This is a genomic window from Kitasatospora sp. NPDC091207, from assembly GCF_044768625.1.
GTDB lineage: Bacteria > Actinomycetota > Actinomycetes > Streptomycetales > Streptomycetaceae > Kitasatospora.
Genome location: NZ_JBIVVS010000022.1, coordinates 1 through 57,671, shown reverse-complemented (window position 1 = coordinate 57,671; position 57,671 = coordinate 1). Strand labels below are relative to the sequence as shown.

Below are 57,671 nucleotides of genomic sequence, written 5' to 3'. Positions count from 1 at the left end.
CAGGGCAGCGGCAGCGGGGTGCGCGCCTCCGGGGCCCAGCGGGCGGCGTCGGTGGCGGAGAACCCGATCCGGCCCTTGTTGGGGACGATCCAGGGGTGGCCGCTCTGCCGGCCCTCCAGCTCGGCGTGGCCGAGGTCGGCGAGTTCGGCGGCGGTGAGCGCGGTGGCGAGCTGGTGGGCGTCGGCGATCAGGGTGGCGGTGAGTTCGCGGATCAGATGGCCGGTGGTGTCGCCGCGCAGGCCCAGCGTGTGCCGGGCGTACGGGAGGAAGCGCAGCGGGTCCAGACCGTCCGCCCGGGAGCAGCGCACCGAGTCCGGGACGACCTGCCAGCCGCCGTACGCGCCGCGGCCCGCCGTGAAGCGGTACTCGGCCTCGGGAAGGCGGAGCAGGTAGCTGCCGGGCCCGTCGGGGACGGGGGTGATCAGCTCCTCGTAGGCGAACTCGCCGAGCATCTTGGCCAGCAGCGCGCGGCCCGCCCGCTGCCAGTGCCCGGCGGTGAGCTGCGGGGGCAGGTACAGCGGGGGTTCAGCGGCCGGCGGTTGCGGCACGGGTCCACTCCTGGGGTCGCGGAACGGCGGGGGCGTCCGTGGTGGCGGGGACGTCGCCCGTGGCGGGGGTAGCGGGGCCGGTGGGGACGGGGGGCGCGAAGCCGGTCCACGCGGTGCGTTCGGGCAGCCGGTGGACGGTCCGGCCGGTGACGGCGTTGAGGATCACGGCGGCCCGGTGGGCGCCGAGACCCAGATCGGGAGTGCCGACGCCATGAGTGTGCAACTCGGCGTTCTGTACGTACAGCCCGCCGGCGAGGTCGGGGAGCGTCGCGACCCGGTGGTCGAGGTCGACCCGGTAGCGCCCGGCCTCGTCCCAGTCGATCAGGTGGGCGAGCGGCTCCAGCGCGGCCGGGCGGGCCGCGCGGTAGCCGGTGGCGAGCACCACGGCATCGGTGCGCAGCACGTGCTCGGCACCGGAGTCGGTGTGCCGGCAGCGGAGTTCGAGACCGCCGCACGGACCGGGCCGGGCGTCGGTGACGGCGGTGCCGGGGGTGATGTCGACGGGGGTGTCGTCGATCGGCCGGCCGATGGTCCGCTCGTACAGGTGGTCGTGGATGTCGGCCAGCGTCTCGGCGCTGGCCGCCTTGTGCAACTGCCACTGGGCTTCGACCAGGGTCTGCCGGACGGCCCCGGGCAGGGCGTGGAAGTAGCGGGTGTAGTCGGGCGTGAAGTGCTCCAGCCCGAGCTTGGAGTACTCCATCGGCGCCAGCGCCCGGGTCCGGGTGAGCCAGCGCAGCCGGACGCCCTCCCCCGCGCGCCGCAGCAGGTCGAGGAAGACCTCGGCGCCGGACTGCCCGCTGCCGACCACGGTGATGTCGCGGGCGCCGTCCAGGGCGTCCCGGCGCTCCAGGTAGTCGGCGGAGTGGAAGGCCCGGGGGTGGGCGTCGAGGGCGCTGAAGGCCTCGGGCAGGACCGGCCGGGTGCCGACGCCGAGCGCGAGGTTGCGGGCGTACACCTCGGTGCGCCGGCCGGTGGCGGTGTCGCGGAGCTCGGCCCGGTAGAGCGTGCCGTCCCGGTGCAGGGCGGTGACCTCGGTGCCGAAGCGGCAGTTGGCGAGCCGCTCGGCGGCCCAGCGGCAGTAGTGGTCGTACTCGCGGCGGGCCAGCTGGAAGCGCTCGGCGAAGTAGAACGGGAAGAGCCGGTCCTGCTCGCGCAGGTAGTTGAGGAAGGACCAGCGGTTGGTCGGGTCGACCAGGGAGACCAGGTCGGCGAGGAAGGGCACCTGCATCCGGGCCCCGTCGACCAGCATCCCGGGGTGCCAGCGGAACTCCGGGCGCTGGTCGCAGAAGAGCGTGCGCAGGCCCGGGACGGGCTCGGCGAGTGCGGCGAGCGAGAGGTTGAACGGGCCGATGCCGACGCCGAGCAGGTCGTACGGCGCGGGTCGGGCTGCTGGGGTGTCCATGGGGTCGGAGGTGTCCTCGGCGGGGTCGGTCGCGGGCGGGCGGGGAACGGACGGGCGGGGAACGGACGGCTCGGGCGGGTCGGGCGGGTCGGGCGGCTCGGTGGTCCGCTGGAGGGGCTCGGTCAGCCGGCAGGCGCCGGCCACGGTTCGCGGTCGCGGACCATCAGCGCCGCGCGCTTGTCCGGCAGGTCGAGTTCGGCGGCCCGGGTGAAGCCGGCCCGCTCGAAGGCCCGGACCGAGCGCAGGTTCCGGACATCGGGTTCGGCGACCACCCGCTCGCAGCGCGGCCGCGCCCGCAGGACGCGGCCGGCCAGCGCGGCGAGCAGGGTGGCGCCCAGACCCCGCCCCCGGCTGTCGGCGGGGCCGAGCAGCAGGTGGAGTCCGGTGTCGTGCGGCCGGGCGGGGTAGTGCGCGGCGAGCGGGTCGAGGTCGGCGCGGTAGATCTCCCAGTAGCTCATCGGGGTGCCGTCGAGCAGCCCCAGGCAGGGCAGGCTGCGGCCGTCACCGTCGAGTTGGGCGCGCACATGCCGTTCGGTGACGGCCGGCGGCCCGGCGAGCTCCCAGAAGGCGGCGGTCTCGGGGTCGTTCATCCACCCGGCGAGCAGCTCCAGGTCGGCGGGCAGCCGGACCGGGCGGAGCCGGAACTCACCGGCGCCGGTGGGCATCGCCCCCCAGCCGGGGCCGCCGTCGGGGCCGCCGTCGGAGCCGCTCCCGGGGGAGGTCACGCGCCGGCCACCGGGTTGGGGATGTCGACGTAGACGGACTGCGTGGCCACCGGCCCGACCAGTTCGTCCAGGCCGTTGATCCGGGTGAGCAGGTTGGCCTTGCAGGGCAGCGTGGCGGCGTCCAGCAGGAGCGCGGGCAGCGCGGAGCCGGTGGCCGCGGCGCGCGGTCCGGACAGGAACCCGCGCAGGGCGGCCAGCAACACCGACTCGTCGGCCAGCCGCTGCGAGCCGAAGGCGCCGATCAGGCCGAGGACGTGGTTGATGCCGAGGTAGTAGGCGAAGTGGTGGTCGATCACCTCGTCGGCGAGGAAGGTGTCACTGCGGGCGCCGAGTCCGGGCAGCCGGGCGGTGAGGCGGTCGGCGGCGCTCTGCCGGTAGTAGAAGCCCTGGTTGTCGCGGTAGCGGCCGCCCTGCGGCCAGCCGTCGGCGTCGAGCAGGACGAGGCTGTTCTGCTGGTGCGCCTCCAGGGCGATGCCGGCCTGTCCGTCCAGCCAGAGGACGGGCAGGACGACGGCGTCCAGATAGCGCAGGAACCATTCGGCGGCCACCGTGGGCAGCGGGCGCCCGCAGCGCGCGGCGAGCGCGCGCAGGGTGTCGCCGAGTCGCGACGGCACGGTGTCGCCGGTGCCCAGCGGCTGTTCGGCGACCAGCCCGGCCACGCAGAGGGCGCGGTCGCCCGGGGCGAAGGGCTGGGCCCGCAACACGGTGTCCAGCCCGCCCGGGTCGCCGAGCGCGGGGTGGTCGAGGCCGATCCAGGCCGGATCGCGGACGATGTCGAAGCCGGGGTGGGCGGCCCGCCACTCGGCCGCCAGGCCGCTCTCCAGCAGACGGTGCATCTCCAGGCCCCGGTGGAGCTCCTTGCGGAGGTTCTCCCGGCGGGAGTTGGTGATCCGCAGGCCGAGCGAGAGCTTCAGCATCCAGGGGGTGCCGGGCCGGTAGACGGTGCGCACCGAGGACGTCGGGTACCAGGGCTCGCCGGCCGGGCCGAGGTCGCGCAGCCGCCCGTCGGCGAGCAGTTCGGCGACGGCCGGACGCAGCGCGAGCTCGCGGGCCTGCCAGGGGTGCAGCGGCAGGGCGGCCGTACCGGGCGGCAGCAGGTCGCGGTCGCCGAGGAGTTGGGCGGTGATCCGGTCGGCGCTCTCGGTCAGGGCCGAGCCGGCCGCGAGCAGGTCGCGGTCGACGGCGTACCAGTGGAGCCGGAAGGAGCCGTGGAGTTCCGGCGAGTACGCGGCGCTCTGCGCGGGCCCGAGGCCGTCACGGCTCTTGGGGGTGGGGTGCAGCGGGTGGCCGAGCAGCAGGGACTGTTCGGCGGCGAGGAACTGCGAGCCCTCCGGCCCGCCGGGGGCGGCGGCGGTGCGACGGTGGGCCAGGATGTCGGCGGTGCGGACCACCGAGTCGGCGACCCGGGCGGCGAGGTCGGCGACCTGGCCGGGGTCGGGCCGGCTGGCGGCCGCGGCGGCGAGCAGGGCGGCGGCGGTGACGGCGTCCACCGGGGTGGCGGCGGTGCCCTCGCCGACCGCCAGGGCCGCCGGGCCGAAGCGGTGCCAGCCGGCCGGTGACCAGTAACGGACCGGGGCCAGCAGTCGGGCGGCGCCGCCGAGGACGGCGATCCGCAGCCGCCCGTCCGCCCCGGGCACGGCACCGGTCTCCCGCGCCCAGCAGCGCAACAGGGCCTCCAGGCCGGCCTGTTCGGCCGCGACGGCCGGGTCCGGGTGGAGCAGCGGGTCGGGCTGCGCCGGGCGGGCCGCGACCGGCCGGGCCGGGGTGGGCTGAGCGGGGGCGGGTACGGCGGGGGCGGGGGCGGGTACGGCCGGCGCCGGGGCGGGATGGCGCGTCGGGGCTTCGGGCGGGGCTCCGGTGAGGGCGGTGCTCAAGGCTGCTCCTTGGGGCGCGTGAGGTGCGGACGCGCGCTGGTGGTGGAGAGGGTGTGGCGGGCGCTCGCACCGTCGCGTCAGGTAAGGGTTACCTATCCCTGACGGGTGATCACAAGGGACGCTCACTCGTCCGGGTGAAGAGCGGTGATAGTTCAACACTCAGGAGGGAGAACCTGCCGTGCCAACGAGACAGCCGCGCGTACGTCACAGATCGATGACCTCCGGCCGGCGTCGCAACCCGGGGGTCGGCCGGTGCCGTCCTGATGGCCAGTGGGAGACTCCAAGGCGGCCGGCCGCCGCCGCACAGGACCATCAGGGGGAAGCGAACACCATGCCATCGATCCACCGGTCAGCCATGGCCGCGGCCCTTGCCGCCGGAACACTGCTCGCCGTGACCGCCTGCGGGCCGGACGGCCCCGCCGGCGGGGGCACCGCCGCACCGCCGCCGGCCTCGGCGAGCACCACGGCCACCGCCGGGGGCGGTGGCGTGATCGGCGGCCTCACCCTGCCCACGGGCATCCCGACCAGTCTGCTGGAGGGCCTGCCGAAGAGCTGGGACGACCTGAAGAAGTGGAAGTACGAGGACTGGGACAACTGGGCCTCCAAGCACGTCTTCAACAACCCGGTGGTCAAGGACTTCTGGAACCCGGACAAGATGGGCGACTCCAAGCCGGCCGACCCGGCCCCGCCCACCGCGAAGCCGACCGGTGACGCCGGGGTCACCGATCCCGAGCCGGCAGCGGTCAAGGCCACTCCGGTCGCCCGCCCGTACACCAAGCAGCCGTCCGGCAAGGTGTTCTTCAGCGCCGACGGCGGCCGCGGCAACTGCTCGGCCACGGTGGTCGCCGACCCGGCGCACCCCGGCAGGAGCAACCTGGTCTGGACGGCCGGACACTGCGTGCACCCGGGCAAGGGCGGGGCCTTCTACAAGGACCTCGTCTTCGTCCCCGCGTACAACAACTCCGGTGCCTCCAGCGGCGGCAAGAAGGCCCCGCTCGCGGACCTGGCGCCGCTGGGCACCTGGTGGGCCAAGGACGTGGTGACCTCGCCGCAGTGGACGGTCGAGGGCGGCGGCACCGGTGACGCCGCCAGCCAGTACGACTTCGCCGTCATGCGGGTGCAGAACCAGAACGACACCGGCAAGTCACTGGAGGAGACGGTCGGCGGAGCCGTCCCGGTCTGGTTCGACGCCCCGCGCGACCAGATCTCCGCCGCGGCCTGGGGCTACCCGCTCTACAAGCCCTTCGACGGGCAGGAGTTGTACAAGTGCGAGGGCGGGAGGCCCACCCGGCTCTCGTTCGACCCGAAGCGCCCGGCGATGCTCACCATCGGCTGCACCATGACCCAGGGCTCCAGCGGCGGCGGCTGGTTCGCGCCGATGCCGGACGGCCGGCCCGCCCTGGTCAGCAACACGTCCATCGGCACGCAGGACCACACCTCGCTGAGCGGCCCGTACCTGGAAACGGTCGCCAAGCAGGCCCTGGACTACATCTCCAGGAAGCAGAAGTAGCCGACACCGCGCCGACGACCACACGGGGACCGATCACCATGCAGCAGACCAGGCGCCGGGCCGCGACGGCCACCGCCGCCGTACTCGCCGCGCTCGCCCTCACCGCGACCGCCTGCGGACCGGACACCTCGGGCAGCACCGACGCCGCGTCCACCCCGGCCGCCACCGCCACGACCGCCGCCCCCGCGTCCGGCCGGCCCGGTGCCGGGCTGCCCGGCGGCCTGCAGGACCTCGCCGACTGGAAGCTCGACGACTGGGCGCGGTTCCTCGGCGACAACGCGTTCGTCAACGAGGTCGTCCAGGGTTTCTGGTCGATCGCCAAGATGGAGAACGCCAAGGGCCGGGCCACCCCGGAGTACTCGCACAAGACGGCGGGCAGCACGGTCCAGCGGGACGACCCGCCGGCGGCCATCGCGGCCAAGCCGCAGCAGCACCCGTACACCCCGGCCACCGCCGTGGTCGGCAAGATCTTCATGTCCACGCCCGAGGGCGATTCGATGTGCTCGGGCACCGTGGTCTCCGACCCCGCCAACCCGGGCCGGAGCAACCTCGTCTACACCGCCGCGCACTGCCTGCACGACGGCAAGGGCGGCAGCTGGCTGAAGAACATCGTCTTCGTCCCCGGCTACAACCGCGACGGCCAGGCCGGCCGGGGCAAGCAGTACACCGAGCAGCAGGTCTCCCCGTACGGGCGGTGGACGGCGGTGCGCGCCCTGGTCTCGCCGACCTGGGTGAAGGAGACCGGTGTCGGCCCCAACTCCCAGTTCGACTACGGGATCATCCGGGTCCGCAACGAGAACGGCTCCGGCAAGTCGCTGGAGGAGACGGTCGGCAGCTCCGTCCCGATCTGGTTCAACGCCCCGCGGGACCAGATCACCTCGGCCTTCGCCTACGGCTACCCCGCCGAGCGGCCGTTCGACGGCATGGAGCTCAACCACTGCGACTCCGCCCTGCGCCCGGTCAGGCTCTCCTTCGACCCGGCCCGCCCGCCGATGTACGTGATCGGCTGCACCATGACCGGCGGGTCCAGCGGCGGCGGCTGGTTCATCACCAAGGACGGCAAGCCGAACCTGATCAGCGTCAACTCGATCGGCAACCGCAACCCGTCCGAGTACATGGCCGGCCCCTCGCTCCAGGACCAGGCCAAGCAGGCCTTCGACTACTTCTCCAAGAACGCCAAGTAGCCGGCCGCCGGGGAACGTCGCCCGGCCGGCCACCCGCGACGACGACGGGCCCCGGGCCTCCCCCCGCGGGGGGAGGCCCGGGGCCCGTCGGCCACCGGTCTCAGCTCCGCGCGCTCAGCGCCACCGCGTAGCGCTCCAGCTCGGCGGCCAGCTCGGCCGGCACCTTGGCGTGCAGCAGAGTGCCCTCGGCGGTGTGCTCGGTGGACATCAGCTCGCCCTCGGCGTGCACCCGGGAGACCAGACCGCCCTGGGTGTACGGGACCAGCACGTGCACCTCGATCGCCGGGCGCGGCAGCTCGTCGTCGATGAGCTTGAGCAGCTCCTCGATGCCCTGGCCGCTGCGGGCCGACACCACGATGGCGTGCGGCTCGCGGCGCAGCAGGCGCTGCAGCACCAGCGGGTCGGCGGCGTCGGCCTTGTTGATCACCACGATCTCCGGCACGTTCTGTGCCTCGACCGAGACGATCACCTCGCGGACGGCGGCCAGCTGCGTCTCCGGCTCGGGGTGCGAGCCGTCCACCACGTGCAGGATGAGGTCCGCGTCGGCGACCTCCTCCATGGTCGAGCGGAACGCCTCGACCAGGTGGTGCGGCAGGTGCCGGACGAAGCCGACCGTGTCGGCCAGGGTGTAGAGCCGGCCGCTCGGGGTCTGCGCCCGGCGCACCGTCGGGTCGAGGGTGGCGAACAGCGAGTTCTCCACCAGCACGCCCGCGCCGGTGAGCCGGTTGAGCAGCGAGGACTTGCCCGCGTTGGTGTAGCCGGCGATGGCCACGGACGGCACCTGGTGGCGCTTTCGCTCCTGGCGCTTGGTGTCGCGGCCCTTCTTCATGTCGGCGATCTCCCGGCGGAGCTTCGCCATCTTCTCGCGGATCCGGCGCCGGTCGGTCTCGATCTTCGTCTCACCGGGGCCACGGGTGGCCATACCGCCGCCGGACGAGCCGGAGCCGCCACCACCCATCTGGCGGGAGAGCGACTGACCCCAGCCCCGCAGCCGCGGCAGCATGTACTGCATCTGCGCGAGCGAGACCTGCGCCTTGCCCTCCCGGGACTTGGCGTGCTGGGCGAAGATGTCCAGGATCAGGGCCGTCCGGTCGACGACCTTGACCTTGACCACGTCTTCCAGGTGGATCAGCTGGCCCGGGGTGAGCTCACCGTCACAGACCACGGTGTCGGCGCCGGTCGCCGCGACGATGTCGCGCAGCTGCTTGGCCTTGCCGGAGCCGATGTAGGTGGCCGCGTCGGGCTTGTCCCGGCGCTGGATGACGCCGTCCAGGACTTCGGAGCCGGCGGTCTCGGCGAGCGCGGCGAGCTCGGCCAGCGAGTTCTCCGCCTCCTCGACGGTGCCGTCGGTCCAGACCCCGACGAGCACCACGCGCTCCAGACGGAGCTGGCGGTACTCGACCTCGGTGACGTCCTGAAGTTCGGTGGAGAGGCCGGCGACACGGCGCAGGGCGGCTCGCTCGCTGCGGTCGTACTGGTCTCCGTCGTAGTGGTGGTCGAGGTCCTCGTCGATGGCCGCGAGGTCCTCGTCCATGAGGGCTTCCGCCCGCAGACCGTCGAAGCGGCGCTGGGCGTCGGCGTGGTCGCGGGTGTCGGACGTGGAGGTCATTCTGTCCTTTGGCTGCAGGAGTGGGACGGCCTGTGGGCGCGACCGCCGGAACGGTCACACCCGGAGTCTGCCCAGCTGCCGCCCCGTCTACCGCTCGGGCGAGTGGTGAGCTACCCCGCAGGGCAACGGAGCCCACTGGGACTCTGGTGTTCAGTGTCCAGTGAACGCCGCGGACCGGCCGTGAATTCCCCATGATGGTCGCACGCCGGATGCGGACCGGTCATCCCCATTTCCCGGCGCGGGCGCCGCGCCGGGCCGCGCGGCCGGGGTGCGGGCGCCGCCGCCGGCCGGGGCGTGCGGCCGGCTCACGTCGTACACCCCGGAGACCCGCAGCATCGCCCGCAGCACGGCGGGCAGCGCGCCCGGCTCGGGCAGCTCGACGGTGTAGGTGTGCCGGACCCGCAGCTCCTGCGGCGGCTCCACCTCGGCCGAGACGATCCCGACGCCCTCCCCCGAGATCGCCGCGGTGAGGTCCGCCAGCAGCCGGGGCCGGTTGAGCGCCTCGGCCCGCAGGGTGGCCCGGTAGCCGGACGGCGGCGCGCCGCCGGGCTGCCAGTGGATCTCCGGCGTGCCCCGCCCGTCCGCCCGCATCCGCTCCCCCGCCGGGCAGCCGGTGCGGTGCACCGCGACCGCGCCGCCGCGGATCGCGAAGCCGCTGACCTCGTCCGGCGGCACCGGGGTGCAGCAGCGGGCCAGCCGGACCGGCGCGCCGGGCCGGCCGACCACCGCGACCGGGGCCGCGCCGCGCTCGGCGGTCCGGTGCGCGGGCGGCACCGGCTGGCCGGCCGAGGGCCCGGTGCGGACCACCGGGACGCGCGGCGGGTGGTCCGCCAGCCACCGCTCGATGGCCAGCCGGGCGGCCGGGGTACGGGCGTGCGCCAGCCACTCGGGCGCCGGGCCGGACGGGCGGGCGGCCGGGTCCCCCTGCTCGGTGAGGATGGCCAGCCGGTCGCCGTCCTGGAGGACGGTGGACAGCGCGATCAGCCGGCCGTTGACCCGGGCGCCGATACATCGGTGGCCGGTCTCCTCTCCGAGCAGGTAGGCCGCGTCGACGCAGCTGGCACCGGCCCGCAGCTGAAGCGTTTCGCCACCCTCGGTGACGACGGTGATCTCCCGGTCCCCGGCGAGGTCGGCGGTCAGCGCGGACCAGAAGGCGTCCGGATCGGGCGTCTCCTGCTGCCACTCCAGCAGCCGGCTGAGCCAGCCGGGCCGGGCCGGGTCGGTGCCGTCCAGCTCGTCCCTCCCCTGGTCGGTGCCGGGCTGGCGGGGATCGCCCAGTGCCACCACCCCGGTCTCCGCCACCTCGTGCATCCGCCGGGTGCGCACCAGCACCTCGACCACCTCGCCGCCCTCCAGCGCGACCGCGGTGTGCAGCGACTGGTAGAGGTTGAACTTGGGGGCGGCCACGAAGTCCTTGAACTCGCCCGGCAGCGGCGTCCAGCAGGTGTGCAGTTCGCCGAGCACGGCGTAGCAGTCCGCGTTCTCCTCCACCACCACGAGCAGCCGGCCGAAGTCGGCGGGCTGGGGCCCCTGCGGCCGCCCGTCCGGGCCGGCGGCGGCGTCCCGCTTGAGCAGGACCCGGTGCAGCGAGACGCAGTGCCGCGGCCGGACGGTGACCTCGGCGGCCACCCCGGCCTCGGCGAGCTGGCGGGCCAGCGCCCGGGCGAACGGGGCGAGCAGGGCGTCCGGACGGTCCTCGCGGCCGGCCAGCAGCGCCCTGGTCCGGACGTACTCCTCCGGGTGCAGGGTGGCGAAGACGATGTCCTCCAGCTCCGCCTTGAGCACCTGGATGCCCAGCCGCTCGGCCAGCGGGATCAGCACGTCCCGGGTGACCTTGGCGATCCGGATCCGGCTGGCCGGCTTCATGTGCCGGATGGTGCGCATGTTGTGCAGCCGGTCCGCGAGCTTGATGACCATCACCCGGACGTCGTCCCCGGTGGCGACCAGCATCTTGCGGAAGGTCTCCGCCTCGGCCGCCGCGCCGAAGTCGACCTTCTCCAGCTTCGTCACCCCGTCGACCAGGTAGGCGACTTCGGGCCCGAACCCGGCACCCACCTGCTCCAGCGTCAATTCGGTGTCCTCCACGGTGTCGTGAAGGATCGAGGCGACCAACGTGGTCGTCCCCGCGCCGAGTTGGGCCAGGATCATGGTGACGGCCAGCGGGTGGGTGATGTACGGCTCGCCGCTCTTGCGCTTCTGCCCGCGGTGGCTCGCCTCGGCGAGCCGGTAGGCCCGGCCGAGCAGGCCGAGGTCGGCCTGCGGATGGTGCCGGCGGTGGGCCTGCACCAGCGGTTCGAGCGCGTCCGGCACCGGCGTGCGGCCGGTGGCCAGCAGGGCGGCCCGCCCGGCCCGGCCGAGTGCGGCCCGGCCGAGGCCTCCCAGGGGCCGCTTGGGCCCGGCCTGCCGTGCGGACGTCGGCTGCCCCACCAGGGGCTGCCCGGCTTCGATGGTCATCGGCACCTCCGGCAGCGGTCACCGGGAGCATTGGCCGACCCGGTGGTCCATGCTACCGAGCAGAGCACGTTCCGCGACGCCCTGCTCCCCGTCCGTCATCGGGATCACCCGAACGGGGGGATTCACCGCCGCACGAAATGGGCAAACCGGCCGCGCCTGTTACCGATGGGCGGTGACGAGCCACTGCGGGTCGAGCTCGCCGCGGGCCACGATGACCGCCGGACCGGTCTTCTCCACCCGGCCGTCCGGATACTCGGTGATCATCAGCCGGCCCCCCAGCACGTCCACGGTGTAGGTGACGGGCTCGCCGGTGACGGCCGGGTCGACGCCGTCCCGGCGGGCGGCGGCCACCGCGACCGCGCAGGCACCGGTGCCGCAGGAGCGGGTCTCGCCCGAGCCGCGCTCGTGCACCCGCATCGCGACGTGCCGCGGCCCCCGGTCCACCACGAACTCGACGTTGACGCCCTGCGGGTAGACGCCCGCGGGGCTGGTGAGCGGCGCGCTCAGCAGGTCGCCGGCCTGGTCGAGGCTGTCCACGAAGGCCACCGCGTGCGGGTTGCCCATGTTCACGTTCCGGGCCGGCCACCGCCGTTCGCCGACCGCCACCTCGATCCCGTCCGGACCGGGCAGCACCGCGCGCCCCATGTCCACGGTCACCGCACCGGGCGTGCCGTCCTCGGCGTCCTCGCCCACCCGCACCCGCCGCACCCCGGCCCGGGTGGCCACCGCCAGCTCACCCGACCCGGCCAGCCCGGCCTCGACCAGGTAGCGGGCGAAGACCCGGACGCCGTTGCCGCACATCTCGCCGATCGAGCCGTCGGAGTTGCGGTAGTCCATGAACCACTCGGCCCGGTCCGCCTGGTCGGCCGCGACCGGGTCGGCGGCCGAACGCACCACCCGCAGCAGCCCGTCGCCGCCGATGCCGGCCCGGCGGTCGCAGAGCGCGGCGACGGCCTCGGGGCCGATCGTCAGCAGGCCGTCCGGGTCGGGCACGATGACGAAGTCGTTCTGGGTGCCGTGCCCCTTCAGGAAGGGCAGGCCGGCGGGGGTCACGGAGGAGTCGCTCACCCTTCCGATGATACTGAGCGGGCCCGCCCGGCAGCACCGCGGACCAGCAGGCGGACCGCGCCCGCCGACCGGGCGGCGACGCCGCCGGGCAGCCGACGCCGCACCGTCAGCGCAGGTGGACGACCCGCCACAGCGCCAGCGCGCAGGCGACCAGCGCGACCACGGTGTAGATCACGATCGCCTTCCACCCGGCCCGCCGGCCGGAGCCCCGGCGCGGCAGGCCCGGCCACTTGTAGCCGGCGTGCCGGGCGGCCATCGCGCCCCAGCCGACCGAGGCCGCGGTGAGCAGCAGGCCGAGCATGCCGACCATCGCGGAGCCGGGCCCGGCCGAGGCGAAGGCGAGCGGGAAGGCGAACATCAGCGAGCCGGCGGTGGCCAGCAGCGCGATCGGCAGGGTCTGCCACCAGCGCAGCCGGCGGCGCGGCCGGATCTCCCGCTCGTGCACCGCGCCGGCCGGGGCGCTGGTGTCCAGCGCGGGCAGCGCGAGCGCGTAGGAGGTGGGACCGTCGAGGCCGGGCAGCACGGGCAGGTCCGGCAGGGCCGGGACGTCGGGGTCGTCGGCCTGGGCGGTGGTGCTCCCGCTCTGGCCGGTTTCGGGGCCGGTACCCGTCGACACGCGGCCTCCCCTGACAGTTCGACACGAGTTCGGACTCGCGGCCGGGCAACGGTCGACCCGCCCGGGCCGACCCTCATGGCATCGATGATGGCATGTCCAGGGGAGCGTTCCGGGCCTGACCGGGGCCGTCGGGTGATCCGTGGCCATCACGTGATCCGGCTGTAACCGCCGGTTCGTCCTGCACGCCCACCTGCGCGCGCAGGTGCACCGCCGGATTGGCCGGATACCGTCTACGACCCGTCCGATTCCTGACGGTCGATCAGTTCAAGCGAGCGGGAGAGCAGCTCGGCGGGGTCGGCACCGGCCGGCCGGGAGAGCCAGTGGATCCGGTCGTCGCGCCGGAACCAGGACTCCTGGCGGCGGGCGAACCGCTTGGTCGCCCGGACCGTCTCGGCCCGGGCCTCGTCCTCGGTGCACAGACCGGCGAAGTGGTCCAGCACCTGCTGGTAGCCGAGCGCCCGGGAGGCCGTCCGGCCCTCGCGCAGGCCGAGCTTCTCCAGCTCCCGCACCTCGTCCGGGAGTCCGGCCCGCCACATCCGGTCGACCCGCAGGGTGATCCGCTCGTCCAGCTCGGGCCGGGGCACCGCGACGCCGATCTGGACCGCCTCGTAGACGGCGGTGTTGCTCGGCAGGTTGGCGGTGAACGGCTGCCCGGTGATCTCGATGACCTCCAGCGCCCGGACGATCCGCCGGCCGTTACTGGTCAGGATGGCCTCGGCGGCGGCCGGGTCCAGCTCCGCCAGCCGCCGGTGCAGCGCGTACGGGCCGCTCAGTGCCAGCTCGGCCTCCAAGCGGGCCCGGACCTCCGGGTCGGTGCCCGGGAACTCCATCTCGTCGATCGCCGCCCGGACGTACAGCCCGGAGCCCCCGACCAGGACCGGGGTGCGGCCGGCCGCGAGCAGCCGGTCGATCTCGGCCCGGGCCAGCCGCTGGTACTCGGCGACGCTGGCCGCCTCGGTGACGTCCCAGATGTCCAGCAGGTGGTGCGGGACGCCCCCGCGCTCCTCCGGGGTGAGCTTGGCGGTGCCGATGTCCATGCCCCGGTAGAGCTGCATCGAGTCGGTGTTGATCACTTCGCCGCCCAGCGTACGGGCGAGGGCGACGGCCAGGTCGGACTTGCCGGCGGCGGTCGCGCCCACCACGGAGACGACACGGGGCTGGGCGGCGTGGGGCTGGACGGTACGGGAGGTGCTCACCGGACCAGTCTCGCAAAACCCTCGCCGCGCCGGTGACCTCCCCGTCCGCCCGGCCCCCGGGGGCGACGATATGAGCGATTGCGGATGGTTTCGCCGGACCGCGAACGGTTCGGCCGTGACGGACGTTGAGCAGGAAACGGAGAGGAACGGTGACACCACCATGGGTCTGATGGACAACCTCAAGGGCAAGGCCGAGGAGCTCAAGGGGAAGGCGAGCGAACTGGCCGGCAAGCACAGCGGGCAGATCGAGAATGTGGTGGACAAGGCCGGCGGCGCGATCGACAAGGCGACCAAGGGCAAGTACAGCGAGAAGATCGAGCACGGTGCCAGCAAGGCCAAGGGCGCGGTGGACGACTTCGCCCACAAGCCCGGCGAGCCCGGCACCGGCGGCGCCGGCAGGGGCCCGACCCCCTGAACCCGGCTCCGGGCGTCAGCTCCAGGAGGCGACGACGTACCCGACCCCGTACGGCGCGTCCCGGTAGCCCAGCCGCGCGGTGAGGCCGGCGCCCTCGGCGGCGCCGGCCAGCACCTGCCAGGGGGCGCGGCCCTCGGCCAGCAGCTCCCCGGCCAGCCCCTGGTCCACGGCGGCCAGCGTCGCCACGTCCGCCGAGGCCAGCGCGTCCGCGATCATCGCGTCGAAGCCCTCGGCCCGCTCGTCCAGATAGCCCGGCGCCTTCACCGAGCGGCAGGCGCTGCCGTCGCCCATCACCAGCAGCCCGACCCGGTCGGCCAGCCCGGCCAGGCCCTGGCCCAGCCCGAGCATCCGGTCGGCGGGCGCGTCGGCGGGCACCGCGCAGGCGTGCGTCGGCAGGGTCGCCCCGGCCCGCTCCAGCAGCCAGGCCCCGACGGTCAGCGCGGGGGACAGCTCCGGCCCCTCGATCCGGCCGGACGGCAGCTTCGCCACCAGGGGCACGCCGTACCGGTGGAACGAACCCGCGCCGCCCTCGGTCCACACCTCGGGCTCGGCCCCGGTACCGACCACCACGACCAGCTCCGGCGCGGCCGCGAGCAACGCGGCGAGCGCCTCGTCGCAGGCCGCGCGCAGCGGCTCCAGCTCGGCGGCCGCGCCGGCGGCGACCTCCGGGACGAGCAGCGGCGGGCAGGGGCAGACGGCGGCGGCAACCAGCATGTGGATCACTCTAACGAAGAAGGAGAGCGGTTCGGCGGCGGACGAAAGCGGCCCGGCGGGATCCGAGATCCCGCCGGGCCGCCGGGCGGGCGACGGTCAGTCGCCGCAGCAGCCGCCCGCCGCGGGGGCGGCCACCGGCGCCGGGGCGCCGACGGTCGGCAGGCCGAGCATCACGCCGGCCGGCTTGGCGGCCGGGGCCGCCTCGCGCTTCTCCCAGGCGTCGCCGGCCCGGGTGCGGCGCACCGCGAGGGTCGGGCCCTCGGCCAGCAGGTGGTGCGGGGCGGCGTAGGTGATCTCGACGGTCACCATGTCGCCCGGGCGCACCGGCTCGGTGGGCCGGGTGAAGTGCACCAGCCGGTTGTCGGGGGCGCGGCCGGAGAGCCGGTCGGTCCGGTCGTCCTTCTTGCCCTCGCCCTTGGCGACCAGGATCTCCAGGGTGCGTCCGACCTGCTTCTTGTTCTCCTCCCAGGAGATCTCCTCCTGGAGCGCGATCAGCCGGTCGTAGCGGGCCTGCACGACGGCCTTCGGCACCTGGTCCGCCATCTCGGCGGCCGGGGTGCCGGGGCGCTTGGAGTACTGGAAGGTGAAGGCGTTGGTGAAGCGGGCCTCGCGCACGGTGTGCATGGTCTGCTCGAAGTCCTCCTCGGTCTCGCCGGGGAAGCCCACGATGATGTCGGTGGAGATGGCCGCGTCCGGCATCGCCTCGCGCACCTTGCGGATGATCCCGAGGAAGCGCTCCTGCCGGTACGAGCGGCGCATCGCCTTGAGCACGGTGTCCGAGCCGGACTGCAGCGGCATGTGCAGCTGGTGCATCACGTTCGGGGTCTCGGCCATCGCGGCGATCACGTCGTCGGTGAAGTCGCGCGGGTGCGGCGAGGTGAAGCGGATCCGCTCCAGGCCCTCGATCTGCCCGGCGGCGCGCAGCAGCTTGGAGAAGGCCTCGCGGTCGCCCAGGTCGGAGCCGTAGGCGTTGACGTTCTGGCCCAGCAGGGTGACCTCGATGACGCCCTCGTCGACCAGCGCCTCGATCTCGGCGAGGACGTCACCGGGGCGACGGTCCTCCTCCTTGCCGCGCAGCGCGGGCACGATGCAGAAGGTGCAGGTGTTGTTGCAGCCGACCGAGATGGCCACCCACGCGGCGTACGCGGACTCGCGGCGGGTGGGCAGCGTGGACGGGAAGGTCTCCAGCGACTCCAGGATCTCGACCTGGGCCTTGCGCTCGACCGCGGCCCGCTCCAGCAGCGCGGGCAGGTGCCCGATGTTGTGGGTGCCGAACACCACGTCGACCCAGGGGGCCTTCCGGACGATGGTGTCGCGGTCCTTCTGGGCCAGGCAGCCGCCGACGGCGATCTGCATGCCCTGGTGGCGGCTCTTCACCGGCGCCAGCTGCCCGAGGTTGCCGTACAGCTTGTTGTCGGCGTTCTCGCGCACCGCGCAGGTGTTGAACACGACCAGGTCCGGGTCGCCGTCCTGCCCCGCCTTCACGTACCCGGCGTCCTCCAGCAGCCCGGACAGCCGCTCGGAGTCGTGGACGTTCATCTGGCAGCCGTACGTGACGACCTTGTAGCTCTTCAATCCGCTCTCACCGCTCACCCGACCAGGGTACGGGCACCCGCGAAAGGCTTTTCCCCGCCGGGGTGACCGGTCCGCGACGGCCGCCCCTCCCGTTCGCCGCCCGCGCCTGGCACTATCCCTGCATGGCCCCCTCCCCCGCTCCCCGACCCGGCACCGCCCTCCGCGCGGCCGCCCGCAGCCCGCTGTGGCGGACGCTGCTGGCCCTGGTACTGGTGCTGGCCGGGTTCGGCGGCTGGTGGCTCTCGGCGGGCCGCACGTCCGGCTACCCGCGCGGCGAGACCGGCTTCGCCACCGGGGTCCAGCGCGGGGTGTACGACCGGTACGGGCAACTGCTGGAGGCCCATGTGGCCAAGGCGATGCCGGGGGTGCGCCTGCGGCTGGACAACTCGCAGGGCTCGATCGACAACCTGGCCCGGGTCACCAGCGGCCAGGACGACTTCGCGATCGCCACCGCCGACGCCGTCGCCGAGTACTCCGGCCCCGGCAAGGACCGGCTGCGGGCCATCGCCCGGCTCTACGACGACTACCTCCAGCTGATCGTCCCGGCCTCCTCGCCGGTGCGCCGGACCGCCGACCTCAAGGGCAAGCGGGTCGGCGTCGGGCAGTCGCTGTCCGGGGTGAACCTGGTGACCCGGCGGCTGCTCTCCTCGGCCGGCCTCGACCCGGACCACGACATCACGCCCGTGATGCTGGGCGTCGGCGACGCCGCCGACCAGCTGCGGGCCGGCAAGCTGGACGCCTTCTTCTGGTCCGGCGGGCTGCCGACCAACGCGCTGACCGACCTGTCGGACCACGTCGCGATCAGGATCGTGCCGCTCGGCGACCTCGCCGAGGCCGTGCACAAGATCGAGGGCGGCGGCACCGACGCCTACCGGGCGGCCACCATGCCGAAGGGCACCTACCCCAACGCCGTGCCCAAGGACGCGGTCGCCACGGTGGCCGTGCCCAACCTGCTGATCACCCGGGAGGACGTGGACACCGACCTGGTCCAGGGCATGACCCGGGCGGTGATAGACAGCCGCGACCAGATCGGCTCCCAGGTGCACGCCGCCCAGCTGGTCGACCTGCGCACCGCCGTCTACACCGATCCGCTCCCGCTGCACGAGGGCGCGATGCGCTACTACCGCTCGGTCAAGCCCTGAGGCCGTGAAGCCCCGAGGCCTGCGGCACGGAGCCGGCCGGACCGCCTCAGAGCTTCTTCCCCGCCCGCGGCACCGCCAGCGTCACCGCGAGGCCGGTCGGCCGCACCGGGGCGAAGGTGAGCGAGCCGCCGGCGGCCAGCAGCAGCGTGCGGGCGATCGAGAGCCCGAGGCCCGAGCCGTCCACGTTCTGGTGCCGCGCACTGCGCCAGAACCGGTCCCCGGCCCGGGCCAGCTCCTCCTCCGTGAGGCCGGGCCCGGCGTCCGAGACGGTCACCGCGACCTCCTCGCGCCGCACCGCGACCAGCAGCCGCACCCGGCTGCCGGCCGGGCCGAACTTGAGCGCGTTGTCGAGCACCGCGTCCAGCGCGCTGCCGAAGCCGATCGGGTCGGCCATGCCGAGCGCGAGTGCCGGGCCCTCCCAGCCGAGCTCGATCCCGCGCTGCCGGGCCACCGGCCGCCAGGCGTCCGCCCGGGCCAGGGTGAGCGCGGCGAGGTCGGTCGGCTCCGGTTCGGGGCGGGCGTGCTCGGCGGTGGCCAGCCCCAGCAGGTCGTCCAGCACCCGGGCCAGCCGGACGCCCTCCTCCCGGACGCCGCCGAGCTCCTCGTCGTGCCCCTCGGGCAGTTCCAGGCCCAGCAGCTCGACCCGCAGCAGCAGCGCCGCCAGCGGGTTGCGCAGCTGGTGCGAGGCGTCCGCGACGAAGGCCTTCTGCTGGTCCAGGGCGAGCACCACGTGGTCGGCCATGTCGTTGAACGAGCGGGCCAGTCGCTGCAGCTCGGGCGGCCCGCCGCCGGGGGCCACCCGGGCGTTCATCCGCCCGGTGGCGATGTCATGGGTGGCCCGGTCCAGGGTCCGGACGGGGCGCAGCACCCATTCGGTGAGCCGGACGGCCAGCAGCACCGCGACGATCATCGCGGCGGCCTCTCCGGCCCCGATCACCAGCCAGCGGTGCAGGACCCGGGTGCGCATCCCGCCGGTCGGGGACTCGCTGAGCACCACCGCGACCACGTCGCCGTCGCGGACCACCGGGGTCGCGACGGTCAGGGTCCGGTCGGCGGTCCACGGCCAGACCTGCGGCGGGTTGTGGCTGCGCCGTCCGTCCAGCGCCTCCTGGAAGGCCTGCTCGCCCCAGCCCCCGGCGGGCACCCGCCAGTTCTCGGGGGCGGTGGCGATCGGCAGACCGTCGCGCTGGAAGATGCCGAGCCGCACGCCGTAGAGGCCGTGGTAGCGCGCCACCTCGGCGTCCAGCGCGTGCCGGCGGCTGAGGTCGCCGGGGGCGGGCTGCGGATCGCCCTTGACGGCCGACTCCATCCCGGAGACGCCGGAGGTGGGCAGGTCCTGGGCGAACCGGGCCGCGTCGTCGAGCCGGTCGACCACCACCCGGCTCTGCTCGGCTGCCGCGACCGCCGCGGCCAGCGGCAGCCCGAGGGCGGCCAGTACGCAGAGCATCAGGGCGAGCAGAATGCCGAGCAGGCGGGTACGCACGTGCGGTCAGTGCTCCGCGCGGGCCTGGGGAGCCTCCGCGGCGGCCGGAGCGGCGGCCGCGGCCGGCGCGGCAGCGGGATCGGCGGTCGGGCACTCGGGGATCAGCCGGTAGCCGACGCCCCGGACGGCCTCGACCAGTCCGGGCAGGGCGAGCTTGGTGCGCAGCGAGCCGATGTGCACCTCCAGGGTGCGGCCGTTGCCCTCCCAGCCGCTGCGCCAGACCTCGCTGAAGATCTGCTCGCGGCGGTAGACCACGCCGGGGCTCTGCGCGAGCAGCGCCAGCAGGTCGAACTCCTTGCGGGTGAGCGGGACGTCCCGGCCGTCCACGCTGACCCGGCGGCGCTCGCGGTCGATCCGGATGCCGCGGGAGTCCAGCGGCCCGCGCTGCTGCGGCACGACGTCGGGCGCGGGGGCCGCGACGGCGGCGGGCGCGGCACCGCGCCGGGCCACGGCGTGGATCCGGGCGAGCAGCTCGCCCATGTCGTAGGGCTTGGTGACGTAGTCGTCGGCGCCGAGGTTGAGGCCGTGGATCCGGGAGCGGATGTCGGCGCGCGCGGTCACCATGATCACGGGCACGCCGCTGCCGGCCCGGATCCGGCTGCAGACCTCGAAACCGTCGCGGTCGGGCAGGCCGAGGTCGAGCAGGACCACCCGGTACGGGTCGTTGCCGTCCGGCACCAGCGCGTCGAGCGCCTCGTGCCCGCTGCGGGCGTGCCGGACCTGGAAGCCGTGCCGGCCCAGGACCGCGACCAGCGCGGCGGCCACACGTTCGTCGTCCTCGACGAGCAGCAGTCGCATCGTTCCTCCTCCCCCCGACGTTCCCCGGGGTGTCGCGTGATGTTCACGGGCCCCACCGGGCAGGTCCCGGTTCTGCGCAGTATGGGCCAGCGCGGCGCCGGACGCCAGGGTCGGCCACGCCCCGGGACCTCCGGGGACGGCGCGCGGCGGACCGGGTGCCCGCTGTCACGGTGCCCCTGATTTCCCGGTGTGAACGGCGCTTGCGCGGCGTGTGGCCGGATCGTGATCCTCAAGTTCCGCTCAGATCGGCTGACGTGACATCGTCATGGCTCCTATGGTCACCCCACCGGGGGCCGAGGCTCCGCCGGCCGAGGCCCCCGGTTCCTACCATCACTGCCGCCCAAGGGAGTTCGTATCCCGGGCCGACACGAGGAGCAGGCGCGATGACCGAGAGCCTGATCAAGGACTCCAGCGCCGCGACCGCTCCGCTGGTGGCGCTGCGCGGAGTGAACAAGCACTTCGGCGCACTGCACGTCCTCCAGGACATCGATCTGGAGATCGCCCAGGGCGAGGTGGTGGTGCTGATCGGCCCCTCCGGCTCGGGCAAGTCCACGCTCTGCCGGACGATCAACCGGCTGGAGACCATCGACTCCGGCACGATCACCATCGACGGCCGGCCGCTGCCCGCCGAGGGCCGCGAGCTGGCCCGGCTCCGGGCCGAGGTCGGCATGGTGTTCCAGAGCTTCAACCTCTTCGCGCACAAGACCGTGCTGGAGAACGTGGTGCTCGGCCAGGTCAAGGTGCGCGGGATCGCCCGCGACCAGGCGGTGCGGACCGCCCAGGAGCTGCTGGACCGGGTGGGCGTCGGCGCGCAGGCGGCGAAGTTCCCGGCCCAGCTCTCCGGCGGCCAGCAGCAGCGCGTCGCGATCGCCCGGGCGCTGGCGATGAACCCGAAGGTGATGCTCTTCGACGAGCCCACCTCGGCGCTCGACCCGGAGATGATCAACGAGGTGCTGGAGGTCATGCGCCAACTGGCCGCCGACGGCATGACGATGGTCGTCGTCACCCACGAGATGGGCTTCGCCCGCTCCGCCGCCAACCGCGTGCTGTTCATGGCGGACGGCCGGATCGTCGAGCAGAACACCCCCGAGGCCTTCTTCACCGCGCCGCGCAGCGACCGCGCGAAGGACTTCCTCTCGAAGATCCTGCACCACTGACCGTCCCGCCCTCCCCGACTTTCCCGGGCGGACCACCGGTCGGCGACGGCGAGAACGCCGCCGCCGCTCCGGTCCGCCCGGCCACCTTCCTGCCGCCAGAGCCCGGTTGAACCGTGGCCCAGCCCCGAGGAGAAGCACCCTCATGAGGACTCGTCGCACCTTCGCCGTCGCGCTCTGTGCCATCGCGCTCACCGCCACTGCCGCCTGTGGCAAGGACGGCACGCCCGGCGACGCCGCCACCGCCGCCGGCGGCAGCAGCGCCCCCAAGCTCCCCACCTACACCGTCAAGACCGACGCGAAGGTGGACTCGGCGATCTTCACCGAGGCCAAGAAGCGCGGTCAGCTGATCATCGGCGCCAAGTCCGACCAGCCGTTCCTCGGCTTCGAGGACCTCGCCAGCGGCGACCGCAGCGGCTTCGACATCGAGATCGCCAAGATGATCGCCGCGGACCTCGGCTTCACCCCGCAGCAGATCAAGTGGCAGACCCTGGTCTCCTCGCAGCGCGAGCCCGCGATCTCCAAGGGCCAGATCGACTTCTACGTCGGCACCTACAGCATCAACGACGAGCGCAAGAAGACGGTCTCCTTCGCCGGCCCGTACTTCATCGCCGGCCAGGACTTCCTGGTGAAGGCGGACAACACCTCGATCACCGGCCCGGAGTCGGTGAACGGCAAGAACATCTGCACCGCCACCGGCTCCACCTCGATCAAGAACATCCAGCAGTACTCGCCGAAGATCACCCAGTTCGACACCTACTCGGCCTGCGTCGAGAAGCTGATGTCCGGCGAGGTCGACGCCGTCACCACCGACGACGCCATCCTCAAGGGCTACGCCTCCAAGTACACGGGCAAGCTCAAGGTGGTCGGCAAGCCGTTCACCAAGGAGAACTACGGCGTCGGCCTGAACAAGGACGACGCGGCGCTGCGCGGCGCCATCAGCGACGCCCTGAAGGCCCACCAGGACAACGGCGACTGGAAGAAGGCGTACGACGCCACCCTCGGCCTCTCCGGCGCCCCGGCCCCGCAGCCGCCGGCCCTGGAGCGGTACTGATCCCCCGGCCGACCCCTGCTGACCGACTCTGACCAACCCTGAGAGGAGGGCCGCCGGATGGGTTTCCTGTTCGAGGACGGCAACTTCGCGCTGTTCCGCGACGGCTTCCTGCAGACGATCGAGCTGAGCGCGCTCAGCGCGCTGCTCGCCCTGCTGCTGGGCACCCTGCTGGCGGCCTTCCGGGTCTCCCCCATACCGGCGCTGCGCGGCTTCGGCACCGGCTGGGTGACGATCTTCCGCAACACCCCGCTGACCGTGCTGTTCTTCGCCGTGACGTTCGGGCTCCCGCCGCTCGGCGTGCACTTCAGCCACCTCACCTTCGCGGTGCTGGCGCTCGGCAGCTACACCGCGTCGTTCGTCTGCGAGGTGCTGCGCTCGGGCATCAACACCGTCCCGCTCGGCCAGGCCGAGGCCGCCCGCAGCCTGGGCATGACCTTCGGCCAGACCCTCACCTCGATCGTCCTGCCGCAGGCGGCCAGGACGGTGCTGGCGCCGATGAGCAGCGTCTTCATCGCCCTGCCGAGGAACTCGGCGATCGCCGGCGCCTTCAGCGTCAGCGAGCTGTACAGCGTCCAGCAGGGTTTCTCCGAGGACGGCTACTCGATCTTCGCGATCTTCTTCTGGGTGGCCTGCGCCTATCTGGTGATCAGCGCCGTCGTCGCCCTGCTGTTCCGCTTCCTGGAAGACCGACTGGCGGTGGCCCGATGAGAGAGCGAAGCGAACGAATCATGGACAGCCGCGCGCTGGCGCAGGCCACCACCGAGCGAAGCGAGGCGGGCGCATGAACTCCCTCTTCACCCGCTCCTCCACGGCCAGCGTCCTCTACGACGCCCCCGGCCCGCGCGCCCGCGCACGCTACCGGCTGTTCGGCGTGCTGTCGCTGCTCGCGATCGCCGGCCTGCTCTGGTACGCGATCGCCAGCCTGGCCTCCAACGGCCAGTTCGACGCCGAGCTCTGGGACGCCTTCCAGTACACCAACATCCAGCAGCGGATCGTCGACGGGCTGCTGGCCACCCTGGAGGCCTTCGGGCTGGCCGCGGTCTTCTCGCTGGGCCTCGGCGCCCTGCTGGCGGCCGGGCAGCTCTCCGACCACAAGCCGGTGCGCTGGGCGGCCGTCTCCTTCGTCCAGTTCTTCCGGGCGATGCCGCTGCTCATCCTGATCGTCGCGCTCTACTACGCCTTCTTCGCCAAGAACCCGATGTGGGCCCTGGTGCTCGGGCTCACCCTCTACAACGGGTCCGTGCAGGCGGAGATCATCCGCAGCGGCGTCAACGCCGTACCGCGCGGACAGGGTGAGGCCGCGTTCGCGCTCGGCCTGCGCAAGACCCAGGTGATGACCACCATCCTGGTGCCGCAGGCGGTCCGTTCGATGCTGCCCTCGATGATCGGCCAGCTGGTCGTCACCCTCAAGGACACCTCGCTGGGCTTCATCATCACCTACCATGAGCTGCTGTTCGTCGGTAAGGCGATCGCCAGTCAGCCGATCAACGCCGCGGGCTTCCCCTACATCCCGGTGGTCCTGGTGATCGGGCCCATCTACATCGTGTTGTGCCTGCTGCTCACCGCGCTCGCCCGGTGGATCGAGGCACGCGGCCGCCGCGGCGCGAACCGGCGCACATCAGCTGCTGCTTGACGGACACGCAGGCGAACTGTTGCATTGCTCTTCGTGACACCATCCGGGACCATCCTCGCGGCATATGACGCCCCCTCGTCGGCCTGCCCGGCCCCGGAGGTCTGCGGCTCCACCCGGCAGGCCGGCCGCGGCCCGGAGGGCCCGGCATGGACCCGGTGATCGTGGTCGGGGCCGGACCGGTCGGTCTGGCCCTGGCCCTCGCCCTCGCCCGGCACGAGGTGCCGACCGTCGTCCTGGACGAGGGCTCCGGGCTCTGCCCCGAGGGCCCGCGCAGCGTCGTCCTCGGCGCCGACACCGCCGCCTTCCTGACCCGGATCGGCTACCCCCGGGCCGTCTCGGACGCCGCCCGGTGGGAGGCCTTCACCATCTGGCGCCGCCGCCAGGAGGTGCTGCGGATCGACCTGGCCGACGCCCCCGTCCTCCACCTGCCCCAGCACCGCCTCCAGCGCGGCCTGCGCGACGCCCTGACCGGCACCCCGCTGGTGCGACTCGTCCCGCTGAACCGCGTCACCGAACTCACCCAGGACCGCGACGGCGTCAGCGTCCGCACCCGCAACCCGCAGGACGGCACCGAGACCTGGTGGCGCGGCAGCCACCTGGTCGGCTGCGACGGCGCCCGCTCCGCCGTCCGGAAACTGCTGAAGATCCGCTTCCCCGGGCGGCCGGCCGTGGACCGCAACGCCATCGCCACCGTCCGGGTCGACCTCCCCTTCACCGAGGCCCGGCTGCACCGCGAGCCGCCGTGGCGCGGCGACCGCGAGGCCTCCGCCCGCCCGCTGCCGGACGGCGTCTGGCGCCTCGACTGGCGGCTGCCCCCCGGCCGGCCGGCCCCCACCGAGCAGGTCGACCCGCACGCCACCTGGCCCGGCATCGTCACCGGCGACACCCTGCTCACCCGGGTCACCTCGGCCCTCACGGGCTGGTGCGGCGAACTCCCCCGGTACGAGCTGCTCGCCGCCGCCGACCACACCGCCCAGCAGCGCCTCGCCGCCCGCTTCCGCAGCGGCCGCTGCTTCCTCGCCGGCGACGCCGCCCACCTGCACGGCGCCCTCGGCATGCAGAACCTCGCCGACGGCCTGCGGGACGCCGACAACCTCGCCTGGCGGCTCGCCCTCGCCTGGCACCTTCACACCGGCGGCCCCCAGCCCGGCGGCTCGCTGCTCGACGGGTACGAGGCCGAGCGGCGCGGCGCGGTCGGCGCCCGGCTGCGCGCCGTCGACCAGGCCATGCCGCTGCTGCGCCCGCTGCGCGGGTGGCAGGCCACCCGGCGCTCACTGCTCTCCGGCTCGTTCCGCAAGCACGCCCCGCTGCTCGCCGACGGCCAGCTCGGCACCGGCCGCTTCGGCGGGGCTCCCGCCTATCCGGCGGCCCCCAGCGGCGTCCCCGGGCGGGTCCCGGTGCAGCGCGGCCAGCGCGGCGCCACCTCGCTCAGCGAACTGCTGCCCGCCACCGCGCCCGGCGTGCTCGTCCCGGACCTCCCGGTCCTCACCACCGACGGCACCCCGGACCGGTTGCACGCCCGGCTCGGCGCCGCCTTCCTGCTGGTGCTGGTCGCCCCCGGTACCACCGTCTGGTCCGCCGAACACTGGCTCGGCGCCGGCCTGATGCCGCGGCTGGCCGAGGTCGCCGCCGCCCTGCCGGTGCCGGCCGAGGTGCTGGTCGCCGAGGAGTACCCGGGGGCCGGGCCGCACACCGTGCTGCTGATCCGGCCGGACGGCCACCTGGTCGGGGTCACCCAGGGCGCCGCGGCCGAGGACCTCCAGGCGCTGGCCGACCGCGCCCGGGGCGGGCCGCCGCCGCTGACCGGCACCGCCGAGCCCGACCCCGAACCCGGTACTCCCGATCCCGGCCCTGGTCCCGGCGCCGCTCCCGCTCCCGGCGCAGCCACCCGGCCGGCCACCGGGACCGCGCCCAGGCCGGTCTCCGGCGCGACCGCGCACCCGGCGGACTCGCCTAGCGGGCCACCTCGGTGACCCGGCTCTCCCGCACCACCGTGACCCGGATCTGGCCCGGATAGGTCAGCTCCTCCGCCACCTGCTTGGCGACCTCGCGGGCGATCACCTGCGCCCCGAGGTCGTCCACCACCTCCGGCCGCACCATCACCCGCACCTCCCGGCCGGCCTGCATCGCGTACACCTTGGCCACCCCGTCGTGCGCCCGGGCGATCTCCTCCAGCCGCTCCAGCCGGCGGACGTAGACCTCCAGCGACTCCTTGCGCGCCCCCGGACGGCCGCCCGAACAGGCGTCGGCCGCCTGGGTCAGCACCGCCTCGACCGTCCTCGGCTCCACCTCGCCGTGGTGCGCCGCGATCGCGTGCACGACCTCGGCCGACTCGCCGTGACGGCGGGCGAAGTCCGCCCCGATCGCCGCGTGACTCCCCTCGACCTCGTGCGTCATCGCCTTGCCGATGTCGTGCAGCAGGGCCGAACGGCGCACCGGCTCCGGGTCCACCCCGAGCTCGGCGGCCATCATCCCGGCCAGATGGGCCGACTCCACCAGGTGTCCGAGCACGTTCTGCCCGTACGAGGCCCGGTAGCGCAAGGTGCCCAGGGTGCGCACCAGCTCGGGATGCATCCCACCGACCCTGGCCGACAGCAGCGCGTCCTCACCCGCCCGGACGCAGCGCCGCTCGACCTCCGCCCGGCTGCGCTCGTGGACGTCCTCGATCCGCACCGGGTGGATCCGGCCGTCCTCGACCAAGTGCTCCAGCGTGAGCCGGGCGGTCTCCCGGCGGACCGGGTCGAAGCAGGACAGCTGCACCGAGGCCGGTGTGTCGTCGATGATCAGATTGACGCCGGTGACCGCCTCGAAGGTACGGATGTTGCGGCCCTCCCGGCCGATGATCCGCCCCTTCATCTCCTCGTTCGGCAGCCGGAAGACCGACACCGCCGTCTCGGCGGTCTGCTCGCTCGCCAGGCGCTGGATCGCCCCGGCGACGATCTCCCGGGCCCGCTGTTCGCCCTCCTCCTTGGCCGCCCGCTCGATCTCCCGGACGACGACGGCCGACTCCCGCCGTGCCTCGGCCTCGGCCTCCCGGACGAGTTGGGCACGGGCCTCGGAGGCCGAGAGTCCCGCGGCCCGCTCCAGCTCCGCCGCCCGGCGCCGCACCAGCTCGTCCACCTCGACCCGGGACCGCGCCAACGCGGTCGACCGGTCGTCGAGTTCACCCTCGCGGGCCCGGAGGCGGCGCAGCTCCTCGGTCAACCGCTCCTCACGCCGGTCGAGTTCGGCCCGCATCCGGGCGGACTGCTCCTCGGCCCGGCGCCGGGCCCGCTCGGTCTCGGCCGCGGCCCGCCGCTGCGCGCTCCGCAGGCGCCCGGCCGTCAGCCAGGCCACCGCCACGACGACGACCAACACCACCGCCGACAGCAGGGGGACGACCGGTCCGGCGCTCAGCGCGATCCTCATCCTGCCCACTCCCCGTCCTGCGCGGCACGCGGCGCGCGGCCCGGGACCAACCGCGGCCGGGCCCGGGCATGCCTGCCCGAGGCGGGCCGGGGAGTGATCGACGCGCTCCCGCACTGAGTGCGAGGCTAAGCGCAGGTTACGAAACGGTCAAGACTGGCCTGGCAGTTGGCCAACACCCACACCGGAGGGCCGTCATTCCCACCCGGAAGCGGATCCTCCGTCCACGTCCTCTCCATCCGGACCGGCGTCGACCGCTTCCGCGTCCAAGGCCTCCCGGACCACCCGGAAGGCCAGCCCCTCGGAGTAGCCGCGCCGGGCCAGCACGCCGACCAACCGGCGCGTCCGGGCCTGCCGCTCCACTCCCCTGGTCGCCCGCAGCTTGCGTTCGACCAGGGCCCGGGCCGCCTCGGTCTCGTCGTCGTAGTCCAGCTGCGCGACGGCCTGCTCGACCAGCTCGCCGGCCACTCCCTTGGTCCGCAACTCCTGGGCCAGCGCCCGCCGGGAGAGGCCGCGCACGGCGTGCCGGGATTCCACCCAGGCCAGCGCGAAGGCCGCGTCGTCGATCAGCCCGACCTCCTCCAAGCGGGTCAGCACCCCGTCGGCGACCTCGTCGGGGATCTCCCGCCTGCGCAACGCGTCGGCCAGCTGCTTGCGGGTCTTGGCGGCGCCGGTGAGCAGCCGCAGGCAGATGTCCCGCGCCCGGGCCTCCGGGTCGAGCGGCTCCTCGGCCTTCGCCGCCCGGGCGCCCGTGCGCCCTTCGTCCTCGGCGCGCTCCCGCGCACGCGTCCGGGTGTGCCGAGCGCCCGCGCCCCGGCCGGTGCGCCGGCCGTCCGCGAGCGGGTCGGCCCCGTCGGGTGATACCGCCGGCCCGGCCGACCCGGCCGCACCCGCCCGGTCGGCCAAGGAGGCTGGGGCGGCCACACCCCCGTGACCGGCCGCCCCTCCCCCGGCCGGGTGGCCGGAGGTCGCCTCGTCCACCAGCGCCGAACGCCGTCGGCGCCGCCCCGTGGGCAACTCGGAGGCGGGCACCAGGTCGAGCCCGCCGTCGCCCGGTAGGTCCGGACCGCCCGCGCTGCCGGAACCTCCGCCGGAGCGACCAGGCATCCGGCGCCGCTTAGAACCCGGCTCCGGCACAGGCTCCGGCTCCGCCACTGCGGCGAACCAGTCCGGCGGGCCGTAGTCGTCGTCAGCCGGGCCCGCCGGGCCGCCGCCCACCACCCTGTCGCGCTGCGTCAACGGTTCAGGCCTTGGCGGCCGCCGCCGTCTTCTTCGCCGCGGCCGCCTTGGTGGCGGTCGCGGTGATCGGCTTGACCCCGCCCTCCGCAGCGGCGGCGGCGTCGGCGGCCGGAGCCTCGCCCTCGGCCGGCTCAGCCGTCTTCGGGCCGATGCCGAGCTTGGTCTTGATCTTCAGCTCGATCTCGTCGGCGAGCTGCGGGTTGTCCCGCAGGAAGTTACGGGCGTTCTCCTTGCCCTGGCCGAGCTGGTCGCCCTCGTAGGTGTACCAGGCGCCCGACTTGCGGATGAACCCGTGCTCGACACCCATGTCGATCAGGCCGCCCTCGCGGCTGATGCCCACGCCGTAGAGGATGTCGAACTCGGCCTGCTTGAACGGCGCGGCCACCTTGTTCTTGACGACCTTCACACGGGTGCGGTTACCGACCGCCTCGGTGCCGTCCTTCAGGGTCTCGATCCGGCGGATGTCGAGCCGGACGGAGGCGTAGAACTTCAGCGCGCGGCCACCGGTCGTGGTCTCCGGCGAGCCGAACATCACGCCGATCTTCTCGCGGAGCTGGTTGATGAACACCGCGGTGGTGTTCGACTGGTTCAGCGCACCGGCGATCTTGCGCAGCGCCTGGCTCATCAGACGGGCCTGCAGACCGACGTGCGAGTCGCCCATCTCGCCCTCGATCTCCGCGCGCGGGACGAGCGCCGCGACGGAGTCGATGATGATCAGGTCGACCGCGCCGGAGCGGATCAGCATGTCGGTGATCTCCAGCGCCTGCTCACCGGTGTCCGGCTGGCTGACCAGCAGGGCATCGGTGTCCACGCCGAGCTTCTTCGCGTACTCGGGGTCGAGCGCGTGCTCCGCGTCGACGAACGCGACGGTTCCGCCGGCCCGCTGCGCGTTGGCCGCCAGGTGCAGAGTCAGCGTGGTCTTGCCCGAGGACTCGGGGCCGTAGATCTCGACCACCCGGCCGCGCGGGATGCCACCGACGCCGAGGGCGACGTCCAGGGCGGTGGATCCGGTGGGGATCACCTCGATCGGCTCGTTGGCCTTCTCGCCCAGGCGCATCACCGAGCCCTTGCCGAACTGCCGCTCGATCTGGGCGAGTGCGTTCTCAAGGGCCTTCTCGCGGTCCGTACCTGCCATGACTTCCACCCTCGGGTTCTGTGCTGTGCGCTTCATCGTCCTCGACGCTAGCGCGTCCCACTGACAATCGGCCCCGACCGGGCTCGGCCTGTGGAGAACTCTTGGCCGGAGAGTACAAAGAACATCTGTTCGATTCAAGCCCCGCACCTTCGCACAGCCCGGCCGGCACCGTCCGGCCGGCCCGGCGACGGCCGTCCGGGCTACCGCTCGCCGCCCCCGCCGCCCCCGCCCCGCCCCTGGTCGCGACGCCGGCCCTGCTCCCGGTCCCGGTCCGCGCCGCCGCCCTGGCCGGAACCCGCGCCGACCATCCGCCGCAGCCGGCGCGCCGCCTCCCGGCGCAGCTCCCGCCGGGCCCGCCGCTGGGCGCCCCGGTCGATCCGCGGGTCGGTGGCCACCTCGTACCGGCGCACGTAGGTGCCGACGAAGCCCTGCAGAGTGGCGGCCGCCGGGATCGCGATCAGCGCGCCGACCGCGCCGAGCAGCGCCGCGCCCGCGATCACCGAGCCGAAGGCCACCGCCGGGTGCACGTCCACCGTCCTCGCGGTGATCCGCGGGTGCAGCAGGTAGTTCTCGATCTGCTGGTAGACGACCACGAAGACCAGGACCCACAGCGCGTCCACCGGCTCCACGGTGAGCGCGACCAGCACCGGCAGCGCGCCGGCCAGATACGTCCCGATGGTGGGCACGAACTGCGACATGACGCCGACCCAGACCGCCAGCGCCGCCGCGTACGGCAGGTCCAGCAGCGCGAACATCACCCAGTGCGCGAGCGCGGAGGCGACGGCGAGCAGCGCCCGCGAGTAGAGGTAGCCGCCGGTCTTGGCCAGCGCGATCTCCCAGGCCCGCAGCACCTCGCCCTGCTTGGCGGGCGGCAGCAGCGAGCAGACGGTGCGCCGCACCCGGGGGCCGTCCGCGGTGAAGTAGAAGGTGAACAGGCCGACCGTGAAGGCCTGGAAGAGGCCGCCGATCAGGGTCGAGGAGACTCCCCAGACGTTGTCGGCCGCCTGCTGGGCGTAGTTCTCGATCGCCCCGGAGTCCTTGAGCAGTTTCTTCTGCAGCTCGTCCAGCGAGAGGTCCTGATGGAAGGTCCGGTTGATCCAGTTGATCAGGTTGTCGAGCAGGTGCGGCAGGTCCCCCGCGATCTTCGCCACCTGGTCGACCAGCAGGGTGCCGAGCGCGGCGAGGAATCCGGCCACCGCGACCGCCACCGCCACGAACACCAGGAAGGTGCCGACGCCCCGGCGCACCCCGCGCGCCGCCATCCGGTCGACGGCCGGCTCCAGCGCGAGCGAGAGGAAGAAGGAGACCAGCAGCATCACGAAGAGGTCGATGAGCTGGTGGAAGGCCCAGTCGGCGAGCTGGAACAGCCCGACCATGACCAGCGCCAGCACCATCGCCCGGGGCAGCCAGCGCGGCATGCCCGCCCCCCAGGGCCCGTCGGCCGGGGCCGGGGCGGCGTCGGCGGCGGGCGTCCGGTCGGATGCGTTCCGGTGTTCGGGCCGCGAGCCCGCGGCCTCGTCGGCGGCCTGCGCCGACCTGTCCGAATTCTGCGGTTCTGCGCTGCTTGTCACCCGGACAGTCTGTCCCATGCCCGACGCCCCCCTGAGCACCGGGCACCGCTTCAGCGGAGCAGCGCGGACACGCCCTGGCTCTCGCAGACCACCCGCCAGACGTCCTTGGCCTCCCAGCCCGCGTCCAGTGCCTGCCGCACCGTCCGCCCGCCCAGCTCGCTCATCACGTGATCGGTGGCGAAGGACTCCGCGTACGCCTCTCCGAAGTGCGCGTGCATCCGTCGCCAGAATTCGGTCAGCCTCATGCCCCTCAGTATCCCGGACCGGCCCCGGAGGGGCTCCGGGACTCCCGGCCGGCCGCCCCCGGCGCGTACCCGGCCGCCTCCAGGGCGTACTCGACCTCCCCGAGCTCGGTGCCGGGGATCGGCTCCGGGTGGTCCTCGTGAAAAGTCCGGACGTAGCGGAGGCCGGCCTTCTCCATCACCCGCCGGGACCCGTCGTTGGCCGCCATCGTGTACGCCACCACGCGGCGCACACCGAGCTCGGTGAAGCCCCGGTGGATCAGTGCCCGCGCGCCCTCGGTGGCGTAGCCGTGCCCCCAGGCCGGCCGGCGCAGCCGGTAGCCGAGCTCGACCTCGCCGCCGTCCGGCCGGTCCGTCGGGCGGAACTCGAACCAGCCCAGGAAGTCCCCGCCGGCCCGGTCCTCGGCGGCCCACCAGCCGAGACCGCGGTACCGCTGGTAGTGGTCGAAGTAGAGCGGCAGCAACTCGCGCTCGACCACCTCGCGCGGGGTGGCCCGGCCGCCGGTGAGGTAGCGCATCACCTCGGGATCGCCGTCCAGCTCCACCAGGCGGTCGACGTCGGCGGTGGTGAAGCGGCGCAGTACCAGGCGCTCGGTGGTGAGGTGGACGGTCATCCCCCGATCCTCGCCCGCCACGCGCCGCGCGTCACCGGGTTTTCCGGCGTCCCGGCACCCGCCGACCCGGCGCGGACCGCTCAGCGCGGCAGCGTCAGCGTCCCCGCGCCGTAGTACTGGCGGTCGCCGCAGGCGTACGGGCCGGGCGGGCAGGCGGCGGCCGCGGTGGTGGCCAGCAGTGCGGCGAGCCGGTCCGAGCCCCAGTCCGGGTGGATCGCGGCGGCCACCGCGACCGCGCCGGTGACGTGCGCCGCGGCCATCGAGGTGCCGGCCAGCGCGGCGTACTGGCCGTCGGGCCAGTCGGAGACGACCGCGCCCTGGGGGCCGCCGTCCGGGTCCCCGCCGGGCGCGGCCAGCGAGACCTTTCCGCGCCCGTAGTTGGTGTAGGCGGAGGGGTGGCCGTCCCGGTTGACGGCGGTCACCGTGACCACGCCGGGCAGTTCGCCGGGCAGCCGGACGCACTCGGTGCCGACGTAGCGGGTCCGGGCCGGACCGGAGGCGCGGTCGTTGGGGCTGCGGTCGTCGGTGCGGGCGGCCCCGAGGTCCTGCCCGTCGTTGCCGGCCGAGGCCACCACCACCGCGCCCTTGCGCCGGGCGTAGTCGACGGCCCGGGTGACGGCGGCGGTCAGGGCCGCCTGGTCGGCGTCCTCGGGGCAGTTGTACTTCCACGGGTCGGCGAAGTAGCTGTTGTTGATCGCCTTGGCGCCGTGGTCGGCCGCCCAGAGCATGCCGCAGACGATGTTCTCCGCGTAGTACTGCCCCAGCGGGCCGAGCAGCCGGACGGCGGCGATCCGGGCCCCCGGGGCGACCCCGCTGACGCCGTGGCCGTCCCGGGCGGCGCCGACGATCCCGGCGACGTGCGTTCCGTGGCCGCTCTCGCCGACCCCGGGGTCGGGCCGCCAGGCGCCGGTCCGGGCGTCCGGGCGGCCGTCCGCGCAGGAGGCGGAGCTCTTCGGGTCGACGGCGGCGCGCAGGTCCGGATGGGTGTCGTCGACGCCCGAGTCGAGCACCGCGACCAGCACCCGGCGCAACGCGTCGGCGGAGGGCGCGCCCGGGGCCGCGGCGGGGCCGCGGAGCAGGTTGGCCGTGGTGTCGCCGGACGGGCCGCCGCCCGCGCCGAGCATCGCGAGGTTCCAGGCGTCGCGCTCGCCCGGGTCGGCCACGGTGGCGGTGGCGTCGTCCGCGCCGTCGGCGCCCGCCCGGTCACCGCCGGCCCCCGCGCCGAAGTTCCCGGCGCCGTCCAGCGGGCGGGGCGGGCTCGGTACCGGGGTGGTCCTGGTGGCGCCCACCGCGGCCACCCCGGGCCGGGCCCGGACCTTGTCCGCGAAACCGCCGGCCGCGTACGCCAGCACGGCGCCGATCTGCGGGTACTCCTGGACGACCGCGCCGCCGGCGGCGCGCGCCTCGGCCCCGGCGCGGGCGGCGCCGGCCGCGTCCTCCTGCTCGGCCAGCACCAGGTAGCTGAGGTACGCCCGGCCCGGCCCGGCCACGTACGGGACGGCGCCGCCGACCACCAGCGCGGTGAGCAGCATCGCGAGCAGGGCCCGGACCGGACCGCGGGCACGGTGCGCGGGGACCTGCGCGGGACCGCTGCCGGCCGGGTGCGCCTGCGCCATCGCACGGTCTCCGCTCGTCGGTCCCGGTGGCCGCGGGAGGTCCGGCGATCACCGGGGGTCCGGGGCCACGGGAGGATCTGGTGTCTGAATTATCACCATATGAGCGGATTATCCTTTCTGCCTTTCCAGCGGGCCGGGCGGCGCTCCTCCCGCCCGGCCCGCACCCCCGGCCCCCGCCCGCGCGCGCCGGACCGGCACCACCCACCCGCCCGTTGTCAGTGCCACCCGGCACCATGGGGGCATGGCGCCGCAGACCCAGCCCCAGCCGCCCGCCGACCCCCTGGCCGGATTCGCCCCGGCCACCCGGGCCTGGTTCACGGGCGCCTTCCGCGCGCCCACCACCGCCCAGGCCGAGGCCTGGCACGCCATCGCGCGGGGGACGGACGTCCTGGTGGTGGCCCCCACCGGCTCCGGCAAGACGCTCGCCGCCTTCCTCTCCGCGCTGGACCACCTCAGCAGCACCCCGCCCCCCGCGGAGCCGAAGCGCCGTTGCCGGGTCCTCTACATCTCGCCGCTCAAGGCCCTCGCGGTCGACGTCGAGCGGAACCTCCGCGCCCCGCTGGCCGGCCTGCGCCAGGCCGCCGTCCGGCTCGGCCTGCCCGAGCCCGAGGTGCAGGTCGGCATCCGCTCCGGCGACACCACCGCCACCGACCGGCGCCGCTTCACCACCCACCCGCCGGACATCCTGATCACCACCCCCGAGTCGCTCTTCCTGCTGCTCACCTCCGCCGCCCGGGAGTCGCTGCGCGGGATCGACACGGTGATCCTGGACGAAGTGCACGCCGTGGCCGGCACCAAACGCGGCGCGCACCTCGCGCTGTCCCTGGAGCGGCTGGACGAGCTGCTGGAGCGCCCGGCCCGCCGGATCGGCCTGTCCGCCACCGTCCGGCCGGTCGAGGAGGTGGCCCGCTACCTCAGCCCGCGGCGCGGCGCCACCGTCGTGCAGCCCGCCACCGACAAGCGGTTCGACCTCACGGTGGTCGTCCCGGTGCCCGACCTGGACGACCTGCCGCCCGCCCCCGCCACCGGCGGCGCGGACACCGACCGCCCGACCGGCGGCGCCTCGATCTGGCCGCACGTCGAGGAGCGGATCGTCGACCTCGTCCAGGCCCACCGCTCGACGATCGTCTTCGCCAACTCCCGCCGGCTCGCCGAGCGCCTCTGCAACCGGCTGAACGAGATCGCCTACGAGCGCGCCGCCGGTGAACCCCTACCCGAGGCGCACTCACCCGCCCAGCTGATGGCCGAGTCCGGCGTCGCCAAGGGCGCCCCGCCGGTCATCGCCCGGGCCCACCACGGCTCGGTCTCCAAGGAGCAGCGCGCCCTGGTCGAGGAAGAGCTGAAGGCCGGCCGGCTGCCCGCCGTGGTGGCCACCTCCAGTCTGGAGCTCGGCATCGACATGGGCGCCGTCGAGCTGGTCGTCCAGGTCGAGTCACCGCCCTCGGTCGCCTCCGGCCTCCAGCGGGTCGGCCGGGCCGGACACCAGGTCGGCGCCGTCTCCACCGGTGTCTTCTTCCCCAAGTACCGGGGGGACCTGGTGCAGTCCGCCGTGGTCACCGAGCGGATGCGGGCCGGCCGGATCGAGGCGCTGCGCATCCCGCGCAACCCGCTGGACGTGCTCGCCCAGCAGCTCGTCGCCATGACGGCGCTGGACACCTGGCCGGTGGACGACCTGCTCGCCCTGGTCCGCCGGGCCGCGCCGTTCGCCACCCTGCCGCAGTCCGCCTTCGACGCCGTCCTCGACATGCTGGCCGGCCGCTACCCCTCGGACGCCTTCGCCGAGCTCCGCCCCCGCCTGGTCTGGGACCGGGTGGCCGGCACCGTCACCGGCCGCCCCGGCGCCCAGCGGCTCGCCGTCACCTCGGGCGGCACGATCCCCGACCGGGGCCTGTTCGGCGTCTTCATCGCCGGCTCCGAGGCGGCCGGCACCAAGGCCGACCGGAAGGGTGGTGGCGGGCGGCAACAAGAGGGGCAGCGCGACGCGCTTCCCAAGAAGGGTGGTGGCGGGCGCCGGGTGGGAGAGCTGGACGAGGAGATGGTCTACGAGTCCCGCGTCGGAGACGTCTTCACCCTCGGCACCACCTCCTGGCGGATCGAGGAGATCACCCACGACAAGGTGCTGGTCACCCCCGCGCCCGGGGTCCCCGGCCGGCTCCCGTTCTGGAAGGGCGACACCCTCGGCCGCCCGCTCGAACTCGGCCGCGCGCTCGGCGCGTTCACCCGCGAACTCGGCGCCCTGGAGCCCGCGGCCGCCACCGCCCGGCTCCGGCGGGCCGGCCTGGACGACTGGGCCGCCGGGAACCTGCTCGACTACCTCGCGGAGCAGCGCGCCGCCTGCGGCCACCTCCCGGACGACCGCACCATCGTGGTCGAGCGCTTCCGCGACGAGCTCGGCGACTGGCGGATCGTCATCCACTCCCCCTTCGGTGCCCAGGTGCACGCGCCCTGGGCCCTCGCGATCGGCGCCCGGCTGCGGGAGAAGCACGGCCTGGATCCGCAGGTCATGCACGCCGACGACGGCATCGTGCTCCGCCTGCCCGACGCCGACCTGCTCGACTTCCCGCCGGAGCAGGCCGCACCGGACGACGCCCCGGTCGGCGCCGACGCCGCGCTGTTCGACTCCGGCGAGATCGAACAGCTCGTCACCGACCAGGTCGGCGGCTCCGCCCTGTTCGCCTCCCGGTTCCGCGAGTGCGCCGGCCGCGCCCTGCTGCTCCCGCGGCGCAGCCCCGGCAGGCGGACCCCGCTCTGGCAGCAACGCCAGCGCTCCGCGCAGCTCCTGGAGGTCGCCGCCGAGTACGGCTCGTTCCCGATCGTCCTGGAAGCCGTCCGGGAGTGCCTCCAGGACGTCTTCGACGTCCCCGGCCTGGTCGAGCTGATGCGCGATCTGGAGTCCCGGGCCGTCCGCCTGGTCGAGGTCACCACGCCCGAGCCCTCCCCGTTCGCCCGTTCGCTGCTCTTCGGCTACGTCGCCCAGTTCCTCTACGAAGGCGATTCCCCGCTCGCCGAGCGCCGGGCCGCCGCCCTCGCGCTCGACTCCCGGCTGCTCTCCGAGCTCCTCGGCCAGGCCGAGTTGCGCGAGCTGCTCGACCCGCGGGTCCTCGCCGAGCTGGAGGCGGAGCTCCAGCGCCTCACTCCCGAGCGCCGGATCAAGGACGCCGAGGGCGTCGCCGACGCCCTGCGGCTGCTCGGTCCGCTCACCGAGGCCGAACTGACCGCCCGCGGCGCCGAACCGCTCTGGGCCCTGGAGCTCGAAGCCGCCCGCCGGGTGATCGCGGTCCGGATCGCCGGTGAGCAGTGCTGGGCCGCCGTCGAGGACGCCGGCCGGCTGCGCGACGCGCTGGGCACCCCGCTGCCGGTCGGCGTCCCCGAGGCCTTCACCGAGCCGGTCAAGGACCCTCTGGGCGATCTCCTCGCCCGGTACGCCCGCACCCACGGCCCGTTCACCGCCGTCGAGGCCGCCGCCCGCTTCGGCCTGGGCAGCGCGGTGGTCGCCGGCACCCTCCAGCGGCACACCGCCGCCGGCCGCCTGGTCCAGGGCGAGTTCCGGCCGCCCGACGCCCGTCACCCGGCCTCCGAAGCACCGCGCGGCGCCGCCGCCGACGGTCACCTCGCCGCCGTCGAGTGGTGCGACGCCGAGGTGCTGCGCCGGCTGCGCCGCCGCTCGCTGGCCGCCCTGCGCCAGGAGGTCGAGGCCGTCCCGCCGCGCGCGCTGGCCGCCTTCCTCCCGCAGTGGCAGCACCTGGCGGGCCACCGGCTGCGCGGCCCCGACGGCCTGCTCCGCGTGGTCGAGCAGCTCCAGGGGACGGCCCTGCCCGCCTCCGCCCTGGAGAAGCTGATCCTCCCGGCCCGGCTCGCGGACTACTCCCCCGGCCTGCTGGACGAGCTGATGGCAGCCGGCGAGATCGGCTGGGCCGGCGCCGGCGCCCTGCCCGGCAAGGACGGCTGGATCGGCCTGCACCTCGCCGAGAACGCGCACCTGCTGCGCCCGGAGCCCGTCCCCCCCGCCGTCACGCCCGTGCACACCGCGCTGTTGGAGTCACTGGCCGGCGGCTACGGGCTCTTCTTCCGCCAACTCGTCGCCCAGCTCCCCGACACCCCCGAGGCCGAGCTCGTCGAGGCCCTCTGGGACTTGGTCTGGGCCGGGTACGTCAGCAACGACACGCTCGCCCCGCTGCGCGCCCTGCTCGGCTCCGGCCGGACGGCCGGCGCCACCGCCCACCGGGCCCCCCGGGCCACCCCGCGCGGGCGCTACGGCGGGGCGGGCCGCGCCTTCGGCCGGTCCGGCGGCGCCCTGCGCGGCGGGCCGCCGACGGTGGCCGGCCGCTGGTCGCTGCTGCCCGCCTTCGACGCCGACCCGACGGTCCGGGCCACCGCCCGGGCGCAGAACCTGCTGGACCGGCACGGCCTGCTCACCCGGGGCGCGGTGGCGGCCGAACGGGTCCCGGGCGGCTTCGCCGGGGTGTACCGGGTGCTCGCCGCGATGGAGGAGCGCGGCCGGGCCCGCCGGGGGTACTTCGTGGAGGGTCTGGGCGGCGCCCAGTTCGCCATGGACGGCGCCGCGGACCGGCTGCGGTCCGTCAACGGGCGGCTGGAGCGGGCCCGGGCCGCCGAGTGGCCGGCCGGGCCGGCGGCCGAGCCGCCGCAGGTGCTGGTGCTGGCCGCCGCCGACCCGGCGAACGCCTACGGCGCGGCACTGCCCTGGCCCGAGCCGCCGGGCGCCCCGGAGGCCGACGCGGGCGAGGGAGCCGACGCGGCCAAGGGGGCCGACGCGGCCAAGGGGGCCGAGGCGGCCAAGACGTCCAAGGGGACCAGGGAGGCCAGGGCGCACCGGCCCGGGCGCAAGGCCGGCTCGCTGGTGGTCCTGGTCGACGGCGAGCTGAGCCTCTACATCGAACGGGGCGGCAAGTCCCTGCTGGCCTGGCCCGAGGACGAGGCCACCCTCGCCGCGGCGACGGCCGCGCTGGCCTCGGCGATCCGCGCGGGGGCCCTCGGCGCCGTCACCGTCGAACGGGCCAACGGCCTGCCCGCACTCGGCTCCGCACTCGGCGACGCCCTGGAGGAGGCCGGCTTCCACGCCACCCCGCGGGGCCTGCGGCTGCGGCCCTGACCCGGGCCCGGCGACGACCTTCGACCGGGCCCGACGGCCACCCACCGCCGGACACGGCGAAGGCCGCGAGCCGGGAGTCCCGTCTCGCGGCCTTCGCACCGCATCACTCGTGTCACCCGATCGGAGGCTCCGCCTCCACCCGGGCCGTCGCCTCACCCGTCCGGCGGCGGACCGGCCCGGTGGACCACCGGTCGGCGTGGACCGGGATCAGGCCGAGCCCCCACCCGCCGGCCGCGAGCAGCCCCAGCGCGACCCCGTCGGCGGGCTGCCCCCGGAGTACCAGCCAGCCGGCGAGACCGCCCGCCAGGAGCGGCAGAAGCCGACGCACGGGCCGGGGCACCAGCCGTGCCGACCGTATTCGGGCCTCGGTGAACGCCGTTGCTGCTTTCCGCACGACCGGCCTCCTTCGCTCGCCCCGGGCACCAGGCGCCCGGGCGTCGAGGCCGGGTCAGGCGGCGACCACGTCCATCGCGGCGGCCTTGGGCGAGAGGTTCGCCCGGTCGGCGCCGGGGGCGGGCAGCGGTACCGGTTCGAGCACCGGCCTCAGCAGTTCACCTTCGGAGAGGCTGGACATCGCCGCAAGTTCGGCGAGCGACAGTTCGTCACTGACCTCGCGCATGACCTCGGACATCCGGACGTCGAGGGCGTCGCAGATCGCGGAGAGCAGCTCCGAGGAGGCCTCCTTCTGTCCCCGCTCGACCTCGGAGAGGTAACCGAGCGAAACCCTGGCTGCTGCCGACACCTCGCGAAGTGTGCGGCCCTGGCGCTGGCGCTGCCGACGCAGTACATCGCCCAGTAGGCGACGGAGCAGGATCATCGGTGCCTCCCTCCTCGGACTGCGGATCGAGATGTCACGCCCCCACCGTACCGCCTTGCCCGCTTCGCGTGCGGGGACCATGGTCGTGTTCACTCTGGGCTGCAAGGCTGTCCCCTCCCCTGTTTCCGTGCCGTACCAGGGCCCGCGGGCGCCTCGTCGCACCCTCCGTGCGGCACCCGGCCACCGTCACGCCACTCGTTCGCCACCTGGTTTCTGCCCAACCAGGACCCTCGATCTAACACGATCCTCCAGCCACCTCATCCCCGTACGCGAGTTCGGCAGATCTCGGTTCGGTGGAGATCTGTCCGGACGAGCCCGCTCGGACACCGGGACGACGCCGGACGGCGCCGTCGACGGGAGCGGTGCGTGGCGCGCACGGCGGCTGAGCGGCGGCTGAGCGGCGGGTCAGTGCGTGGACGCACCGGCCGCGAGCCGCCCGACGAGCAGCTCCAGAGCGGCGGTCACCGCCCCGTGACGGATTGTGGCACGGTCCCCCGACAGCCGCGGCGAACTGACCAGACTTCCCCCCGGGCCGGCCACCGCGAGGTGTACGGTGCCCACCGGCTGCCCGTCCTGGGGCCCCGGCCCGGCCACCCCCGTGGTCGCGAGCCCGTACGTGGCCCCCAGCAGCCGCCGCACGCCCTCCGCCATCTGCCGGGCCACCAGCGGGTGGACCGGTCCGTGCACGGCCAGCAGGCCCTCGTCGACGCCGAGCAGCGAGGCCTTCAGCTCGGTCGCGTACGCGGTGACCGACCCGCGGAAGGTCGCGGACGCCCCGGGGACGTCGACCAGCGCGGCGGCCAGCAGCCCGCCGGTGAGCGACTCGGCGACCGCCACCGTGCTGCCCTCCCCGCGCAGCGCGGCGTGGGCCTTCAGCGCCGACTCGTGCTCCACCCCGAACCCCACCCCGTTCGCCTCCCTCACCTGCCCGCGTGCTCCGCGGCCAGCCCCTCACGGCGCAGGCGCAGCGCCTGCCCGACGTAGTCCAGCGCGGTCCCGACGGTCAGCAGCACCGCCAGCGTCATCAGCACGGCCCGGGCGGTGGCCAGCCAGCCGGTCAGCTCCAGCACGTACATGCCGACCGCGATGCCCTGGGTGAGCGTCTTCAGCTTGCCGCCCCGGCTGGCCGGGATGACCCCGTACCGGATCACCCAGAACCGCATCAGGGTGATGCCCAGCTCGCGGGCCAGGATGACGATCGTGACCCACCAGGGCAGGTCGCCCAGCACCGAGAGGCCGATCAGCGCGGCCCCCATGATCGCCTTGTCGGCGATCGGGTCGGCGATCTTCCCGAAGTCGGTGACCAGACCCTTGCGGCGGGCCAGCTCGCCGTCGAACAGGTCGGTGATCATCGCGACCGCGAACGAGGCCCAGGCCACCGCGCGCCACTTGGGGTCGTGGCCGCCGTCCGCGAAGAGCAGCGCCACGAAGACCGGCACCAGCAGCAGCCGGAGCATCGTGAGCATGTTCGCGATGTTCCAGATCCCCGGCGCCGGCGGCGCCGCGGCCGCCGGTCTGCCCGGGTGAGCCGCAGCGGGGGCGCCGGGGCCCTTGGTCATTCCCCGGCTCCCGGGGCCTGGCGGACCCGGACCTGCTCCAGCGCCTCGGCGACCAGGTCGACGCCCTCGCTGGCGACCACCCGGGCCCGGTAGAACCGGCCGACCTCCGGGTCCGTCACACCGGTGAGCGTGGTGAGGCCGTCCGTCTCGGGGGCCTGGTGGGCGGCGCGGCCCTCGACCAGGTCGCCGTCGACGGACTCGATCAGCACCTCGACCTCGGTGCCGATCCGCTGCTCGGCCCGCTGGGCGGTCATCTCCTCGGCCAGCCTGGAGAGCCGGTTCAGCCGGTCCGCCACCATGTCCTCGGGCAGCTTGCCGTCGAAGGTCGCGGCCTCGGTGCCGTCCTCGTCCGAGTAGCCGAAGACGCCGATCGCGTCCAGGCCGGCGTGCGTCACGAACCGCTCCAGCTCGGCGAAGTCCTCCTCGGTCTCGCCGGGGAAGCCGACGATGAAGTTGGAGCGGGCACCGGCCAGCGGGGCCTTGCCGCGGATGGTCCCGAGCAGTTCGAGGAACTGGTCGGTGGAGCCGAAGCGCCGCATCCGGCGCAGCACCGCGGGCGCCGAGTGCTGGAAGGAGAGGTCGAAGTAGGGCACCACGTCGGCGGTGTCGGTCATCGCGTCGATCAGCCCCGGCCGCATCTCGGCCGGCTGCAGGTAGGAGACCCGGACCCGCTCGACGCCCTCGATCGCGGAGATCTCGGTGAGCAGCGTCTCCAGCAGCCGGATGTCACCGAGGTCCTTGCCGTAGGAGGTGTTGTTCTCGCTGACCAGCACCACCTCGCGGACGCCCTGCGCGGCCAGCCACTGGGCCTCCTGCAGCACGTCGGAGGGGCGGCGCGAGATGAACGAGCCGCGGAAGGCCGGGATGGCGCAGAAGGAGCACCGGCGGTCGCAGCCCGAGGCGAGCTTCACGGAGGCGACCGGGTTGTCGTCCAGCCGCTTGCGCAGGGTGCGCGGCCCGGAGGCCGGGGCGACGCCCTCGGGCAGGTCCTCGGGGGCTCCGTGGCCCGGGAGGGCGACCTCGGCGGCGGCGGCCTGGCGCTCGACCGGGCTCAGCGGCAGCAGCTTGCGGCGGTCGCGCGGGATGTGCGGGGCGTGGTGACCGCCCGAGAGGATGGTCTGCAGGCGGTCGGAGATGTCGGAGTAGTCGTCGAAACCGAGCACGCCGTCCGCCTCGGGCAGCGCGTCGGCGAGCTCCTTGCCGTACCGCTCGGCCATACAGCCGACCGCGACGACGGCCTGGGTGCGGCCGTGCCCCTTGAGGTCGTTGGCCTCCAGCAGGGCGTCGACGGAGTCCTTCTTGGCGGCCTCGACGAAGCCACAGGTGTTGACGACGGCGACATCGGCGTCGGCGGCGTCGTCGACCAGCAGCCAGCCATCGGCCTCCAGTCGCCCGGCGAGTTCCTCGGAGTCCACCTCGTTGCGGGCGCATCCGAGCGTGACAAGGGCGACAGTACGGCGTTCAGGCATAGGGCCAAGATTAACGCGCGGCCTCCGGTGCCGTTCGCCCCGGAGGCCGCGCGCCTCGGATTACCAGATCTTCACCGGGGCGCACGGCCCCTGCGATCAGCCCGCCTGCGGGTCGCCGGGGGTGTACGTGACGTGCACCACCTGGCCGTTCTTCCCCGCCGGACCGAGGTCCTTGCCGTTGACGTACACGTGCACGGCCCCCGCGTTGCCGATCACCAATTTGATCTGCTTGGGGTCGGTGAAGGTCTGGTCCTGGCCTTCCTCGATGTTGTTCTGGAACAGCGACTTGCCGGTGCCGTCCAGTGCCGAGACCCAGCTGGTGTCCTTCTCGGCGACCAGCTTCACCGTGACCTTGTCGGCCGGTGCGGCCGCGATCGCCGCGGCGCTGGGCGCCGGGGCGGGCGGCTGGACACTGGGCGAGGCGGCGGGGGCGACCGAGCCGGTGCCGGAGCCGCTGGGCAGCGGCGCGCTGGCCGAGCCCGTGCTGGACCCGCCCGTCTTGCCGCTCACCAGGTTGAAGCCGATCAGGGCGACCACCGCGAAGATCGCGGCCACCATCGCGGCCGTCCAGTTCGGCCGGCCGCGGCCGGGCACCTTGATCGGCCCGCTGTCGATCAGCTGGGTGGGCCGCTTGCCGGCGGGGGCGCCGCCGTGCGCGGCGTCGTACCGCGCCACCAGCGCCTCACCGTCCACACCGACCGCACGGGCGATGGCGCGGATGTGGCCACGGGCGTAGAAATCGCCACCGCATCGGGCGAAGTCGTCCTCCTCGATGGCATGCACGATCGGCACCCGGACCCGGGTGGCGGTACTCACCTGATCGACCGTGAGTCCGGCGTCGATCCGGGCGACGGACAGCACGCGGCCGATGCTCGGGGCATCGGCCGCGTGCTCCGCGCCGCCGGACAGCTCGGCGGACGACGGGGCGTTCTCGCGGTCGGGGGACTTGCCGATGGTCACGGGGCACGCCTTTCGAGCGGATGGCCACCTGCTGGAGAACAGTCTAGGGGCGCGGGTGGATCGTTTCTCAAGCGGAACAGGACCGAATGCGCACGCCCGCCCGAGTGGGGTTCCGATCGGCCGCTGAACGGCCGTCAGAGCGCGGGGCCGCCGTCACCGGAGGCTGTTCCTTCCGCCCTGTGACGCGGTGCGCGTCCGATCGGTTCCGCACACCGCGCCTACCCTCCTCCGAACGAGTGAACACCCCGGAAGGGCCCGCTTCGTCAGGTGCGGCCGGTCAGCCGCGGATGCCGAAGATGACCCCGTCCAGCTCGTCCGGTTTCACCAGCACGTCGCGGGCCTTGGAGCCCTCGCTCGGGCCGACGATGCCGCGGGACTCCATCAGGTCCATCAGCCGGCCCGCCTTGGCGAAACCGACCCGCAGCTTGCGCTGGAGCATGGAGGTGGAGCCGAACTGGGTGGAGACGACCAGCTCGGCGGCCTGGATCAACAGGTCCAGGTCGTCGCCGATCTCCTCGTCGATCTCCTTCTTCGGCCCGCCGCCGACCGTCACGTCGTCCCGGTAGACCGCCGTCAGCTGGTCCTTGCAGTGCTGGACGATCGCGGCGATCTCCGCCTCGGTGACGAACGCGCCCTGCATCCGGACCGGCTTGCTCGCGCCCATCGGGAGGAAGAGCGCGTCGCCCTTGCCGATCAGCTTCTCCGCGCCCGGCTGGTCCAGGATGACCCGGGAGTCGGCCATCGCCGAGGTGGCGAACGCCAGCCGGGACGGCACGTTGGCCTTGATCAGTCCGGTCACCACGTCCACCGAGGGCCGCTGGGTGGCCAGCACCAGGTGGATGCCGGCCGCCCGGGCCAGCTGGGTGATCCGGACCACCGAGTCCTCGACGTCGCGCGGGGCGACCATCATCAGGTCGGCCAGCTCGTCGACGATCACCAGCAGGTACGGGTACGGGGTCAGCTCGCGCTCGCTGCCGAGCGGCGCGGTCACCTTGCCGGCCTTCACGGCCGCGTTGAAGTCGTCCACGTGGCGGAAGCCGAAGGCGGCGAGGTCGTCGTAGCGCAGGTCCATCTCGCGCACCACCCACTGGAGGGCCTCGGCGGCCTTCTTGGGGTTGGTGATGATCGGCGTGATCAGGTGCGGGATGCCCTCGTACGCCGTCAGCTCGACCCGCTTGGGGTCCACCAGCACCATCCGCACCTCGTCCGGCGTGGCCCGGGCCAGCACCGAGGTGATCAGGCAGTTGATGCAGGACGACTTGCCCGCGCCGGTCGCGCCGGCCACCAGGATGTGCGGCATCTTGGCGAGGTTGGCCATCACGGTGTGGCCCTCGACGTCCTTGCCCATGCCGACCACCATCGGGTGGGTGTCCTCGGCGGCCGTGCGCGAGCGCAGCAGGTCCCCGAGGTTGACCATCTCGCGGTCCCGGTTGGGGATCTCGATGCCGACCGCGGACTTCCCCGGGATCGGGCTGATGATCCGCACGTCCGGGCTGGCCACCGCGTACGCGATGTTCTTGCCGAGCGCGGTGATCCGCTCCACCTTGACGGCCGGGCCCAGCTCGACCTCGTACCGGGTGACCGTCGGCCCCCGGGTGAAACCGGTGACCCTGGCATCCACCTTGAACTCGTTGAAGGTGCCGGTGAGCTGGGCCACCACCTCGTCGTTGAGGGCGCTGCGGGCCTTCGCGGGGCCGCCGCGCTCCAGCAGGTCGAGCGGGGGGAGCGTGTAGGTGACGTCGCCGGAGAGCTGGAGCTGCTCCATCCGGACCGGCGCCGGACCGTGCTCCTCGGGGGCGGCCGGCCCGCCGCCGCTGCGGGCCGGCGGGACGGCGGCCTCCTCCGGCGTGGCGGTGCGGTCCTGCACCTGGTGCATCATGTCCGCGACCGCCGAGGAGGCGGGCACACCGTAGACCAGCGCGCCGTCCAGATCGGCGGCGGCGCCGGCGGCCAGGTCCCGGGTGGCGTACGGGTCCTCCGGCCCGGTGCCGAACGGGTCCTTGGTGAGCATGTCGGGCACGCCCGAGGACAGCTCGGGGTCGTCCAGCTGCTTGCGCCGGCGGCGGCGCCGGCGGGCCGCGACCTCGTCCGGCGGAGTGCCGCCGTCGGCCTCCACGGTGAACGGCAGGGCCGCGGGGTCCGCGTCCTCCGGAGGCTCGGTGGAGAACTCACGCTCCGGCGTACGCCCCTCGGCGAACGCGTCCTGCGGACCGGGCTCGACCACGCCGAGCCGCACCCCGGCGGCGCGCAGCCGCTCGGGGATCCGGTTGACCGGGGTCGCGGTGGTCACCAGCAGGCCGAAGAAGGCCAGCAGCAGGAGCAGCGGCACCGCGAGCGGCGGTCCGGCCGCGGCCATCATCGGGGTGGAGACGGCCCAGCCGACGATGCCGCCGGCCGCCCTTATCCGGGTCGCGCCGCTGCCCATCATGGGCGCGCCGCACCCGATGTGGACCAGACCGAGCACGCCGACCACCAGCGCGCTCAGACCGATCATGATCCGCCCGTTGGCCTCCGGCAGCTCCGGGTGGCGCATCAACCGGATCGCGACCGTCGCCAGCAGGAACGGCACCAGCACGTCCAGGCGGCCGAAGAGTCCGGAGACCACGTTGGTGGCCGCCTCGCCGAGCCAGCCCTGCGGGCTGAACCAGGTACCGGCGGCGGTGACCAGCGCGAGCGCGAACAACAGCAGCCCGATGCCGTCCTTGCGGTGCGCCGGGTCCAGGTTCTTGGCGCCGTCGCCGAAGCCCCGGAAGACCGCGCCGACCCCGTGTGCCAGACCGAGCCAGACGGCCCGGACGGCCCGGAAGAGTATCGGCCGCGGTGCCGGCGGGGCGGGCGGGGCGGGCTTGGCCGCCGCCTTCTTCGCCGGGGCGGCCTTCTTGGCGGCCGCCTTCTTCGCGGCCGGCTTGGCCGGAGCCTTCGCCGCGGCCTTCTTGGACGGGCCCGGACTCGAGTTGCGTGCCGCGCTTCCGGGCGTACGTGTGGCCATGGCTCAGCAGCCTACCGGGGCCGACCACCTGTGCCCATGCGCCGAGCCGGGGTGCCCCGACGTGTCGCAGACACACCGTCACACCGGTCCGGTTTCACCCGGACGGGTGATCGCGGGCCGCCGCTACTCCACTCCGGGGCGCAGCGCGTCCAGCGCCCGCCGCAGACCCGCCAGCTTGCGCTCCAGGTGCACCGCGGTGGCGGCCACCCCGCCGTCCTCGGTGCCGTCCAGCTGCTTGACGAGCGCCTCGGCCTGCTCCTCCACCGAGGCCAGCCGCGCCGACAGCTCGCCGAGCAGCGCACCGCCGATGGCCGGCTGCTCGCCGCCCGCCTCCAGTTGCAGCCGCAGCAGCGCGGCCTGCTCCTTGAGCTGGCAGTTCTTCATGTAGAGGTCGACGAAGACGGAGACCTTGGCGCGCAGCACCCACGGGTCGAAGGGCTTGGAGATGTAGTCCACCGCGCCCGCCGCGTAGCCGCGGAAGGTGTGGTGCGGCCCGTGGTTGATCGCGGTCAGGAAGATGATCGGGATGTCCCGGGTGCGCTCGCGCCGCTTGATGTGGGCGGCCGTCTCGAAGCCGTCCATCCCGGGCATCTGGACATCCAGCAGGATCACCGCGAAATCGTCGGTGAGCAGCGCCTTGAGCGCCTCCTCACCGGAGGCCGCGCGCACCAGCGTCTGGTCCAGCGCCGAGAGGATCGCCTCCAGCGCCAGCAGGTTCTCCGGCCGGTCGTCGACCAGGAGGATCTTCGCCTTCTGCATTAGGGCCCGCCCTCCTGTCGCCTGCCTGCCTGGGGAAGGCACTCGCACACTGCCCACCACTACCCCGGTCATGCTAGCCGCACCCCCTCGCCCGGCACATCGCCCCGTCGCAACCTGATCCGGGGCAACGCGCACCCAGTGCCCCGGCGCACGCTCACCAGCGAGTTGCCATCCGGTCACTGTTCGCAACGATCGGTGACCCTACCGGGTTCCCGCCCCTCCCCGCCAGCAAACCGCGCCCCGAAAGGCGCGAACCCCGGAGCGGGCTCCGGGGTTCGCGCCCCCGGGCTCGGTGGATCACCGTGCCCGGGGCGCCGCGGCTCGTCTGCGAAGGACCGGGTTAGGCCTTCCGTGCCGTCAGCCGCTCCCGCATCACCGTCAGCAGGTGGTCGGTCTCGACCGGCTTGGTGATGTGGTCGGTGGCACCGGCCTCCAGGGACTTCTCCCGGTCGCCCTTCATCGCCTTGGCCGTCAGCGCGATGATCGGCAGCCCGGCGAACTGGGGCATCCGGCGGATCGCCTCGGTCGTCGCGTACCCGTCCATCTCCGGCATCATGATGTCCATCAGGACCAGCGCGACGTTCTCGTGCTGCTCCAGCATCTCGATGCCCTCACGACCGTTCTCGGCGTACAGGACGGTCAGGCCGTGCTGCTCCAGGACGCTGGTGAGCGCGAACACGTTCCGGACGTCGTCGTCCACGATCAGCACCTGCTGGCCGTCGAAGCGGATGTCCGTCCGGGAGGGCTGGCGGGCCGCCTGGCCGCCGACCGGCAGCCGGCCCTCGACGGGAGCCTCCAGGGCGGCGCGGCGGCGCTCGACGGCACCGCGGCGGCGCTCCTCGGCGAGTTCGCGGACCTCCTGGGCCCAGTGGTCGGCCGGGTTCTCGCCGACCGGGACGGGCGTGCCGGCCGGGGTCATTCCGACCGAGGCGCGGATCGACGGGGCGTTCGGCGCGGACGGCGGGGCGATCTCCCCGGCCTCGGTGCGCAGCGGCAGGTAGAGGGTGAACGTGGAGCCCCTGCCCAGCTCGCTCTCGGCGTGGATCTCGCCGCCGAGCAGCCGCGCGATCTCCCGGCTGATCGAGAGCCCGAGGCCGGTACCGCCGTACTTGCGGCTGGTGGTGCCGTCGGCCTGCTTGAAGGCCTCGAAGATCTCCCGGAGCTTGTTCTCCGGGATGCCGATGCCCGTGTCGGAGACCGAGAAGGCGATCAGCGGGTCGTCCGGCCCCGTGATCGCGCCGGCCTCCAGCAGCCGCTCCCGGACGTGCTGCGGGACGTCGGGGCCGGCCGGGCTGATCGAGAAGTCCACCGCGCCGGAGTCGGTGAACTTGACCGCGTTGGAGATCAGGTTCCGCAGCACCTGCTGGAGCCGCTGCTCGTCGGTGTGCAGGGTGACCGGCAGCGCCGACGAGACCCGGACGGCGAAGTCCAGGTTCTTGTCCAGCGCGACCGGCTGGAAGGTGGCCTCCACGTAGTCGACCAGCTGGACCAGGGCGATCCGGGCCGGGCGGACGTCCATCTTGCCCGCCTCGACCTTGGAGAGGTCCAGGATGTCGTTGATCAGCTGGAGCAGGTCGGACCCGGCACCGTGGATGGTGTCGGCGAACTCGACCTGCTTGGGCGAGAGGTTGCCCTCGTTGTTGTCGGAGAGCAGCTTGGCCAGGATCAGCAGCGAGTTGAGCGGGGTGCGCAGCTCGTGCGACATGTTGGCGAGGAACTCGCTCTTGTAGCGGGAGGCCAGCGCGAGCTGCTCGGCGCGCTCCTCCAGGACCTGCCGGGCCTCCTCGATCTCACTGTTCTTGATCTCGATGTCGCGGTTCTGCTGCGCGAGCTGCTCGGCCTTCTCCTGCAACTCCTCGTTGGTCCGCTCCAGTTCTTCCTGGCGCGCCTCCAACTCGGCCGACCGCATCGAGAGTTCGGCGGTCAGCCGCTGGGACTCCAGCAGCAGCCCCTCGGTCTTGGTGTTGACGCTGATGGTGTTGACCGTGACGCCGATCAGGTCGGCGATCTGGTTGAGGAAGTCCAGCGCGACGGTGGTGAAGGAGCTGAACGTGGCCAGCTCGATCACGCCCAGCAGCCGGCCCTCGAACAGCACCGGCAGCACCACGATGTGGGCCGGCGAGGCCTCCCCCAGCCCCGAGGCGATCTTGAGGTACCCGGGCGGGGCCTCCTTGAGGATGATCGAGCGCTTCTCCACCGCCGCCTGGCCGATCAGCGACTCACCGGGCCGGAAGGTGGTCGGCATCGCCCGCCGCTGGTAGCCGTAGCTGCCGATCAGCCGCAGCACGGTGTCGTTCTCGTCGTCGTCCTCGGTGATCAGCTCGGCGGTGCGGCCGGCCGGCTGGGCCAGGAAGAACGCGCCGTGCTGGGCCGAGACCACCGGGGTCAGCTCGGTCATGATCAGCGAGGCGACCGCCTCCAGGTCCCGGCGGCCCTGCAGCAGCCCCGAGATCCGGGCCAGGTTGGTCTTCAGCCAGTCCTGTTCCTGGTTGGTCCGGGTGGTCTCGCGCAGGTTGGCGATCATCTGGTTGATGTTGTCCTTGAGCTCGTCGAGCTCACCGGACGCGTCCACGTCGATCCGCAGCGAGAGGTCACCCCTGGTCACCGCGGTGGCGACCTGCGCGATCGCGCGCACCTGCCGGGTCAGGTTGTTGGCCAGCTCGTTCACCGACTCGGTGAGGTCCTGCCAGGTGCCGTCCACCCCGGGCACCCGGGCCTGCCCGCCGAGCCGCCCGTCGGTGCCCACCTCGCGGGCCACCCGGGTCACCTCGTCGGCGAACGACCCCAGCTGGTCGACCATGATGTTGATGCTGGTCTTGAGCTCCAGGATCTCGCCGCGCGCGTCCACGTCGATCTTCTGCGACAGGTCGCCGCGGGCCACCGCCGTGATCACCAGCGCGATGTTGCGGACCTGGCCGGTCAGGTTGTTCGCCATCAGGTTGACGTTGTCGGTCAGGTCCTTCCAGATGCCGGCCACGCCCGGCACCCCGGCCTGGCCGCCCAGGATGCCGTCGGTGCCCACCTCGCGGGCCACCCGGGTCACCTCCACCGCGAAGGCGGAGAGCTGGTCGACCATCGTGTTCAGGGTGCCGGCCAGTGCCGCCACCTCGCCCTGCGCCTCGATGGTGATCTTCTTGGAGAGGTCACCGCTGGCCACCGCGGTGGCGACCTCGGCGATGTTGCGCACCTGACTGGTCAGGTTGGAGGCCATGAAGTTGACGTTGTCGGTCAGGTCCTTCCAGATGCCCGACACCCCGCGCACCCGGGCCTGGCCGCCCAGGATCCCCTCGGTACCCACCTCGCGCGCCACCCGGGTCACCTCGTCGGCGAACGCCGAGAGCTGGTCGACCATGGTGTTGACGGTGGTGACCAGCTCCAGGATCTCGCCGCGGGCGTCCACGGTGATCTTCTTGGAGACGTCCCCGCGCGCGACCGCCGTGGTCACCTCCGCGATGTTGCGGACCTGGCTGGTCAGGTTGTTGGCCATCAGGTTGACGCTGTTGGTCAGGTCCTTCCAGGTGCCGGAGACCCCCGGCACGCTCGCCTGACCGCCGAGGATGCCCTCGGTGCCGACGTCCCGGGCGACTCTGGTCACCTCGTCCGCGAAGGCCCCCAGCTGGTCCACCATCGTGTTGATGGTGTTCTTCAGCTCCAGGATCTCGCCCCGCGCGTCGACCTGGATCTTCTGCGAGAGGTCGCCCTTGGCCACCGCGGTCGTCACCTGCGCGATGTTGCGCACCTGATCGGTGAGGTTGTTCGCCATGAAGTTGACGTTGTCGGTGAGGTCCCGCCAGACCCCGGCCGCGCCCGGCACCTGCGCCTGACCGCCCAGCCGGCCCTCGGTACCGACCTGGCGGGCCACCCGGGTCACCTGCTCGGCGAAGCCGGAGAGCTGGTCCACCATCGTGTTGATGGTGTTCTTCAGCTCCAGGATCTCGCCCCGCGCGTCGACCTCGATCTTCTGCGAGAGGTCTCCGCGCGCCACCGCCGTCGTCACCTGCGCGATGTTGCGCACCTGGCCGGTGAGGTTGTCGGCCATGAAGTTCACCGAGTCGGTGAGGTCCCGCCACACCCCCGCGACGCCCGGGACCTGCGCCTGACCGCCGAGGCGGCCCTCCGTCCCCACGTCCCGGGCGACCGTGGTGACCTGCGCGGCGAAGCCGTTGAGCTGGTCCACCATGGTGTTCACGGTGTTCTTCAGTTCCAGCATCTCGCCGGCCACCTCGACCGTGACCTTGCGCGACAGGTCGCCCTTGGCCACCGCCGTCGTCACCTGCGCGATGTTGCGCACCTGCGCGGTCAGCCGGCCGGCCATCGTGTTGACCGAGTCCGCCAGGTCCTTCCAACTGCCCGAGACGCTGCGCACCTTGGCCTGGCCGCCCAGCTTGCCCTCGGTGCCGACCTCGCGGGCCACCCGGGTCACCTCGTCGGTGAACTCCGACAGCTGGTCCACCAGCCCGTTGACCGTCCGGCCGATCTTCAGGTACTCGCCGCGCAGCGGGTGGCTCACCCCGTTGCTGTGCAGCGAGCGCAGTTCCATCTTCTGGTCCAGGTCGCCCTCGGCGATCGACGCCAGCACCCGGCCCACCTCGGCCATCGGCCGGGCCAGATCGTCGATCAGCGCGTTGCAGTTGTCGACGGCCGCCATCCAGGCGCCCTCGCCGGCACCGGTCTCCAGCCGCTCGTTCAGCCGGCCCTCACGACCCACCGCACGCCGGACCCTGGCCAGTTCGCCGGTCAGGTGCTGGTTGCGCTCGGCGACCTCGTTGAACACCGCGGCGATCTCGGCCAGCGGACCGTCGCCCGGCACCGTCAGCCGGCGCCGGAAGTTGCCGTCGCGCATCGCGGTCAGCGCGGCCAGCAGCTTGCGCAGCTCGGCCGGCTCCGCCCCCCGGCTGTGGTTCGCTCGCCGGCCGGCCGCGCTCCGCGGCGCGGCCCCGGACCGCACACCACGCTGGGCGGGCGGCGTCGTACCGGTTGCGTCCTTGGTGGCCGAACTCAACGGGCCCCTCCCAGATCGTGAACTGTCCGCTGCCCTCCGTGCCCCGTTTTCGGGGCGCGAAGCAGCACCGGCACGGCGCGTCAGCGTCCCGGTGACCTGGCGGCCCACCGGAACCCGCATCGACCGTACTGCTCCCACGGGCGTCACGGACCCCCCAGTCTGGCAGCACGGGCGCCGGGTATACGGCCGGTTGCGCTCGGTTGGTACCGCCCCGGCCGAAACAGGTGGGCAGAATCACCCTCAGGTGCCTGTTTCGACGCCCCGCCCCCACGGGGAACCAACCGGAAAGTAGGGTGGAGCGCTGCACCGGGCCACGACCCGCCCCAGCGCCGACGCTCACCCCGCCGGCGCACACGGGGAAGTCGGCGCCGCACCCGGACAGCCAGGGCCAGAGCAGAGGAGAAGTGGCAACGTGGTCACCGCGCGCGCAGCCGCCACCTTCGAACCCGTCGGCCGGTCGGCCTCGGCCGCCCGCTCCTTCGTCCGGGACGCGTTGCTGGGCTGGGGCCTGCCCGAAATCGTCGACGACGCGGTGGTGCTGGTCAGCGAACTCGTCACCAACGCCGTCGTGCACGCCGGTACCGCCGCCGAGGTCTGTTGCCTGCGCGAGGAGGAGACCGTCCGGATCGAGGTCACCGACCACCATCCCGAACGCGGTCTGCCGTCCTTCGCCGACGTCCCGGTCACCGCCTCCGAGCGCTACGCCGACCCCGACGGCGAAGGCGGCCGCGGCCTGTTGATGTGCTCCGCCCTCGCCGAGCGCTGGGGCGTCGAGTACTCGGCCGGCCGCAAGACCGTCTGGTTCCGTCTCGCGCTGCCCGCCCACACCACCGGCACCCGCTACGCCGTCCCCGCCACCCCCGGCAGCGAACTGCCCAGCAGCGCCGGCCCGGTCCATGTCGCGGTGGTCCAGCTCGACGACGACGGCCGGGTGCTCGCCTGGAACCCGGACGCCGAGGCGCTCTTCCAGCACCCCGCCGACACCGTGCTCGGCCGCCCCTGGGCCGACCTGGCCGTCTGGCCGCAGGGCCCCGGTACCGGCCTCGGCCTGGCCGCGACCCTCCGGCTGGCCCGCTGGGAGGGCAGCTACGGCCTGCGCCACGCCGACGGCCGGACCGTCGAGGTCTACGGCCTGCAGGTCCGCATCCGCGACACCGAGGGCGTCCCCTCCACGCTCTGCCTGCTCGTCCTCGAACCCGACCGCGCCGTGCTCCGCTCCCCCGCCCGGGCCCTGCCCGGCGACAAGCCCGACCCGACCGGTTCCCGGCTCGACCTGCTCGCCGGCCCGACCGCCACCGACGACCTGGACACCCTGCTCCAGCGCACCGTCGAACGCGCCCGGGACCTGCTCGACGGCGACGCCGCCTACCTGCTCCTCACCACCGACGACGAGACCGAGTTCGAGGTCCGCGCCGCCACCGGACTCACCTCCGGCCACCGCCGCCACACCCGCTTCCCCGTCGACACCGGCAACCGCTACGACTCCGCCCGCCTGCCGTCCGTCCACGAGGACCTCGCCACCCGGCCCACCGGCCTGCCGGTGCTGAGCGGCAGCGGCATGCGCTCGCTGCTCACCGTCCCGCTCAAGGTCGAGGGCCGGCTGATCGGCTCGCTGGGCATCGCCACTGCCGTGCCCGGCCGCTACGACAACGAGGACGCGCTGCGCCTGCAGTTCGCCGCCGACCGGGTCGCCCTGGCCATCGAGAGCACCCGGCTCACCGAGCTGGAACGGCTGCGCCGGGGCTCGCTCTCCTTCCTGGTCGAGGCCTCCGACCTGCTGGCCGGCACCCTGGAGCACGAGCAGACGCTCGCCCTGATGGCCCAGATGGCCGTGCCCACCCTCGCCTCCTGGTGCGCCGTCTACACCAACGGCGACCACGGTGCCCCGGCCTCGCTCGCCTTCGTGCTGCACGAGGACGAGGACCGTATCGACCCGCTGCGCGACCTGCTCGACAAGACCGCCGCCCCGGACTCCGGGCCCACCCACGGCGCCCGGTTCTGGGCCGCTCCGGCCGAGGCCGCGCGAGCCAGCGGGCTGACCGAGAACCCCGAACTCGCCGGCCTGCTCGGCGAGACGGTGGTCCTGCCGCTGGCCGCCCGCAACCGGGTCATCGGCCTGCTCGCGCTCGGCGTCCCGGCCGGTGTGAGGTTCCGCCAGGAGATTCTGGAACTCGCCGAGGACCTCTCCCGTCGCGCCGCCCTCGCGCTGGACAACTCCCGCCTCTACTCCGAGCGCACCGCCACCAGCCAGGCGCTGCAGCGCAGCCTGCTCCCGCCGGACCTGCCCGAGATCCCGGGCGTCGAGGTGGACGTCTACTACCAGGCCGCCGGCGAGGGCAACGAGGTCGGCGGCGACTTCTACGACCTCTTCACCATCCGCGAGGGCACCTACGGCTTCGCCATCGGCGACGTCTGCGGGACCGGTCCCGAGGCCGCCTCCGTCACCGGCCTGGCCCGGCACTCGCTGCGGCTGCTCGCCCGCGAGGGCCTGGACGCCCCACAGGTCCTCAGCCGGCTCAACGCGGCCATCCTGGACGAGGGTTCGCGCAGCCGCTTCCTCACCCTGCTCTACGGCGAGCTCACGCCCCGGGCGGACGGCAGCACCGAGCTGTCGATGGTCTGCGCCGGCCACCCGCTGCCGCTGCGCCTGCGCACCGACGGCCAGGTCGACCGGGCCGCCACCCCGCAGCCACTGCTCGGTGTGATGGAGGAACTCGACCTGACCGCCGAGCACTTGGTGCTCGCTCCCGGCGAGGTCCTGCTCTGCGTCACCGACGGCGTGACCGAGCGCCGCGAGGGCCGGCGGATGCTGGGCGACGACGGCCTGGCCGAAGTGCTCACCGGCTGTACCGGGCTGACCGCCGGCGCGGTCGCCCTGCGGGTACAGCGGGCGGTCGAGCGCTTCGCCCCGGAGCCGCCGTCGGACGACATGGCGATCCTCACCCTGCGCGTACCCACCCAGCGCCCGGGCTGATCCGGTCCGCCCGCCGGGCGGGCTCGCTTCGAGCGGCCGGGGTCTCCCGAGACCGCCGGGCCGCCGCGGTGGAACGGCTCTGCCCGACTGTGGCCCCTCCACCGGCCGACCGTGAGCGTTCCACAGCTGACGGCGCCACAAATTGTGTGATTCACAAGGGTACAAGCTGGTTCGGCCGGGTAGACCGATCTCACCGGGGAATCCCCCGGCGGGGACACGACCAGCAGTTCTCACGCTGGCCCATCATTCCGACCGCAGCCGTCGCACGCTCCTGTCGTGCGCCCTCGGCGCGGTCGCGCGCATCCACCTCATCGAACATCCTCCTGCGGTTCACAGCGCCCTGCGCGCGCCCAGAGTGAAAGGAGCCTCCGGTGAGCAACGACGCTACCGGGGCACAGAACGCCCGCTCCACCGGAGCCGACGCGGGGAACCTCGGTTACCTCGCCCTCGGCCTGACTCTCCTCGCCTACGGCCTCCTCTCCACTGGCATCTTCAGTGGCACCGGAGCCGGCGACTCGGCCCATCTCGCCCATCTCCTCGGCGGCCTCACCCTGTTCATCGCCGGCCTCTGGCAGCTCCGCAACGGCGAGGGCTTCACCGGCACCGCCTTCACCAGCCTCGGTGCCTTCTGGGCCACCTGGTCCGCGGCCGGTGGCGCCGGCAAGAACGCGGCGGGCCTGTTCCTCCTCCTCTGGGCCCTGCTCGCCCTCACCCTCACCGCCGCCGGCTGGAACGCCGGCCTGTTCAGCCGCGCGGTGTACGGCCTGCTGACGATCTCCCTGGTGCTCTCCGCCATCGCGACCTTCAGCACCTCCGGCGGCCTCGCCAAGTTCGCCGGCTGGGTCGCCGCGGCCTCCGGGCTGGTCGCCTGGTACTGGGCCACCGCGGCGCTGACCAACAGCGCGTGGGGCCGGGCCGCACTGCCGGTCAAGTAGGCGGCGCCCGACGCCGGAACGCCGGTGGGCCGGATCTCCCTGTCCGGGGAGGTCCGGCCCACCGGCCCGTCGTGCGCGCGCCCCGGTCAGCTACGGGTGGCCACGCGGTCCGTCGCCGCGGCATCAGCCACCACCACATCCGGACGGGCCGCCACCCGGCGGGTGCGCCACCGGCCGTAGCCCGCCTGGACGGCGTACGCGAAGAGCAGGATCACCACGGCCACCAGGCCGTCCGCCCAGAAGTGGTTGGCCGTGACCACCACGACCGCGACGGTCAGCACCGGGTGCACCACCACCAACCAGCGCAGCGAGCTCCGTGACACCTTGATCACCGCGACCGCGGCCAGGACGCACCAGGCCACGTGCACCGACGGCATCGCCGACAGCTGGGCGACCTTGACCATCCCGCCGACCGTGCCGCCGTACACCGACTGCCCGTACTCCGCGGCGACGTCCACGAAGCCCTCCTGCGGCAGCATCCGGGGCGGGGCCACCGGGATGAACTGCACCGCCAGACAGATCGCGGTCGTGATCACCACCGTGTTCCGCACCCACGCGTAGCGGGCACGGTGCCACACGAAGACCCAGAGCAGCACCGCGATCATCACCGTGAAGTGCATCGCGGCGTAGTAGTAGTTCGCCGCCTTCACCACCGCCGGGCAGGACGTCACGGCGGCCTGCCACGAGGCCTCGTCCGGCAGCCCGATCGCCAGCTCCGTCCGGTGGATCCAGCTCGCCCGGTCCAGCGCGTGTTCGGCACTCATCAGGGACAGGTGACCGACCAGCTGCCAGAGCGCGAACAGCGCGAGCAAGGTGCCGGCCTCCCGCAGCAACGCCGAGAGCGGCGCACGCCGCACCCGGGAAGCCGCGTACGCCCCCCCGTAGAGAGCGACCGCGGCGCCCCCGGCGGACTGCCAGGTAAGGGTCAGGTTCTGCAACGGTTCGCGCCTCTCCACCGAGCGGGTTGTGCTGGCAGAGACGTTAACGCAAAAAGACCCCCTCCCGAACGGGAGGGGGTCTTTCTGGAATGATTGTTCGGCGGCGTCCTACTCTCCCACAGGGTCCCCCCTGCAGTACCATCGGCGCTGTGAGGCTTAGCTTCCGGGTTCGGAATGTAACCG

The 57,671-nt window shown here is 73.7% G+C and carries 42 protein-coding genes and 1 rRNA gene (1 of these 43 running past the window's edge); 12 read left to right on the top strand and 31 right to left on the bottom strand.

Going from position 1 to position 57,671, the window contains the following annotated elements; genetic code table 11:
* The 4 genes from ACIQTO_RS29265 to ACIQTO_RS29250 all read right to left on the bottom strand — a co-directional run.
* Nucleotides 1-548 carry the 5' portion of an IucA/IucC family protein gene (locus ACIQTO_RS29265; protein WP_402394129.1) on the bottom strand. 1,276 nt of this gene lie to the left of the window's left edge, so 548 of the gene's 1,824 nt are visible here — the first part of the coding sequence; its start codon is at nucleotides 546-548; its stop codon lies beyond the left edge, outside the window.
* Nucleotides 526-1,950, bottom strand: a complete 1,425-nt coding sequence (locus ACIQTO_RS29260; RefSeq protein WP_402394127.1) for a lysine N(6)-hydroxylase/L-ornithine N(5)-oxygenase family protein — start codon at nucleotides 1,948-1,950, stop codon at nucleotides 526-528. Before ACIQTO_RS29260 ends, ACIQTO_RS29265 begins: the two co-directional genes overlap by 23 nt.
* Nucleotides 1,951-2,072: 122 nt before the next feature.
* Nucleotides 2,073-2,675 carry a GNAT family N-acetyltransferase gene (locus ACIQTO_RS29255; protein WP_402394124.1) on the bottom strand — a complete coding sequence of 201 codons (603 nt, stop codon included), beginning with the start codon at nucleotides 2,673-2,675 and terminating at the stop codon, nucleotides 2,073-2,075.
* Nucleotides 2,672-4,549 carry an IucA/IucC family protein gene (locus ACIQTO_RS29250; protein ID WP_402394122.1) on the bottom strand — a complete coding sequence of 626 codons (1,878 nt, stop codon included), beginning with the start codon at nucleotides 4,547-4,549 and terminating at the stop codon, nucleotides 2,672-2,674. The genes ACIQTO_RS29255 and ACIQTO_RS29250 overlap by 4 nt, the downstream gene beginning before the upstream one ends.
* A gap of 355 nt (nucleotides 4,550-4,904) precedes the next feature.
* Between ACIQTO_RS29250 and ACIQTO_RS29245 the strand changes: the two genes are divergently transcribed.
* Nucleotides 4,905-6,059: a trypsin-like serine peptidase gene (locus ACIQTO_RS29245; RefSeq protein WP_402394119.1), complete on the top strand. Its 1,155-nt coding sequence runs from the start codon at nucleotides 4,905-4,907 to the stop codon at nucleotides 6,057-6,059.
* A gap of 38 nt (nucleotides 6,060-6,097) precedes the next feature.
* Entirely contained in the window at nucleotides 6,098-7,243 is a 1,146-nt protein-coding gene (locus tag ACIQTO_RS29240; RefSeq protein WP_402394117.1) for a trypsin-like serine peptidase, read from the top strand.
* 100 nt (nucleotides 7,244-7,343) lie between these two features.
* Here the strand turns inward: ACIQTO_RS29240 and hflX are convergent, their stop codons facing one another.
* The 5 genes from hflX to miaA form a co-directional block, all read right to left on the bottom strand.
* Nucleotides 7,344-8,852: a GTPase HflX gene (hflX, locus tag ACIQTO_RS29235; RefSeq protein WP_402394114.1), complete on the bottom strand. Its 1,509-nt coding sequence runs from the start codon at nucleotides 8,850-8,852 to the stop codon at nucleotides 7,344-7,346.
* 150 nt (nucleotides 8,853-9,002) lie between these two features.
* Complete coding sequence (locus ACIQTO_RS29230; RefSeq protein ID WP_402394111.1) at nucleotides 9,003-11,306, bottom strand: RelA/SpoT family protein; 2,304 nt, start codon at nucleotides 11,304-11,306, stop codon at nucleotides 9,003-9,005.
* Between the two features lie 159 nt (nucleotides 11,307-11,465).
* On the bottom strand, nucleotides 11,466-12,374 hold the full coding sequence (gene dapF / locus ACIQTO_RS29225; protein WP_402394108.1) for a diaminopimelate epimerase: 909 nt from the start codon (nucleotides 12,372-12,374) through the stop codon (nucleotides 11,466-11,468).
* Nucleotides 12,375-12,480: 106 nt separating this feature from the next.
* Nucleotides 12,481-12,990: a hypothetical protein gene (locus ACIQTO_RS29220; RefSeq protein WP_402394105.1), complete on the bottom strand. Its 510-nt coding sequence runs from the start codon at nucleotides 12,988-12,990 to the stop codon at nucleotides 12,481-12,483.
* A gap of 230 nt (nucleotides 12,991-13,220) precedes the next feature.
* Entirely contained in the window at nucleotides 13,221-14,186 is a 966-nt protein-coding gene (gene miaA, locus ACIQTO_RS29215; RefSeq protein WP_402394103.1) for a tRNA (adenosine(37)-N6)-dimethylallyltransferase MiaA, read from the bottom strand.
* Between the two features lie 115 nt (nucleotides 14,187-14,301).
* On the opposite strand from miaA, the gene ACIQTO_RS29210 reads away from it, so the two are divergent.
* Nucleotides 14,302-14,601 (top strand): antitoxin, encoded by a 300-nt coding sequence (locus ACIQTO_RS29210; protein WP_402394101.1) that lies wholly within the window; start codon nucleotides 14,302-14,304, stop codon nucleotides 14,599-14,601.
* A gap of 15 nt (nucleotides 14,602-14,616) precedes the next feature.
* Here ACIQTO_RS29210 and ACIQTO_RS29205 read toward each other — a convergent pair whose 3' ends face one another.
* Both ACIQTO_RS29205 and miaB read right to left on the bottom strand, forming a co-directional pair.
* Nucleotides 14,617-15,315, bottom strand: coding sequence for a class III extradiol dioxygenase subunit B-like domain-containing protein (locus ACIQTO_RS29205; protein ID WP_402394099.1), 699 nt, complete (start codon nucleotides 15,313-15,315; stop codon nucleotides 14,617-14,619).
* 96 nt (nucleotides 15,316-15,411) lie between these two features.
* Nucleotides 15,412-16,908: a tRNA (N6-isopentenyl adenosine(37)-C2)-methylthiotransferase MiaB gene (gene miaB, locus ACIQTO_RS29200; protein WP_402394097.1), complete on the bottom strand. Its 1,497-nt coding sequence runs from the start codon at nucleotides 16,906-16,908 to the stop codon at nucleotides 15,412-15,414.
* Between the two features lie 104 nt (nucleotides 16,909-17,012).
* On the opposite strand from miaB, the gene ACIQTO_RS29195 reads away from it, so the two are divergent.
* Nucleotides 17,013-18,032 (top strand): TAXI family TRAP transporter solute-binding subunit, encoded by a 1,020-nt coding sequence (locus tag ACIQTO_RS29195; RefSeq protein ID WP_402394095.1) that lies wholly within the window; start codon nucleotides 17,013-17,015, stop codon nucleotides 18,030-18,032.
* Between the two features lie 46 nt (nucleotides 18,033-18,078).
* Here ACIQTO_RS29195 and ACIQTO_RS29190 read toward each other — a convergent pair whose 3' ends face one another.
* Together ACIQTO_RS29190 and ACIQTO_RS29185 are read right to left on the bottom strand one after the other, a co-directional pair.
* Complete coding sequence (locus ACIQTO_RS29190) at nucleotides 18,079-19,515, bottom strand: sensor histidine kinase (RefSeq protein ID WP_402394092.1); 1,437 nt, start codon at nucleotides 19,513-19,515, stop codon at nucleotides 18,079-18,081.
* 6 nt (nucleotides 19,516-19,521) lie between these two features.
* Complete coding sequence (locus ACIQTO_RS29185) at nucleotides 19,522-20,313, bottom strand: response regulator transcription factor (protein ID WP_402394089.1); 792 nt, start codon at nucleotides 20,311-20,313, stop codon at nucleotides 19,522-19,524.
* A gap of 383 nt (nucleotides 20,314-20,696) precedes the next feature.
* Between ACIQTO_RS29185 and ACIQTO_RS29180 the strand changes: the two genes are divergently transcribed.
* From ACIQTO_RS29180 to ACIQTO_RS29160, 5 genes are all read left to right on the top strand, one after another.
* A complete protein-coding gene (locus ACIQTO_RS29180) occupies nucleotides 20,697-21,470 on the top strand; it encodes an amino acid ABC transporter ATP-binding protein (RefSeq protein WP_402394086.1) in 774 nt (257 codons plus the stop codon).
* A 142-nt stretch (nucleotides 21,471-21,612) separates the two neighbouring features.
* Nucleotides 21,613-22,521, top strand: a complete 909-nt coding sequence (locus ACIQTO_RS29175; protein WP_402394083.1) for a glutamate ABC transporter substrate-binding protein — start codon at nucleotides 21,613-21,615, stop codon at nucleotides 22,519-22,521.
* 57 nt (nucleotides 22,522-22,578) lie between these two features.
* Complete coding sequence (locus tag ACIQTO_RS29170; RefSeq protein ID WP_402394081.1) at nucleotides 22,579-23,229, top strand: amino acid ABC transporter permease; 651 nt, start codon at nucleotides 22,579-22,581, stop codon at nucleotides 23,227-23,229.
* 73 nt (nucleotides 23,230-23,302) lie between these two features.
* Nucleotides 23,303-24,154 (top strand): amino acid ABC transporter permease, encoded by an 852-nt coding sequence (locus tag ACIQTO_RS29165; protein ID WP_402394078.1) that lies wholly within the window; start codon nucleotides 23,303-23,305, stop codon nucleotides 24,152-24,154.
* Nucleotides 24,155-24,300: 146 nt separating this feature from the next.
* Nucleotides 24,301-26,127: an FAD-dependent monooxygenase gene (locus tag ACIQTO_RS29160; RefSeq protein ID WP_402394075.1), complete on the top strand. Its 1,827-nt coding sequence runs from the start codon at nucleotides 24,301-24,303 to the stop codon at nucleotides 26,125-26,127.
* Here the strand turns inward: ACIQTO_RS29160 and rny are convergent.
* The 7 genes from rny to ACIQTO_RS29125 form a co-directional block, all read right to left on the bottom strand.
* Nucleotides 26,108-27,562, bottom strand: coding sequence for a ribonuclease Y (rny, locus tag ACIQTO_RS29155; protein ID WP_402394072.1), 1,455 nt, complete (start codon nucleotides 27,560-27,562; stop codon nucleotides 26,108-26,110). The genes ACIQTO_RS29160 and rny overlap by 20 nt on opposite strands.
* Before the next feature lie 192 nt (nucleotides 27,563-27,754).
* On the bottom strand, nucleotides 27,755-28,666 hold the full coding sequence (gene recX, locus ACIQTO_RS29150; protein WP_402394069.1) for a recombination regulator RecX: 912 nt from the start codon (nucleotides 28,664-28,666) through the stop codon (nucleotides 27,755-27,757).
* A 136-nt stretch (nucleotides 28,667-28,802) separates the two neighbouring features.
* Nucleotides 28,803-29,933 carry a recombinase RecA gene (gene recA, locus ACIQTO_RS29145; protein WP_402394066.1) on the bottom strand — a complete coding sequence of 377 codons (1,131 nt, stop codon included), beginning with the start codon at nucleotides 29,931-29,933 and terminating at the stop codon, nucleotides 28,803-28,805.
* A gap of 200 nt (nucleotides 29,934-30,133) precedes the next feature.
* Entirely contained in the window at nucleotides 30,134-31,522 is a 1,389-nt protein-coding gene (locus ACIQTO_RS29140) for an AI-2E family transporter (RefSeq protein WP_402394063.1), read from the bottom strand.
* Nucleotides 31,523-31,554: 32 nt separating this feature from the next.
* Nucleotides 31,555-31,749 carry a DUF3046 domain-containing protein gene (locus tag ACIQTO_RS29135; RefSeq protein ID WP_380578816.1) on the bottom strand — a complete coding sequence of 65 codons (195 nt, stop codon included), beginning with the start codon at nucleotides 31,747-31,749 and terminating at the stop codon, nucleotides 31,555-31,557.
* 5 nt (nucleotides 31,750-31,754) lie between these two features.
* Nucleotides 31,755-32,360 carry a GNAT family N-acetyltransferase gene (locus tag ACIQTO_RS29130; protein ID WP_402394059.1) on the bottom strand — a complete coding sequence of 202 codons (606 nt, stop codon included), beginning with the start codon at nucleotides 32,358-32,360 and terminating at the stop codon, nucleotides 31,755-31,757.
* Nucleotides 32,361-32,440: 80 nt separating this feature from the next.
* Nucleotides 32,441-33,976, bottom strand: coding sequence for a S8 family serine peptidase (locus tag ACIQTO_RS29125; RefSeq protein WP_402394056.1), 1,536 nt, complete (start codon nucleotides 33,974-33,976; stop codon nucleotides 32,441-32,443).
* 241 nt (nucleotides 33,977-34,217) lie between these two features.
* Here ACIQTO_RS29125 and ACIQTO_RS29120 point away from each other — a divergent pair, with 241 nt between their 5' ends.
* Complete coding sequence (locus ACIQTO_RS29120) at nucleotides 34,218-39,086, top strand: DEAD/DEAH box helicase (protein ID WP_402394053.1); 4,869 nt, start codon at nucleotides 34,218-34,220, stop codon at nucleotides 39,084-39,086.
* Between the two features lie 112 nt (nucleotides 39,087-39,198).
* On the opposite strand, the gene ACIQTO_RS29115 is transcribed toward ACIQTO_RS29120, so the two are convergent.
* The 9 genes from ACIQTO_RS29115 to ACIQTO_RS29075 form a co-directional block, all read right to left on the bottom strand.
* Complete coding sequence (locus ACIQTO_RS29115) at nucleotides 39,199-39,480, bottom strand: hypothetical protein (RefSeq protein WP_402394050.1); 282 nt, start codon at nucleotides 39,478-39,480, stop codon at nucleotides 39,199-39,201.
* 54 nt (nucleotides 39,481-39,534) lie between these two features.
* Nucleotides 39,535-39,903 (bottom strand): helix-turn-helix domain-containing protein, encoded by a 369-nt coding sequence (locus ACIQTO_RS29110; RefSeq protein ID WP_402394047.1) that lies wholly within the window; start codon nucleotides 39,901-39,903, stop codon nucleotides 39,535-39,537.
* Between the two features lie 405 nt (nucleotides 39,904-40,308).
* Nucleotides 40,309-40,809, bottom strand: coding sequence for a CinA family protein (locus ACIQTO_RS29105; RefSeq protein ID WP_402394282.1), 501 nt, complete (start codon nucleotides 40,807-40,809; stop codon nucleotides 40,309-40,311).
* A gap of 14 nt (nucleotides 40,810-40,823) precedes the next feature.
* Nucleotides 40,824-41,462, bottom strand: coding sequence for a CDP-diacylglycerol--glycerol-3-phosphate 3-phosphatidyltransferase (gene pgsA / locus ACIQTO_RS29100; RefSeq protein WP_402394044.1), 639 nt, complete (start codon nucleotides 41,460-41,462; stop codon nucleotides 40,824-40,826).
* A complete protein-coding gene (gene rimO, locus ACIQTO_RS29095) occupies nucleotides 41,459-42,931 on the bottom strand; it encodes a 30S ribosomal protein S12 methylthiotransferase RimO (RefSeq protein WP_402394041.1) in 1,473 nt (490 codons plus the stop codon). The genes pgsA and rimO overlap by 4 nt, the downstream gene beginning before the upstream one ends.
* Before the next feature lie 96 nt (nucleotides 42,932-43,027).
* Nucleotides 43,028-43,891 (bottom strand): helix-turn-helix domain-containing protein, encoded by an 864-nt coding sequence (locus tag ACIQTO_RS29090; RefSeq protein ID WP_402394038.1) that lies wholly within the window; start codon nucleotides 43,889-43,891, stop codon nucleotides 43,028-43,030.
* A 277-nt stretch (nucleotides 43,892-44,168) separates the two neighbouring features.
* Nucleotides 44,169-46,880, bottom strand: coding sequence for a DNA translocase FtsK (locus ACIQTO_RS29085; protein WP_402394035.1), 2,712 nt, complete (start codon nucleotides 46,878-46,880; stop codon nucleotides 44,169-44,171).
* Nucleotides 46,881-47,003: 123 nt separating this feature from the next.
* Nucleotides 47,004-47,639, bottom strand: coding sequence for a two-component system response regulator (locus ACIQTO_RS29080; RefSeq protein ID WP_402394032.1), 636 nt, complete (start codon nucleotides 47,637-47,639; stop codon nucleotides 47,004-47,006).
* A 340-nt stretch (nucleotides 47,640-47,979) separates the two neighbouring features.
* Nucleotides 47,980-52,482 (bottom strand): HAMP domain-containing protein, encoded by a 4,503-nt coding sequence (locus ACIQTO_RS29075; RefSeq protein WP_402394280.1) that lies wholly within the window; start codon nucleotides 52,480-52,482, stop codon nucleotides 47,980-47,982.
* Nucleotides 52,483-53,053: 571 nt separating this feature from the next.
* Here ACIQTO_RS29075 and ACIQTO_RS29070 point away from each other — a divergent pair.
* Both ACIQTO_RS29070 and ACIQTO_RS29065 read left to right on the top strand, forming a co-directional pair.
* Entirely contained in the window at nucleotides 53,054-55,615 is a 2,562-nt protein-coding gene (locus tag ACIQTO_RS29070; protein ID WP_402394030.1) for a SpoIIE family protein phosphatase, read from the top strand.
* 371 nt (nucleotides 55,616-55,986) lie between these two features.
* Nucleotides 55,987-56,550: an acetate uptake transporter gene (locus ACIQTO_RS29065; protein ID WP_402394027.1), complete on the top strand. Its 564-nt coding sequence runs from the start codon at nucleotides 55,987-55,989 to the stop codon at nucleotides 56,548-56,550.
* An 86-nt stretch (nucleotides 56,551-56,636) separates the two neighbouring features.
* Here ACIQTO_RS29065 and ACIQTO_RS29060 read toward each other — a convergent pair whose 3' ends face one another.
* The gene (locus ACIQTO_RS29060) at nucleotides 56,637-57,506 is read right to left on the bottom strand and encodes a phosphatase PAP2 family protein (protein WP_402394024.1); all 870 of its coding nucleotides are present in this window, start codon (nucleotides 57,504-57,506) and stop codon (nucleotides 56,637-56,639) included.
* A 77-nt stretch (nucleotides 57,507-57,583) separates the two neighbouring features.
* A 5S ribosomal RNA gene (gene rrf / locus ACIQTO_RS29055) occupies nucleotides 57,584-57,671 on the bottom strand; the annotation flags it as partial.

Excerpts from the sequence above, each read along its gene's own strand:
- rny (WP_402394072.1), bottom strand. The coding sequence starts at position 27,562 with ATGAGGATCGCGCTGAGCGCCGGACCGGTCGTCCCCCTGCTGTCGGCG.
- ACIQTO_RS29175 (WP_402394083.1), top strand. The coding sequence starts at position 21,613 with ATGAGGACTCGTCGCACCTTCGCCGTCGCGCTCTGTGCCATCGCGCTC.
- ACIQTO_RS29120 (WP_402394053.1), top strand. The coding sequence starts at position 34,218 with ATGGCGCCGCAGACCCAGCCCCAGCCGCCCGCCGACCCCCTGGCCGGA.
- ACIQTO_RS29185 (WP_402394089.1), bottom strand. The coding sequence starts at position 20,313 with ATGCGACTGCTGCTCGTCGAGGACGACGAACGTGTGGCCGCCGCGCTG.
- ACIQTO_RS29080 (WP_402394032.1), bottom strand. The coding sequence starts at position 47,639 with ATGCAGAAGGCGAAGATCCTCCTGGTCGACGACCGGCCGGAGAACCTG.
- ACIQTO_RS29160 (WP_402394075.1), top strand. The coding sequence starts at position 24,301 with ATGGACCCGGTGATCGTGGTCGGGGCCGGACCGGTCGGTCTGGCCCTG.
- hflX (WP_402394114.1), bottom strand. The coding sequence starts at position 8,852 with ATGACCTCCACGTCCGACACCCGCGACCACGCCGACGCCCAGCGCCGC.
- ACIQTO_RS29180 (WP_402394086.1), top strand. The coding sequence starts at position 20,697 with ATGACCGAGAGCCTGATCAAGGACTCCAGCGCCGCGACCGCTCCGCTG.
- pgsA (WP_402394044.1), bottom strand. The coding sequence starts at position 41,462 with ATGACCAAGGGCCCCGGCGCCCCCGCTGCGGCTCACCCGGGCAGACCG.
- ACIQTO_RS29245 (WP_402394119.1), top strand. The coding sequence starts at position 4,905 with ATGGCCGCGGCCCTTGCCGCCGGAACACTGCTCGCCGTGACCGCCTGC.
- ACIQTO_RS29170 (WP_402394081.1), top strand. The coding sequence starts at position 22,579 with ATGGGTTTCCTGTTCGAGGACGGCAACTTCGCGCTGTTCCGCGACGGC.
- ACIQTO_RS29125 (WP_402394056.1), bottom strand. The coding sequence starts at position 33,976 with ATGGCGCAGGCGCACCCGGCCGGCAGCGGTCCCGCGCAGGTCCCCGCG.
- rimO (WP_402394041.1), bottom strand. The coding sequence starts at position 42,931 with ATGCCTGAACGCCGTACTGTCGCCCTTGTCACGCTCGGATGCGCCCGC.
- ACIQTO_RS29240 (WP_402394117.1), top strand. The coding sequence starts at position 6,098 with ATGCAGCAGACCAGGCGCCGGGCCGCGACGGCCACCGCCGCCGTACTC.
- ACIQTO_RS29205 (WP_402394099.1), bottom strand. The coding sequence starts at position 15,315 with ATGCTGGTTGCCGCCGCCGTCTGCCCCTGCCCGCCGCTGCTCGTCCCG.
- ACIQTO_RS29230 (WP_402394111.1), bottom strand. The coding sequence starts at position 11,306 with ATGACCATCGAAGCCGGGCAGCCCCTGGTGGGGCAGCCGACGTCCGCA.
- ACIQTO_RS29130 (WP_402394059.1), bottom strand. The coding sequence starts at position 32,360 with ATGACCGTCCACCTCACCACCGAGCGCCTGGTACTGCGCCGCTTCACC.
- ACIQTO_RS29195 (WP_402394095.1), top strand. The coding sequence starts at position 17,013 with ATGGCCCCCTCCCCCGCTCCCCGACCCGGCACCGCCCTCCGCGCGGCC.
- ACIQTO_RS29085 (WP_402394035.1), bottom strand. The coding sequence starts at position 46,880 with ATGGCCACACGTACGCCCGGAAGCGCGGCACGCAACTCGAGTCCGGGC.
- recX (WP_402394069.1), bottom strand. The coding sequence starts at position 28,666 with ATGCCTGGTCGCTCCGGCGGAGGTTCCGGCAGCGCGGGCGGTCCGGAC.
- ACIQTO_RS29140 (WP_402394063.1), bottom strand. The coding sequence starts at position 31,522 with ATGGGACAGACTGTCCGGGTGACAAGCAGCGCAGAACCGCAGAATTCG.
- ACIQTO_RS29110 (WP_402394047.1), bottom strand. The coding sequence starts at position 39,903 with ATGATCCTGCTCCGTCGCCTACTGGGCGATGTACTGCGTCGGCAGCGC.
- ACIQTO_RS29260 (WP_402394127.1), bottom strand. The coding sequence starts at position 1,950 with ATGGACACCCCAGCAGCCCGACCCGCGCCGTACGACCTGCTCGGCGTC.
- recA (WP_402394066.1), bottom strand. The coding sequence starts at position 29,933 with ATGGCAGGTACGGACCGCGAGAAGGCCCTTGAGAACGCACTCGCCCAG.
- ACIQTO_RS29165 (WP_402394078.1), top strand. The coding sequence starts at position 23,303 with ATGAACTCCCTCTTCACCCGCTCCTCCACGGCCAGCGTCCTCTACGAC.
- ACIQTO_RS29135 (WP_380578816.1), bottom strand. The coding sequence starts at position 31,749 with ATGAGGCTGACCGAATTCTGGCGACGGATGCACGCGCACTTCGGAGAG.
- ACIQTO_RS29075 (WP_402394280.1), bottom strand. The coding sequence starts at position 52,482 with ATGCGCGACGGCAACTTCCGGCGCCGGCTGACGGTGCCGGGCGACGGT.